Here is a 57671-nt window from a genome sequence, read left to right on the forward strand (position 1 = left end):
GGGAGAGATAGTTACATTAATGGGCCCAAGTGGCTGCGGTAAATCCACCTTGCTTGATGCGATTGCTGGTCACTTGTCATCAGAATTTGATTACTCAGGTTCTGTAACATTGAGCGATCAGCGCCTTGATAGCATGCCTGCCCACAAGCGTCAGGTTGGTATCCTGTTCCAAGATGACTTGCTCTTTCCCCATTTAACCGTGTGGGAAAACTTGGCGTTTGCGCTACCTGATTCGATCAAAGGGGCGCAGAGAAAAGAAAAAGCACTGCAAGCACTCAAGAACATATCATTATCTAAACTTGCTGAGTCGTTTCCCGATCAGATCTCGGGCGGTCAACGTGCTCGTATTGCGTTAACTCGTATGCTGCTGGCACAACCTAAAGTTGCTTTGTTAGACGAGCCCTACAGCAAATTAGATAAAGAACTACGCGAACAATTCCGCGCTTGGGTTGTTGACCAATTAAAAGAAGCGAATATTCCTGCATTAATGGTCACTCACGATGACGAAGATGTTCCAGCTGATAGTCGCTGCATCACTTGGCCGTGGGAGGCAAAGCATGCTTGATCGTTTTAGTATCAAGGTTATTCGTTGGCCTTTGGCTCAGTCAGCCAAGCTACTGGATAAGCTTGGGGTTACCGCCAACCAGACAACACTGTTTGGCTTTGCTTTAGGTTGTTTGGCCTTTCCTGCTTTGATAGCAGAACAGTACACCTTGGCTTTGATCTTTATCGCCCTTAATCGGATATGTGATGGGCTTGATGGAGCATTGGCACGTATTCAAGGGATTTCGGATGCGGGTGGCTTTCTCGATATTAGCTTAGATTTCCTATTTTACTCGCTGATCCCATTTGGCTTTGTGCTTGCTAATCCAGAGCAAAACGCAGTTGCCGGCGCGTTTCTGATTTTTTCTTTTATCGGCACGGGGACAAGTTTTTTAGCTTTTGCAGTGATGGCCGGAAAACGCGGCATCGACAACCCTGTCTACAAGAATAAGTCACTCTATTACATGAGTGGGCTCACCGAAGGAACCGAAACAATAGGCTGCTTTATTCTGTTTTGCCTATTGCCTCAGCATTTCGCTGTAATCGCTTTCCTCTTTGGTGCTGCATGCTGGTTTACAACTTTCACCCGTATTTATTCTGGCTTCCAAACATTAAATGAGGCGCCTTAGCGCCTCATTTACTATCTATAAAGTAACTTCGACACGGCGATTTTGTTCGCGCCCTTGTGAAGTGGCATTGCTCGCCTTGGGATCTGTTTCACCTTTTGATTCAATTTGAGTGTTATCTAGCCCTTGCTCTGTTAAATACGCCTGTACGCTGCCTGCACGCTTTAAGCCTAACTGAAAGTTATATTCCTGTGGTCCTGTGCTATCGGTATGCCCAGTCAATACAAACTCATTACTTGGTGAGTCTGCTATTTTAATAATTCGATCAAGAATTTGCTTCGACACTGGCGTTAGATTCGCACGGTCAAAGTCAAAATTAACACTCGCTAACAGATCACCAGACTGACCAGAAACAATCTGACCATTGCTGACTAAATACTCGGCACACTCTCGCTCAAGATCAAACTGGCTAGCAAATCGATCGACAAAGTGGCGAGTGTCTAGCTCTTTTGCTTCAGTTTGTACCTGATACATATTTCCTGCATTCGGAATGACAGAAATCGGCGTACCAGACTCAACCTGAATATAAGTCGCTCCTGACTGAGTTCCGCATATTTGCTCAAAGGCAATGTTAGCGTCATTGGCGATGACTGTTGAGCTAGAAACGAGCGCCGAAACAATAAAGAGCTTGTTGAATTTAAAGATCATTTTAAGTGTCCGATTTCTTCTGAAATTAGGTTAAGGATGATGTCCAAAAGTTCATCAGGGTTAGCGGCGTCATAGACATTGTCTTCGCCAACACATTGAGTTAATGGGTTTCTCCCTACTTTATAGTCAAATCCGATCAAAGCGATTTGGAATGTCACAGGTCTATTGTCCGATGTTTTACGGCTATTTAACTCTGCGCGAATATCATCGCACAGACCCTGATTAATAAGGGCTTTGGTTGGCACAGGTTCACGGCTACTCATAGGGCCATTTCCACCGTTAGTATCATCACCATCAGATAAAATAACCATAAGCTGGCGCGGGTTAGGATCGGATAGCTGCCCAAAGTACTGTGCCGATTTGATGATCCCTTGGTAAGAAGCCGTAGCTCCTCCTGGGCTAAATTGGTTCATCTCAGATCTCAGTAGGTCGAAGTTATCGGTAAATGAAACGTTCTTATATCGAGTAGTAGAGCTATCATATAAGTTATGGGCGCATACCATACTTTTGTCATTCGCTCGGCTTTGCTGCCATCTATCAACCGTTTTCTGCGCATCAAGTTTGTATTTACCGTTCTTTTTTTTGTAGTAGAGCTCATCAACAAACTTCATAGGCTTAGGTTTCCCCCAGCCACAAGAAAAGTTGTCTTTTGGTCGCGCTGTAAACTCTGAATAAGGGACTAAGGAAACCTTGTTTTTGATCTCTTGTATGCCCTGATAACTTTCTAACTCTTTCAGAACAGAATTGATGATGTCACGAACATGCTTGTATTTCGGTTTACCTTGCCACCTTTCATTCATTGAGCCGGAGTAATCCATAACAAACGACACATCGATACTATCACCTTGATACTTGCGGGCCGTCGCAGCATGCGCGACATCATAGTTGTCACCAAAACCGACAAATTCCTGTGTTGGTAGCCAAGCATCTTGGTTGATCGACACTTCTAGCGAATATTGTGAATATCGGTTAGCGCCATCACAATCGAGATTGTCAGAAACGTGACACTCACTTCTTTCAACCTTAGTAATCGAGATATCCGAATCAGGCACATATGTACTAATGTAATCTTCAGCTAATTTTCTGTTTTCAATAAGGTTTGAGCTATTCCTCGCCGCTAAGGCCAAGGCGGCGACTTCGGAGGCGTCCCCTAGCCGTGCTTTGGTTTGCAGTGCACGCGAACCATCAATGGCGAGCGTGAAAAATCCCCACATTCCGGGAATGATCAGAGCAAATAGCAGAGCAGCGTGCCCACTCTGTTTTCTTCTAGAGCTGTGCATGATTAACGCCCCATCATCAAAGAAGATGATTGTATAGTGGTAAACTCTTCATCAAACAAAGGCCCTGCCCAATTGTCGGTTTCGTAACATAGCGTCACGCGATACAAGGTTGCGCGGCGGCCCCATGAAGTCACCATGGAAAGGTCTTCCTGCTGTGAGATTGTTTGTCCCAATGAGCACCCAGTTCCTTTGGAGATTTGGGTCGTAGATGGCTTACCGTTAAGATCAAAAGTCAGCAGTTCAAACTCGCCACCCACATTACTTGCCTGATAACTGCCCATGGTTCTCTTCATTGAACCTGTGGCTATCTTATAAATATCGGTGACCATCTTGTTATCGATATCGTAATTGTCTTTACCATAGAACTGAGTACGCTCTTTGATCACATTGACCAGGGAATAGGACAATCTATCTAGCTTTCCTTGCACCGAGAGTTTAACGACAATGTCAGCAGTAAAGATCAACATGGTAGAGAATACGACCCCAAGCAAAGCAAACTCGATAGAGAACACACCACGTTGGTTAGATTTTAAATTGATCACGCTCGAACTCCTGAATTACAACGACTTCTCTTGTCAGGCTGCTACTCCCTTGCATAAAGAAGGCGAGCATTGGCGTGTAGTCATATTCGACTCTATATATCGCAAGCGCACTGTCTGTAGGATTTCCACACTCCGCTTCGCTTTGACTTTCGTTCTGCGAGCAGGTGTCATCAATAGCTCCATTGTGCTGGCCTAACTCATCGATCGAAGCAAAGTAGTGTACGGTGAGTTTGTATTTATCTGGGTCAATGATATTGCCTAACGCCCCAGCTTGTTCACGAACAGCTCGTTTGAAATCAGCCATAAACTGCGATTGCTGAGAGCTGCGACTAGCAGCCATATTGGTGGTTTTAGCACTGCGTGAAGCTTCAGCAATTGCAAGGTCATTAGCGGAGGAAACGTAAGCCAAATAACCCATTTCAGCCCAGAGCATAATCATCAAAAAAAACGCCATAAAACCAAGGCCAAACTCTATAGACGCTACACCGCGTTGTTTGTGTAGAATTAACATGGCTTAAGACTCAAAGTTCGCATTGCTGAAATCACCAACGCGGATTGAGTTTATGATTTGCTGTGTCTGTTTATGATCATATTTGTCTTCAAGCATTTGCTGAGCTTGGTCAAGATCGCCTAACTTCACCAAAGCGATGACCAAGTTGGCTTCGGTTTTGGCATCTTTTGGATTAGCCTGATAAACAGAAAGCAATAAGTCGTAACTACGTTTGTAGTGGCCCTGAATCAGATACAGGGTCGCTAGGTTGTTTTTCACTGCGTCATCGGCATAAAACAGTTTTCTTGCCTCGATGAAATACTGCTCCGCTAGCTCAAATTTCCCTTCCACCGCAGCTAAGACGCCAGCAAGATTATACGCTTCACCACTCTTAGGGTTTAACGACAATGCTGTGGATACAATCTCAACTGACGGATCGATCTCGCCTAACTGAAAGTGAGCTTTGGCTAATATCAGATAAGCATCAAAACCTTTCGATTTTTCATTAAGTTGACTGATAGCAAAAATCGCTGACTCTGGATCTTCTATCGCTAAATAGGTGCGCGCTAGCTTAATACGCGTGTCAGCACTTTCCTGCTCGCGCAACTCTTGCTTGTAAAACTCAATGAGTTTTTCTTGGTTGTTTGCTTCAACATACATCTGCTCTTTATTCGCATTAATCACTGAACTAGGGTCAGAAGTCTGTGTGGTTGCACAACCACTCAGTAGCAAAGCTGATAACAGCATTAATTTATACATGGTCCATAAACCTCATTACAGCAGGTGCCAAGATGATCACCACAATCGGCATCATGATGAATACAATCAATGGCATAGACATTTTTGCAGCCAGTTTGCCAATGCGCTCTTCAGCCGCAAGCATGTTGACGTCACGAATATCTGACGCAAGCGTGGTGAGCACTTGATAAATGGATGAGCCATATTGCAGGCTCTGTTTTAAGGTCATGACAAAACTACGGATCTCAGGTGTCGGCAGTTTTTCATACAGTTCGTCTAACGCCCTCTCTAGGCTGACAATTTTTGCTCGGTCATCCACTTTAGCCAGTAGCAGAGCAAGTTCTTTATCAAACGCCCTTAGCTCTATAGAGAGATATTTAATGGTTGCTTCTAGCGTCATGCCGGTTTGAACACAAATGGCCATCAGATCAAGCAAATAAGGTAACTGTCCGGAAATACGTTGCTGGCGCGCCTTTTTTCTTGCTGCGAGTAACGAGTCAGGAATAATGATGCACGCAATAAACCAAACGGCCATACCCGCTATCATTTTTGAAGAAGGCAATGAGTACATATTTGCTACAAGGTAGATAAGAAAAACACCGAGTATTGATACACCATACTTAAAGTGCATGTAGTACTTAGCTAAATTCTGATTGTGTAGACCTGCCTCCTCTAACTTCTCCTTAATGTCATCTTCCTGTGAAGAGAATGAAGAAGTCAGTTTTTCTAATGCCTGCTCTAGGTGGCTATCAGTATCGTGTTTCTTTTCTTGGCTTTTATCGTCCAGTAACGCGTAGGTTTTTAGCATCTTACGACGCTTGGCCGTACTCCAGATCTGGTAACCGACAATCGCGATACCTAGGGTGATAAGCACAAGGGTGATAAAAATGATCAAATGCGCTGACATTATCTTTGCGCCCCTCTCATCAACATCCAAACAATCAACAGACCGATAAATTCACTGCCAATCAAGTAGTAAAGGATGGGCTTTCCTGCCGGATCAAATAGCAAGAACTCAAAATTGTCAGGGCTGACAAACTGGAGTAAGAACAACACTGAAAAAGGGATCACCGCGACGATTTTCGCCGACATCCGCGCTTCCGCAGTCAAAGCATATTTCTTCTTCTCTATTGCTCTCGCATCAAACATGAGTCGATTTAAGCGCGCAATAACATCTTTCAACTGACCACCACGCTGCATGTTTGCGCGCAAGGTTATAACGAAAAAATAGAAAGAGGGATATGGAAAGCGGTCACAAGATTTACGGAACACGTTGTCTGGTGTTTCTCCAAGCTGAAGCCTCTCCCCCATACGCTTAAATTCATTACCAACTTCACCCTGTAGAGTACGTCCGACATAAATGATAGCGTGCATAATACTCTCACCCGAACTTACCGCACTAGAAAGCATATTTAACGCATCAGGGAAGGCACTTTCGAAAGCCTGGCGCTGACGCTTTTGCAACCATAAATAGCCAAATACCCAACCAAGCACTAACACACTTGAAACAACCACCAACAAGTTTGTCTGCAAGTACTTATTATTGAGCACTACTCCGCCAACCACTAAGACGAGGCTAAAGATAGTCAATTTCACCTCAGCCATTTTGCCTAACTGACGCTTTACGTTTTTGCTTCTTGCTTTCAGTACATCGATGAAGGTTTTGTCAGAAAGCGCTTTAAGGTCAACGGCTTGTTGAGCCTCATCAATGGAACTAACCATTAACGATGTGTTTGCTTCTTCCAAATAGTAGTTTTTTTGCTCGCTTTTTCTGGGCCAAAACACTACCAGCAAGGTCAATCCGCCAATAATCAAGGCCAACCAATAGATCATGCAGGTTCACCAACATTAAAGGCTTCGGTTAGCTGTTGCTCTAGACCAAAGTATTTGGCTTTCTCAACCAGAACCGAACGCTGCATAAGGCCCGCAGTGACAAAGCGCCCGCGAATTTTGCCATCTTCATTGCCCATTGAAGCAGGCTGAAAACGGAACATTTCTTCCAATACAACGTTTGAGCCTTCGATACCAACAACTTCGGTAATACTCATCACTTTTCGGCTTCCATCGTGCAAGCGACTGATTTGCACCACGAGATCGACTGCACTAACAATCGTCCGGCGAATCGCCTCTAATGGCAAACTGCTTGTCGCCATCATCACCATTGACTCTACCCTTGCCAGTGCATCTCGGGGTGTATTGGCGTGCAGAGTAGACATAGAACCATCGTGGCCGGTATTCATAGCCTGAAGCATTTCAAACGCTTCTGCACCACGACATTCTCCAACTATGATCCGATCAGGACGCATACGTAGTGAGTTAATCACTAAGTCGCGCTGATTAATCGCACCTGAACCTTCGATACCTGCAGTACGAGTTTCCAAACGCACAACGTGTGGCTGCAACAGTTTCAGTTCTGCCGCATCTTCGATAGTCACAATGCGCTCTTTCTCTGAGACGTATTGAGACAATGCATTAAGCATGGTTGTCTTACCTGAACCCGTGCCACCAGATATCAAGATATTGAGTCGACAGCGAGCAGCAATCATTAAGATGCGTGCCATCTCAGGGCTCATCGCGCCAAATTCAACCAGTTCAGATAGCTCTATTGATTGCTTTTTAAATTTTCGGATTGAGATTGACGTACCATCAATCGCAATAGGTGGAATAACGATATTAACGCGACTTCCATCAGGCAAGCGGGCATCGCAGGTTGGCGAAGATTCATCAACACGTCTGCCGACTCGGCTAGCGATACGTTTAGCAATTTGCTGTAGCTGGTCTTCGTCAATAAAGGAGACATTGGCTTTCTCTACCAAGCCGTAGCGCTCGACAAACACCTTGTCACAGCCATTGATCATGATGTCACTGATCGACTCATCTTCCATTAAAGATTGCAAAGGACCTAGTCCGTGCAACTCATCAACAAGCCCTTTGACATATTCACGACGGATGACACTTGCCACAGAAAATCCAAGTTTGTCGATCAACATATCGACGGCGTTAGATAGCTGAACCGTTAGTGCCTCTTTAGACAGGCTTTGAACAACTTCAGCATCTAGCGCTTCGAAGATCTGTTTGCGGATCTGTACATAAGCTGATTTATTGATGTCCATTATTTGCCTCGCTTAAGCATGCGACGTAGCCAACTGTTTTTGTCGCCTTCATCGGATTGACCAAGCAGCATCGCGGTGAGCTTATGCAGGTTTTGGCTGACTGGATAGTCATGCTGGTAGATGTGCTTTTGCTCCAAGACCAGCTTACTCATTCTTGGCTCATTCGGCAGAACTACGTCAGGCTCACGACCTAAAAACTCTTTAATGTCAGCAGGGCTAATCGTTGCGGCTTTTTCTGCAATGGTGTAGTTCAGAACAAACAAGCAACGCGCGTTAGAATCCGCCATTTCCAAGCTACGCATCGTACGCTTAGCTTCGCGAACACTAGAGACCGTTGGCTCTATTAGCAACACAATCACATCGCAGGACGTTGAGATATAATCGAGATCTTGCTTAGAGTTACTCGCTCGGGACAAATCTTCGATAATGAAGTTGTAATTGCCGGCAAGCTCTGCCGTTAGCGTGCGAACGTACTCTTTCAGCTCTAGCTCATTAAGGTCATCCGATTCAAGCGACATGACCGCTAACATGTTGTCGACCTTTTTCACCATGCTTGTGGCATAGGTTGTATCAACGCTTGATGCGAGCGAGGCTCTCGTAACGGGTTTCTTCTCAAATCGCTTAAGACCCAAGAAGATATCCAAATTGCCGCCACGAAAATCATGATCGACCACCAAACTACTCGATTTTTTTAGGTTCGATAGTTCAAAAGCAATTTCAGCGGTCAACATGGTTGCGCCGACACCACCTTTTGTACCCCAAATACCGACTTTTTTTGCTGTGCGATCCTTACCTAAACCAGAATTTCGTTGGCGATTATTGTTTACGTTACGAACAAAATCTATCAGCTCTTGTTTAGTGATTGGCCAAAACACATAGTAAAAGCCCATCTCTTTTAAGTTACGAATGGTAGAAATTGCGTCTTCGCTACCAATAACAATCACCGAAGCACTGTTGGGCAGCAAGTGACTGATTCGCTCCATATCCTTAGTGACGTTTTCACTAAGGTTCAACTCCACAATGACGATCTCTACCAGAGACTCACGCACATGCTGTTTAATCTTTTCATCGCCGTTTGGCACCATAGTGGGAACATTAATGTTCTCAAAACGAAAGGCTTCATCAACCAGATCGACACATTCTTGGGTTTGATGAAACAATACCGAGGTAATGGTCTCTTTTTTAACCGTATCCTCTAGAGGCTTGCTTTGCAGCTTGTCGACTAAATCAAACATAAATTTGTCCCCTACTTAGCAATAGGCTGTGGTGACAGCATTTTTTCTGGATTTACCATTGCTTGCCAACGCGCATTTTCAGCAAAGCAACCTTCAGAGTACGCGCCGAACTGGCCGATTTTACTTGGCGTGCACAGCTCAGTGACCACCTTGGTGTAATGAAACCGAACAGCAACATCCTTACTGTTACTTAAGCTCTCTTGGCTGAACGAGATATGCTTTATATCAACACCACGCGCGATTAACTCCTGACGAAGCGAAGTTGCCAGCTGCTTACCTCGATTTGTCGACCATTGGATCTCCAGTCCTTTGTTCACCACTAAGTCCCAGTTCTTATTGAGCAGTGTGCGTACATCTTGCTTAGCGCTTTCTAGACCCACCTGTTCAAACGAAGCAGACCAGGTATAAACCATTGGCACGGTGTGAATAGCTTGACCTTGTCGGGTTGCAACCGTTTCTGCGCAGCCAGCCAAAACAAATAGCGTGCACAAACTCACCGCTTGCCAAAGAGATTTACGAGTTACCTTCTTCATAGCTTGAAGCCTCCGGTCGCGTAGATTTCATTTGCCCATTTATTTTGTTCTTTATTCGACGAGGTTGGTTCAACATTAAAAAATCGCTCAAGACTCGTGGTTCTCTGCATTGTTGGTAGCTGAACTGCACTTGGTTCAACGGGCTGAACAAGGTTGACCGTCGCTACAATCACGAGTTCGGTACGTGTTCTTTCAGTGCCTGAAGAACGGAACAGTGCACCTAACACTGGAATTTCGCCAATAAATGGAATTTGGCTCAACGACTCTTTGTCTTCGGTACTCAGTAATCCACCCAAAACGAAACTTTTACCATCAGCAAGCTGAACAGTGGTTCTGGCACGGCGAGTTTTTAATGCTGGCAAATTGTAGGAAGCATTACTGTACTGGGTATCTAGCGAGCTCACTTCTGGCATTAACGACAATTTAATCTTGTCGTCTTCAAGCACCTTGGCCATCAGGTCAAGACGGATACCGAACTCTTTGTACTCAACGTTAGTCGTTCCATCTACTACAGTGACGACTGGTAGCTCACCACCAACTAGGAAATTCGCCGTTTCACCAGACATAACGGAAAGATTCGGCTGTGCGAGAATTTGTCCGACTGTGTCATTACCCATAGCGGTAATAACCGAGATAATATCCGAAGCACTAAATGAGGTTAGCGGATTGACAAAAACACCCGCACTCTGGCCTTGGCTACCGTACTGAACACCAAACTCTTCAAGGAATGAGTGAGACACTTCCGCAATCGACAGTTTTACGTTAACTTGTTTTTGGGTAACGACTTCGATCTGATTGACAACGCCAGTGAAATGAAAGCGCTTCATAAACTCCATTTCATTGTCTTCATCACCATAATTCCATTCTATCGTGAATTCTTCTTTCTCTTTCTCTAACAGCTCACCGACCATCAGATTGATAGCATCTTTGGTTTTTTCGTTTGCAACGGTGCCAGTTAAGACAACGTTGTCACCGATATGCGTCAACTTTACATTGGCATTGGGATACAACAGTTGAACTTGGCTTTCTAATTCTGTTAGCGAGGTATTCACTGTCACCTTGCGTTTAGTGAGTGTCTTTCCGCTAGTGCCAAATACAGCGAATCCAGTCTCACCTAAGGCTTTGCCGAATAAAGCAACTTTGCGTTTATCAATCACTTGATAGTCAGCCACTTTTGGGTTGGAAATAAAGACTGAGTCTATATCTTCGCCAACTGAGATTATTTCCATCTCACCTTCAGAGAGATAGGTACTTCTTTGCGCGCTTGAAATAGAAGGCACTAAAAAAAATAAGGCACAAAGAGAGATAAGTAACTTTTTCATTGAAGCCTCAGTTAATGGTTACATCGCTCGAGCGATATTCGACCACAGATTTGAAGTTGGATAGCACATCACCCGCATCAGCATGGAGATCTGACTTTTGGTATTCACCGATAGATTTATGAACTTCAAGTTCAGAGATTCTTTTTGCCACAGTAATGGTCGCAACTTGCTTACGAGTCAGCTCAAGGATTAAGTTAATTTCACTCGTTGCAGGGGTAGTGCGAGTCGCATCGATTACGCTTTTGTTTACTTGCAATACTTTGACACCAGTGAGTACTGGGGTAACAAACATATTTCGCTTACGTGTGGTTTGGGTCTCTGCCGTTTCGAGCGAGAATTCAGTGGGTAAAGAAAGCGCTAATACATCAATCATTGTGCCGTGGGTAATCACGCCACCAACTATGGATTGCGGCTGTACTTTAATTGCGTAAGGAACGCGATTATCACCAATCACAAGACCAACATAACCTTCTTGGTCTGGTGCAACAATCCGCTCTTTAAAGGCCAAATCACCAGCACTAAGGTTTTGGGCATAAATAGCCCCAGTTGCAAAATCAAATGACATATCTTTCGCCACACCTAAAGCATTGGCTTCACGCTCAGGTAAACGAACTAGCTCTATGTCATTTCGCTCTACCTTATCGCCAAGGTAGACATCTTTATTCAAGCGCCAAACTGATACATATACTTCTTTTTTGGTTTCAGGTTGCACATTAGATTTTGGAGAACTGCTTAACGTTCCCGCCAGTCCGAACAGACCAAAAAGAACTGCAAAGCTTGCTACAACAAGAATTACTTTCTTTTTCAATTGAACTCCCTACATAGAAGCAACGATGCCGACTAACCCGCCAGCAGAAATAGCGATTCCATAGGGAATGCCACTGAATGTGTTGCGACTAAGCATTTTTTTTATCAAATAAGCCAAGCTGACCAAGCCTCCAACCAAACAGATAGTGATAAGAGCTATGGGCAACACTTGCGGCTCTATCGCGATCGAGTAAGCACCAAAAAGCTTTGAGTCCCCACCACCTAAGATGTTGAACTGGCTAAGTAATAGCCCAACTAACAAAATAATAACTGGCGATATAATTTGAACTTCAGAATATAAATAGGCGTAGCCTAAGCTGACAATTGCTATAAGGAAGCAAACCCTATTACTGATTTTTCTCTCTTTAATATCAATGTAGATAGCAAAAAGAGAAAGAGTAGCTAATAGGATTAGCCACTCTAATTTATAAGACAATTTAATGACTTAAGCTTTAGGAGTACCTGCTACTAAAGCATCCTTAACAGAATCAAAAATGTTGCTAAGGCGCGTTGAAATACTATCTTCTCCTAAGAAAGCAGCACCAACGACTACGGCAACACCAGCCGCAATTAGGCCGTATTCAATTGCAGTAACACCGCGCTCGTCATTTTTGTAGTTTTCTAGGGCTAATTTAGCGTGTACGTATAGTTTAGTTAACATGCTCTTTCCTTTCTGAATTGTGGTTTTAAATTCAATATTTAATTAATTTTAATCCGATAAAAATGAATTCGGATAATTTAGGGAGCGCATATTAGTAATTTAAAAATAGGCAATCAATCAAAAAATAAATCTTAATTAAATCGAATAAATAATATAACCAGAGGGAAAATGGATAAATTTATAAATTCAATCAAAAATAGATTAAAAATTTACCAACTCTATGTAAAGAATTTCTTATAATTATATTTTTAATTATTAATTTATATAACAATAGATCTTGTATAGATCTATTAAATATCACCGAGAGGTCAAAGTCTTACTTTTGAGACAAAATGAAAACTATTACATCCAGTTAGTTCTCCACTCTAATCAAGATTTATCAGTTTATTGTGCGAATTTTCTCACAATAGTTAGTTGCATTAACTTAAAGGTGCGAGAGGTTCTTGTTATTGAGATACAAAAAAAGCGCCTAAGTAGGCGCTTTAACAACTCTAGTTCGTTGGTCTTACTTAAACCTGAGTACTTTTAACGAAGCCTCAGGATCGATGTCTTCAAATTCCGGTGGGTTATCCAAACGTTCAACAAAGCTTAATTGCGGCGCTTCTTGCTGCATGCTGTCGATTAAAAACTGACTTGTGACTTGAGGAGAGTTAACACATGCAATCACTTCACCGCCTTCCGCTAATAGCTCTGGCAATTTTCTAAGAATACGTTTGTAATCTTTAGTTAAAGCAAAGCTGCCTTTTTGAAATGAAGGGGGATCAATCACGATCAGATCATAGCGACCCATTTTTCTGATTTTTCCCCATGAGCGGAAAATATCATAACCTAAGAACTTAACTTGATTAACGTTGTGACCATTTAATTTATGGTTTTCGCGCCCTTTCGATAATGAAGAGCGAGACATATCCACATTCACTACTTGGTCTGCCCCGCCCTCAATTGCAGCAACAGAAAAACCACAGGTATAAGCAAAAAGGTTAAGGACATTTTTATGTTTGGCGTGCGCTTTTACCCAGTCACGACCAAGACGCATATCCAGAAACAGACCAAAGTTCTGGTTACGGCCAATATCAAGCTGATATTTTAAGCCCGACTCTTCGACAACAGGTCGATTGTCCAAGTCGCCTAACAATACTTCTGACGGCGCGCCTTCAGCATAACGATACTGAACAACGATGACTTTCCCTTGCTTCTGTTGCCACAACTCACTTTCAGATAAGGTCGTCAGTCCTTGCTTTAACTCTTCAATAAAATCGTCACTAACCTGTTTAAACAGACTGACAATGAGCTGACCTTGAATCCAATCACAAGTCAGCTGTTCTAAGCCTTCGAATCTACGTCCACGACCATGAAACAGGCGACGAACCCCATTCGGTGCGATTTCGAGTTGAAGTTTCAGTTGTTCAAAAAAGACAGCTAGTTGCTCTGACTGCATAGTTGCAGGCACTACTTGTTGATCTTCGGCCATGATAGCTCCCAAGGTTTTAGCCAAGCCTCAATGCCTTGACTGGTAATTTCATCATTCCACTTCTTGCCAAGCACGTTGTTGTTGCGTGGGTCACATACAAACTCGTAAGCTTGGTGATTCAGTTCGAAGCGAAGCGCAAACGCGTGCAAATAACCGCGGTCAGAGTGACTACCGCCGTTATATATAGGATCGCCAACAATACCCGAACCGACCGACTTCAATGCGACGCGAATTTGATGCGTCTTACCTGTGTGTGGCTTACATAGAAACAGTCGCTCTCCCGGCAAAGAGGCTGTAGAAAAAAACTGGGTTACAGCGGGGTTGTTTTGAGTGTTAATCAATTTCCAAGAAGCACGCCGAGAACGCTCCATATCACCAATCACTAAGCCCTGCTTCTTCTTTGGTTTCTTGCTACCAATGGCGAGGTAGAACTTCTCCACGTTGCGCTGAGCAAACTGATTCGATAGTTCTCTGGCAGCGGATGAGTTTCTTCCGAGCAATAAGATGCCTGACGTCATTTTGTCTAACCGATGAATAAGAAAAAGCTGCAGATCCTCAGTTTGCTTAGCCACCTCTTGCAGTAGCATGGTATCGCCATCATCTTTATGCACGGAAACATTAGGGTGTTTGTTAATGACGATAAAGTCAGGATGGGTATATAAAATATCAAACATTTGACTGGCTCCACTTCGGAGGCATGAGTATACCCATTCTCCTTGTGAAAGCCAGTCTAGCTTGACTTAGCCCAGTTTAAATTTACTGACTAAGCTCTCTAGCTCAGCAACTTTAGAGTTCAAACCGTTAACATTATCGGAACTGCTGTTGGCTAACTGCAGTGACCGCTCTGATATATCGCTAATAGCGGTAATATCGGCGGCAATCTCTTTAGTAACAGCGGTTTGCTCTTCTGCTGCTGTGGCAATTGAGTTGACCATAGATTGAACATTGGCTGCGCCAGCGACAATTTCTTCCAGAGCAGTAACCGCACCAGAACTACGTTCAACACCAATCTCTACTAGTTTGCAGTTCTCTTGCGTATAGGTCACAGCTTCTTGCGTTCCGGTTTGGATCTGTTGGATTATCCCAGCCACTTCCTTGGTAGCCGTCGTAGTCCGTTCCGCTAAAGCTCGAACCTCATCAGCAACAACAGCAAATCCACGACCAAACTCCCCTGCCCTGGCGGCTTCAATCGCTGCATTCAGGGCAAGCAAGTTTGTTTGCTCAGCGATGCCTTCAATAACGCGAATGACTGAGCCAATTTGTTCACCATGCGAGCCAAGCTCATTCATTTGTGTCGACATCTCCGTCATCTGCAAACTCACCTGTTGAATGGAATCCACCATTTCAGTAATAACATTACGGCCAGATTCTGCACTTTGCTCAGATTTCTGTGCTTCTTCAAATGTTGCTGAGCCCTGTTGTGCCACTTCTGAGATAGTTAAGCTGAGTTCTTCTGCCGCTGTCGCAATCAAGTTAGCTTTATCCGCCTGCGACGATGCTCCGGCAACAATATCTTGGCTGACATTCGAGAGATCAGCCGTTACATGCTGAACCTGATTGGAAACAGATGAGATAGAGCCAATCAGTGTAGTCAAAGATGACTGCATTTTATTAATTGAACCAGCTAGATTCGCCAGCTCATCTCCCGAATTGTCGACGATATCATCCGCAGTTAAATCCCCTTCTGCCACTTTCTGCGCGACAGAATCAAGGTTAGATAAACGGGTTGTTATCGAGTTGGATAGCCAATAGGCAATAATGCAGGTGAGGACTAACGCGATAACAAACAACACAACAATGGTGTTTTCAATCGTATCGAACGAATCGGTAAGATAAAGAAGAGAAGCATCAGTCTCGGTAATTTCAGCCGATGAAGCCTCATCAAGCAGTGCTTCGATAGGTGTTAGATATTCTTCATAAAGACTGCGTAGCTCGGTAATCTCTTGCTCTAGCGCACTTTTATCACCAAGAAGTGGCACTATGTCTCGTTCAAAGCCTTGGGTAAACCCAGCCATTAAGCGTTCGATTTGCTCAACACGTCGATGATCGGCCCCTCCAGGGGTCTCCAGTTTTTTAACGGCAGCGATCGCATCTGCAAATTCTTGTTTGTTTCTTTGATAGTCTCCCAACGCACCTGACACACCGGTTATAGCGCCCGTTGCGTCTCGATAAACATCACCTGCTTCATCAATTAAGATGAGATATCCCACTACTTCGGGGACATCATCATTACGAATTTCAGTGGCGACTGCATGTGACTTGGTCACTTCTGACCAAATAGCCCCTGCCATTATTGTCATGATGGCAAGGACACAACCAAAACCAGCATAGAGTTTTTTCCGTACAGACCACTTCACAAAGCACCTTCCTTAAACAACGTACATTTGAATTCCATTCTTGTTACCGAAGATTATAGGCTTAATGATGATTCTCTTTAATAAAAGTAGTTGATAGAAACGAAAAAACCTCCCAGTTTGGGAGGTTTTATTTGACGTAACTAATCAGTCAGGTTTAGAGCTTCTTAGAGAAGACTCCTGCTAGAGCGATGATACCAATACCTAACAGCATGATTTCACCTTTACCACTATCGAAGCCAGACTTAATGCCCATGAATGCAACGATTGCGATAGCCACTGGGATGATGTACTTAACTAGGTTGTACCATAGACCAAACAGTGGGAAAGATACTTCACCATCGTTAGTGATTTCTTTCTCTAGCTCTGAGCGCGATAGACGCCAACCAGCAAAAATACACACTAACATGCCGCCAACCGCTAGGAAGATCTTATCAGTCAACAGGTCAAAGATATCGAACGCACCAGTGCCAAATAGCGTTGGTCCTACACCACCTAGAGAAAGCGATGCGAACACACATAATGTCGCCATTACCGCACTTGCGCTAATTACCGCTGTAGAACGCTTCATACCTTTCTCATCGATTAGGTAAGAAACCACTACTTCAAGTAGAGATACAGAAGAAGTCAGCGCCGCTACCGTTAGACCAATGAAGAACATGAGTGCAAACAGAAGACCAATTACGCCGCCCATTTCAGCAAATAGCTGAGGTACAACGACGAATACTAGACCTGGACCTGCTGCTGGTTCCATACCGAATGCAAACATTGCAGGGAACATTGCGACACCCGCTAGGATTGCAACACCTGTGTCCATCGCAGTAACCATACCAGTTGTTTGAACTAGGTTCTCTTTCTTCTTCAAGTAAGAACCGTAAGTCAACATACAACCCATACCTAGACTTAGCGAGAAGAACGCTTGACCTAGAGCTGCAAGTACTACGCTGCTGTCTACTTTAGAGAAATCTGGCATGAACAGGAACTCAAGACCTGCCATCGCACCAGGTAACATTAGACCTTTCACTGATACCACGATCAGGATTAGGAATAGCAGAGGCATTAGGATCTTACCCGCTTTCTCGATACCGCCAGAAACACCTTTCATAACGATAGCGATGTTAAGCATCAGGTAGATACCCATCCACATCAGAGGTTGAACAGGATCCGAAATAAAGCCACCGAAGCTATCACCGATTGCTTCAGGCGCACTTAGCAGACCGCCACCTACTTTAAAGATATATGCCAGTGCCCAACCACCAACGACTGGGTAGAAACCCATAATCAGTAGACCACTTAGCACACCCATAACACCTGTGAACGTCCAACGACGGTCAGTCGTTTTGAACGCACCTACAGCTGATAGACCTGTCTTACGACCAATAGCGAATTCCGTTAACATTACGCTAAAGCCGATGAAAATCACGAAAAGAAGGTAAATAGCAACGAACGCGCCGCCGCCGCTCTCACCTGCCGTGTAAGGAAATTTCCATATATTGCCCAAACCAACAGCAGAACCTGCTGCGGCCATTACGAAGCCTAATTTAGACCCCCATGTATCACGGGCCTGAACACTTGAACTAGTAGCCACGGTTACTCCATTAAATCGTTTTTTAAGTTGTGTTTGCTTCTGTTAGGCGTCTTAAAAAGTGGTGTATAATTATTTTTACACTTAATAAAATTATCAGTGACGCTAACGTTATGGCAAGTAAAGCAGTTTAAGATTAAAATTGGAAGCCCAATTAGTGTATTTTTCCACCACAAATGTAATTAATATGTTTAAATGCTGCTTTTTTAGCCTTTAACATCTACTATACACCAGATTTTACATTCTCATAACAGAATCATTCTTTTTCTTTCTACTTCCTGTTCGTTACATTCTTTGAAAATTTGCCGCTTGTCGTCCTTCGTCCAGAGTTCTAATATTGGATAGCATTGGATTACCTAGGTTACTGAATGGAAAAGTTTTATCACTTTCTTACACTTGCTGGGATTGTCTTTTACTGGATTCTGGTTGCCGGCGTGACAATTCGAGTAGTGCTAAAGCGTCGTGCAGTGAGTGTTTCGCTGGCTTGGCTGATGATCATTTATATCATCCCAATTCTCGGCGTTGCCTGCTATTTCCTATTTGGGGAGCTCAACCTTGGTCGAAAAAGAGCAGAACGTGCGAAGGAGATGCTCTCTCCTTTCGCTGACTGGTTCTCGAACCTTAACGACTGTCATGCTCACTCCCCAGAGAGCTTTGGTCGTCATATTTATCGAATTGATGAGCTTTGTAACAACCGCCTAGGCCTACCCGCTCTGTCAGGTAACTCCCTTTCTTTACAAAGCTCGCCCGACGATATTCTTCGCTCAATCATCGAAGATATAGAAAATGCACAAACCAGTATTCGCATGGTTTTCTACATTTGGCATCCAGGTGGATTGGCCGATTCGGTGGCTTCCGCTCTGATTCGTGCCGCAAAACGTGGCGTAAATGTTAAATTGCTGCTTGATTCCGCAGGCAGCCCACGCTTCTTTCGCAGCGAATGGTTGAAAATGATGCGCAGTGCGGGGGTAGAGGTCGTTCAGGCACTAGAAGTAAGCCCATGGCGTATCTTCCTGCGACGCTTAGATCTGCGTCAACATAGAAAAATTATCGTTATTGACGAAAAAGTCGCATACACAGGTTCAATGAACCTCGTCGATCCTGCCTATTTTAAGCAAGATTCCGGTGTAGGACAGTGGATCGACATTATGATTCGCGTTACTGGCCCTACTGTTAATGTCCTTTCCGCGATTCATTGTTGGGACTGGGAAGTTGAAACGGGGTCACGTGCATTCCCTGCTATTCCAGAGTGCCGTATTAACCCTGACGAGCCGCAACATCCCGTGCAAGTGGTTCCTTCAGGGCCTGGTATGCCGGAACATTTGATTTCTCAAGTATTAACGCTTGCAATTAATCAGGCTAACCACTCGGTTCGAATCACTACCCCTTATTTTGTCCCAAGCTCTGACTTACTTGAAACTCTTAAGATGACGGCGCAACGTGGCATTAATGTAGAACTTGTCATTCCACACAAAAATGACTCGTTGATGGTTCAATGGGCGTCACGAGCATTTTATAGCGAGCTACTAAGCGCTGGTGTCAAGATCTACGAATTTTATGGTGGATTGCTCCATACCAAGTCCGTTGTGATCGACGAGGAGTTTTGTCTCGTTGGGACAGTAAATATGGATATGCGCAGCCTATGGCTTAATTTCGAACTCACCTTAGCCATCGATGATCTTGCTTTCACCAAAGAGATGTTCTGGCTTCAGCAAAGTTATATGGAAAAATCACATATCGTCGATATCGAAGAGTGGGAAAAGCGAACACTATTCTCTCGCTTTTTAGAGCGTGTATTTTATCTGTTTAATCCTCTGCTTTAATCCCTTGCTATTCATGCTTTGCCGTGGTTTAAATAAGGTAAAGTATTCGATAAGGACTTCCGATGTCAGAAAGTAAGCAGACCAAGTTCGTTACCGCTGGTCGCGATGAAAAGTGGACGAACGGTGTGGTTAACCCTTCCGTTCAAAGAGCCTCAACCGTCGTCTTTAACACTGTGGCAGAAAAACACCATGCAACGGTGAACAGAGCAAACAAAACACTATTTTATGGGCGCCGCGGCACCACGACTCATTTTGCGTTCCAAGATGCAATGACAGAGATCGAGGGTGGTGCGGGATGCGCCCTTTACCCATGTGGTACTGCCGCGATCTCTAACGCTATTTTATCGTTTGTTGAAACGGGCGATCACATTCTGATGGTCGATACCTGTTACGAACCAACACGAGATTTCTGCGATAAAATCCTCAAGAAGATGGGTGTAGAAACCACATACTACGAACCAACGATTGGTGAAGGCATCAAAGAGCTCATTAAACCAAACACAAAAGTTCTATTCCTTGAGTCTCCGGGCTCGATCACCATGGAAGTGCAAGACGTACCTACTCTGTCGAGCATTGCACACCAACACGATGTCATCGTTATGCTCGATAATACTTGGGCGGCTGGGGTGAATTTCTCTCCATTTGAGCATGGTGTTGATATTTCAATTCAAGCCGCAACTAAATACATTGTCGGACACTCAGATGTGATGCTTGGCACTGCGGTAGCCAGCGAGCAATACTGGGATCAATTACGCGAGCAAAGCTACCTAATGGGTCAATGTGTGTCTCCTGATGATGCCTACTTAGGCTTACGCGGAATTCGCACTTTGGATGTACGCTTGCGTCAACACGCGGAAAACAGCTTGAAAGTGGCGCAATGGCTTCAAAGCAGACCTGAAGTCGATCATGTTCGCCACCCCGCCCTTGAAACTTGTCCTGGTCACGAGTTTTTCACACGCGATTTTACCGGTGGAAACGGCCTATTTTCATTTGTGTTGAAAACCAGTTACCCACGAGCAACGACAGCCCTATTAGATGGAATGAAGCATTTTAGTATGGGGTATTCTTGGGGCGGTTTTGAAAGTCTGATTCTTGCCAATGAACCGAAGAGCTTCAATAGTCTGCGCACAGTCGCTAACCCTAATTTTGAGGGAACCCTGATTCGCGTTCATATTGGACTTGAAGACGTCGATGATCTTATCGCTGATCTGGAAGCAGGGCTAGAGCGATACAACGCCCTGATTCTCGAAAAAGAAGCTACCGCATAGTACTTTTCCAAACTTCACTATTTAGCCTCGCTTGCGAGGCTTTTTAATACATTGATTTTATTAATAATTTAATCAAAATAATTTTCTAAGATCTTTCGTTAATTAAAGCTGTTGGTTTTTAATTCAACATCACGTTTTAATCTTTCTTTAACTATTCATATTTCGTATAGCTCAGTTTTTCTTCTACGGTTAAATATCTCATCAGAGGTCATACCAGAAGGAGCTAACATTGAAACCGATCTACTCACTTGTCCTGACTTGCGCACTCGCAATTGGACAACCGACACTCACCAATCTTGCCCACGCAGGTGGCTATACTCAAACTCAATATCCCATTGTACTTGTACACGGACTCTTCGGCTTTGATACTCTCGCAGGTGTCGACTATTTCTATGGAATACCGCACTCACTAACCCGAGACGGCGCGACTGTTTACGTTGCTCAGGTATCTGCCTCTAACAGTACCGAGGTCAGAGGAGAGCAGCTTCTCAAACAAGTAGAAACACTACTCGCTGCTACCGGGGCGACCAAAGTCAACCTAATAGGCCATAGTCACGGTGGACCAACGGCTCGTTACGTTGCTTCAGTTAGGCCCGACCTCGTGGCCTCAGTCACTAGCATTGGTGGCGTAAACAAGGGCTCAAAAGTCGCCGATCTAGTAAGAGGAAATGTCCCTGAAGGCTCAGGCTTGGAAGGATTAGCCGTGAAACTTGCAGGGGGCTTAACCACCCTTATCAATCTCCTGTCAGGAGGCACAGATCTAGAGCAAGATCCTTTAGCTTCTTTGGAAGCACTGACGACTGAAGGCTCTCTGGCTTTCAATCAGCATCATCCATATGGCATTCCTACCACTGCATGTGGAAACGGGGATCTTCTCGCCAGTAATGGCGTCTATTACTACTCATGGACAGGGTCTTCCACTTTTACCAACCTTTTGGATCCAACTGATGGGGCGATGGTGATACTCGGCTGGGCATTTGACGAACCCAATGATGGACTTGTTGGCGCATGCAGTACTCACTTAGGTAAAGTAATTCGTGATGATTACAAAATGAATCACCTGGATGAAATTAACGGTCTCTTGGGCATACACCACCTATTTGAAACCGATCCCGTCACACTCTATCGCCAACACGCAAACCGCCTGAAACAACAAGGACTGTAAGGGTAAATCAATGAAAAAGACCGTTCTAATCACCATTTCTGTCATCACTTCAATTGGATTTGGAGCGGTCTTATATTTGTCCGATAGGCAACAGGAAACTGCAGACCCAATCCTTTCTCAAGCTGATGTAGACGTTGACACAACTACCCCCAAGCACTTTTTTGATTTTTCACTAAGCAGTTTAGGTGAACAAAGTCTTGATGAGATAAAAAAGAAGGTGAATGACCGTGCTTCAACAGAAAGCGAATTGAGTAACGAGGAAGTATTGTTTGCCACTTATTTGGAGTACAAAGAAGCGTTAGCAGAGCTTGAACCCTTGCAAGCAACCCAACTTACTGCTCTAGACCTCGAACAACTTCACGCGCAGATATTAGCGTTACAGTCTCGCTATTTCTCTGAGCAAGAAATAAAGCTGCTATTTGAAGAAGAGAATCTGTTGCGCCAATTGGCGATTAACAAAGCGAAAATCACTGAAAATAATCTAGATGCCCAGCAAAAAAAGAGCTTACTAGAAGACCAACTCACTGAAATGCCAGACTACATTCAGGCAGCAGAAAAAAACAATCTGCTGGTTGTAGAGTTGGACTCTGTATCAAAGCTTGATGACCAAGATAAATACATCGCTAGAAGTGAGTTAGTTGGTGAAGGTGGGGCTAAACGATTAGCAGAGCTCGACCTGCAACGCGCTGTATTTCAAACAACGCTAGATTCCTATTTAGTAAGTAGGGATGAGCTACTCACGTCTAACTCTCTTTCCGAGCAAGATAAACAGCTACAGATCGCACAGCTAAGAAAAAATAGCTTCGATTCAACACAGCTGCGACGTGTCGAAGCACTTGAGAGGATTCATGACCAAAGTCGTTAGCCAAACATGTTGGCAGCACAACGTGTGCTGCCTAATACTATTTAGCCCCTTTCTTTGGGCAGTCAACTAGGTGATCATCAACCATACCGACCGCTTGCATAAAGGCGTAGCAGATCGTTTCGCCCACAAACTTAAAGCCTTTCTTTTTGAGAAACTTGCTCATTGCTTTTGATTGCTCTGTCGAAGCAGGCACATCACTCATTTGCGTCCAGTTATTCACGATCGGTTTACCATCAACAAACTGCCACAAAGCGTTCGATAAGCTGCCATATTCTTCAATCAGTGCCAATGCCGCTCGTGCATTTCCAAATACAGAGGTGATCTTGCCTCGATGTTTGACGACATCATAGTTTTCGATAATTCGCTCGACGTGACTTTCATCGTACTGCGACAGGCGTGATAGGTCGTAACCTTCAAACGCGGCTCGGTAACCCTCGCGTTTCTTTAGAATCGTAATCCAACTCAGTCCTGCCTGAGCCCCTTCTAAGGTTATGAACTCAAACAGTACTTTGTCATCATAAACAGGCACGCCCCACTCCGCATCGTGATATTCACGCTCAAGTTCATGATTCATCGCCCAAGCACAAGTTGTGTCTTTGCTCATTGATTGTCTCCTTATAAAAACAAACGCCCCCGACAAAGTCAGGGGCGTTTACTTCTAGTTTAGTTAGTTTGGCACTTTTACTTTGTGGAATAGACGATACAACACTGGTACGACAATAAGTGTCAGTACTGTCGCAAAACCTAAACCAAACATGATGGTTACCGCCATCGGCTTGAAGAAGATGTCAGGAAGCAGAGGAATCATACCCAAGATGGTCGTAATCGCCGCCATACAAACAGGGCGAACGCGACTTAATGCTGCGTCAACCACTGCCACATATGGGTCTTTGCCCGAGTGCATTTCAATCTCGATCTGATCCAACAAGACAATACCATTCTTAAGCAACATACCGGACAAGCTCAAGAAACCGAGCAAGGCCATAAAGCCAAATGGGGTATTCAGAGCCAGTAGACCTGTGGTCACACCAATGATTGCCAGTGGTACCGTTAACCAGACGATCAACGGCTCTTTCACTGAGTTAAACAAGAATACGGTGACTAAGAACATAAACAAGTAGCCCATCGGCATAGTAGTAAAGAGTGACTCTTGGGCATCACCCGAAGACTCATACTCCCCGCCCCACTCTAATGAATAGCCCGGTGGTAACTCAATCGCTTCAATTTGAGGCATCAGACGAGTTTGAAGTGTCGCGGCAGTCTCTTCACCTAGCAAATCAGGATCAGCAAAGACCGTTAGCATACGCTTACGGTTCTTACGTACTATGATTGGGTCTTCCCAACGAATATCGTAGCCCATAGTGACTTGTTGCAGCGGGATGTACTCGCTAAGTGCAGGACTCCATATCTTCATACCTTCGATATTTCGAATGTCCACACGTTCGTCTTCTGGTAAGCGAGCCACGATTGGCATTAAGGTCGTACCATCTCGGTATACACCGATAGACTTACCGGAGAAAGACATCGCAAGAAACTCATCTACATCAGACTTACTGATACCGTAACGACGAGCTTGGCTTTCGTTAAATTGCGGCTCAAGCACTTTAGTGCGTTCACGCCAGTCATGACGAATGTTAGTTGCGCCTGGATCGGCATGCATGATCTCTTCAACTTGCTTAGCGATACCACGCAGCACTGTTGGATCTGAGCCTATAATACGAGCTTCAATTTTCGCACCACCGCCTGGACCAAGTTCAATCTGCTTCAGCTTGTAGTTGATTTCAGGGAACTTGTCCTCTAAATGCAACCTGAAGTTCGTCATCAAATTCGCAAGTTGCTCGTAATCAGTCACCCTAGTCGTAATTTCACCATAAGCCGCATAGCTCTTCTCTGGCGCATAGGTCAGCATAAAGCGTTGCAGACCTTTACCAGCCGTGGTGGTAATGTGCTCGACTCCTTCTTGATCAGATAACCAAGACTCTAAAGCTTTGAGCTTAGTGTTCGTTGCACGAATATCGGTTCCTTCAGGCAACCAGATGTCTGCTTGGAAGATAGGTGTCGTCGAGGACGGGAAGAATGATTGCTTAACTTGGGTAAAGCCAACAATACTCGCTGCTAAACCCAGAATAAGCACAACAACGGTTAACCAAGCACGCTTCATACAAAACTCAAGAAAGCCTTTGTACACCACAAAGATCATCCCATTGTATGGATCGCTTTCCGCTCCATCTTGCTTAAACTTCTGACCTTTAAAGAAGATATCAGCAAAAAATGGAGTAAGAGAAATGGCGGTAAACCAACTCAACATCAGCGAGATAAGAAGCACACTAAACAAGGTGCCACAATACTCACCTGTCGCGTCCTCAGACAAACCGATTGGCGCAAATGCTGTCACCGCAATCACTGTCGCACCTAGCAACGGCCATTTGGTTTGAGTCACGATATCTGTCGCGGCTTGCATCCGCGTCCGCCCTTTCTGCGTGCCAATCAATATCCCTTCGACCACCACAATGGCATTATCCACCAGCATACCTAAAGCGATAACCAGAGCACCTAGGGAGATACGTTGTAAATCGATAGCAAAGTACTTCATGAATATGAAAGTACCCAGAACGGTGAGTAGCAAAATAAGACCAATCAACAGGCCTGATCTTAGTCCCATAAAGAACAGCAGTACGATGATAACGATCGCGACCGCTTGACCTAGGCTGACGACAAATCCGCTTACAGACTTATCAACTTCTTTAGGTTGGCTATAGATCTCAGAGATCTCAACACCCACTGGCTGCTGGTACTTAAGCTCTGCTAAACGTCGATCAAAACGTTGACCAACTTCAACAACGTTTACCCCTTGAGCAAAGGAAACCCCTAAGTTAAGGGCCAGTTCACCATTGAAAGTGACGATATTGCTCGGAACTTCAACATAACCACGGGTAATTTCAGCGACGTCTTTCAGGTAAATCAGTCCCTGCGCGCCGCTCTCGGTAATGATTAAATCACCGAGCTGATCCACATTCTTAAACTCACCTGTAGGATGAATTCGAATGTATTCGTCGCCGATCCGAATTGCGCCTGCATCAGAAACGACATTCTGAGTGGATAACAAGTTAAATACTGTGTTCGGAGCTATACCAAGAGTGCTCAAACGCTTCATCGAGATCTCTATAAAGACCTGCTCTTGCTGCTCACCTGAGACCGAGACCTTACTGACTCCGTCAATCAGCTCTAGCTCTCGACGTAGATAATCCACATAATCGAGTAGCTCTTTGTAGCTGTAGCCATCACCTGTTACCGCTAGCAAAATACCGTAAACGTCACCAAAATCATCAATCACCGACGGGTCATTCACCCCAGGTGGTAGCTGACCTTTTAGATCGTTTACTTTTCGACGTAATTCATCCCAAATCTGGGGTAAATCATCAGGGCCATAGTTGTTTTTCATCGAAACCGTTATTTGCGACAAACCACGACTTGAGATGGAATTTACCTCATCAACATAGGTAAGCTGTTGAATCGCTTTCTCTATCGGATAAGTTACTTCTTCTTCTACTTGCTGGGGTGTTGCGCCCGGGTAAGAAGTCACGACCATCGCATCTTTGATAGTAAACGCAGGGTCTTCCAATCGCCCTAAACCAAAGAAAGCCGCAGCACCACCAATCAAGAAGATTAATGAGATCATCCAACTGATCACACGGTTGCGGATAAAGTAAGCCGCGATTCCCGTTACATCATCATCGCTTTGCGGCGAGTTGTTATTGTGTTCACTCATTACCCGCCTCCTGCTTAACTACTTGCACCTGCATTCCTTCCCTTAATCTAGAAATACCTGCTATCACAACCGATTGGTCACTGCTCAAACCGTCAAGGACTTGAACGGCATCTTTACTCGCCTTTCCAGTCACCACTTTCTGCTTGGATACAGAGTTATCTGCATTGAGTACCCACACATATTTGCTTTGTCTATCCAGTGAGTCACCATCACCATTAAAAATGGCTTCAATAGGTACCTGCACCCCACCTTTAAGCTCTAAACCAACGTCTTTACCTTTAGACGTGACTTCTACCGCCATACCGTCAAGAATGTACTCTTCTTCAGGCATAGGTAGCGTTAAAGTCACGGTAAATGTGCCGGTAGCCGGATCAGGTTCAGTAGTAAACTCTTTAATACTGGCGTTATATTCATTACCACTCGGCACTCGCACGACAGCTTCAATATTTTCTAACGATTCTTGAGTAGGTTGGTTTGCATGGAGCTGATCGGGAAGTTGTATAAGAACCTCAACGCTCTCTACACTATGGATATTAACGATTTGCTGACCAACCTGAATATTCTCAAACTGGTCAACGTTAACCCGTGAGATAATCCCATCAACAGGCGCTTTCAATTTAGTAAAAGAGAGACGAAGTTTGGCCAATTGAAGCTCCGCATAAGCGATCTGACGATTCGCTGCTATCTCGTCAAACTGAGACTTCGCTAGTAAACCCTTATCAACAAGCGGTTTTGAACGCTTGTACTGACTATCAACTACGCTATAACGTGCAGCCGCGTTATCTACCTCAAGTTTGTAGTCTGTAGGATCCAGTTCGGCGATCAGTTCACCTTCTTCAAGATGATCACCTTCTTTAACGTAAATTTTGCTGATTTCCCCAGCCACACGGAAACTCAAATGAGAGCGCTCTGCCGCATTTGCAACTGCAGGAAAATAAAGACGATCTTCGTTAATCACTTGGTTTGCGAGTTCAAGAACTTTTACCTTGGGTGTACCAAAATCAACATACTGTGGTTCACCACCACACCCAGCTAACAGTGCAGCCGAAGAGAGCGCACATAGATTTAACCACTGCTTCATCTTATAGACCTCGCTCTTTGATCCACTCTCGAACCTTAATCCCAGATTCAATACCGTTTACACCCGATATCACGATCTGATCGCCTTCGTTCAATCCACTTTGCACTTGCTGTTTGTCATTTAATTCAACTAGAGCTTTAGCAACGATACCTTGTGAATCGACACGCCAAACATACGTTTGACCGTTTTCTTTCATCAGTGCAGATTGAGGGATACGCGTTGCACCGGTAGATTCAACGGCAACATGAATGGAACCAGCCATACCGGGCAAGATACCAACATCTTCTGGCCTTTCCATTACCATGGTAACTTTGTAAGAACCTGTTTTTGGATCTGCCTCAGTATCCACTTCTTGGAACATTAGTTCATACTGACTTTCAGGGAAGGCGTCAAAAGTCATGTTTGCAGTAAGATTAAGGCCACTCGCGAAGCGATTTAGAAGATGATCGGGTAGTTGAAAAATCACCTTCATTAGCTGCGTAGTCTGAATGTTCATTACGCCTTCTTTAGCCGCTATATACTCATGAGCCTCGGCTGGAACAATTGAAATAGTCCCTTTATAAGGTGCAACTAAACGCGTGTAGCGTAAGTTAGCTTGCGCTTGTTCCAAAGTGGCTCTAGCAGAATTTCGTTTGGCTTTCGCTTCATCAAAATCTTGCTCAGACACTACTTTGTCTTTACGTAGCTTTTTATAGCGCTGGTATTGAACATCAGCGAGTCGGTATTGAGCCTCTGCTTGCTTCGCTAAAAGTGTGTACTCATCTGGATTAAGTGATGCCAACACATCACCCTTATCTACAGATTGCCCTGCGACAACATCAATAGACTGGAGTTGGCCGGGAACTCGGAACGCAAGTACCGCTTTGTCACCTGCTTCTGAAGTGGCTGGAAAGGTACGTTCAAACTGAGCATTGCCGATAGAAACAGTAAATAGCTTTGCTGGCCTTGAATCAGGCTCGGGGACAGGAGGAAGTTCCTTGCCACACCCACTCAGTAAAGCGGCTGTCACAAGAAACAAAATAGATTTGCGCATAATCAATCATCCGTTTGCAGCGATTAGTTACAAAGATAGATGAATGATACCGCCTCTTCCATAGACATGACAAAAATTATTATGAAAATTAATAATTTGCCCAGTATATGAGCGAAACGTCGCACTTTTGAGCCTTCACTATGTCGGATACACCTGAAGACTCAATTTGGCTAATTCAACTGGGTCATTATAGCGTTTTAAACTCTTTATCAACTTTAAACGCGTCAGAAGTGACATAAGCTTCAATGTCGCGAATTTGGTTTTCTAAATTGTGAAAATCTTTCTCAATCGTGTTGAGTAACATTTCAGGCGTTTGACCTTGCTGCCAAGGTTTATTTTTCAGCTTGTGTTCTTGCTCGGCTTTGATCGCTTCAACGTAGTTAGGTGGCTGTTTTTCGATCATCAGCGTCATCGCGATATAGGCAAGAATCACCAAGAAACTACCACCAAGCAGAGCTGCTGAAATCACTAAGATACGAACTAACCATACTTCCAAAGCAAAGTAGTTAGCCAAACCTGCACATACGCCAGTGATCTTGCCATTGACGGTATCACGATATAACTCACGTTTATTCATAACGACGCCTCCAGCTTGGAGATTCAGCATCCAAAATACGCTCTAACGTATCAACTCGGCTCTGCATGGTGGCAGCTTTCTCTGATAGTGTCTCCAGTCGTTGCAAGTCTTCCTGAGATAAGCCTGTGCTAGCGGTTTTCTTACTACGGTAGTGCAAGAACAACCATAGAGGAGCAACGAAAATCAGAAATACGATCAGTGGACCAGCAATGAAAAATGACGACATAAATAACTCCTTAATGAAAGGTAGATGAACGGCAATCTAAATTACGTTATCTACCTAATAAATTTAACAAAATATAACTGGAATTACTTTTTATCTTCCATTTGCTTTTTTAGCTTTTCTAACTCTTTTTCAATTTCATCTTGAGCTTGCAGCTCTGCGAATTCTTGGTCTAAAGATTTAGCGTTGCCCGTTTTCGCATATAAATCTGCTTCTGCTTCCATCTCATCGACTTTGCGCGAGTATTGCTCAAACTTAGCCATAGCTTCACTAGTACGCGCAGTATGCAGATGCTTTTGAACATCACGGCGATTAGAAGCGGTTTGACTACGAATAGCTAAAGCCTGTTGCTTAGCACGAGTCTCAGTAATTTTTGTTTCTAATTTACTGATTTCACCAGTCAACTTGTCGATAGTCTCTTCAACTAACGTTTGCTCTGTATGCAGACCTTTCAGCATGTCTTGCAGTTTTTGCTTTTCAATTAGCGCAGCTCTTGCTAGATCTTCGCGCTGTTTAGTTAGCGCTAAGGTCGCTTTTTGCTGCCACTCATCAATGGCAGCTTCCATTGACTCAACTTTGCGTGCCAACTCTTTTTTATCAGCAATCGCTTTTGCTGAGTTGGTTCTCACTTCTACTAATGTATCTTCCATTTCCTGAATAATTAAACGGATCATTTTTTCAGGATCTTCTGCTTTATCTAATAGAGCACTGATGTTTGAATTAACAATGTCGGCGAATCGAGAGAAAATACCCATAGCTAGGCTCCTTATTTTGCTGCAATCAGGTCATGCTAAGCATCACCATCGAATCTGTGTTTGTTTATACCTAAGTAACTAGTTCCTAATAATCCAAGTTACGTGCCAAGTTTTCACCCTATATAAATCAGTTAGTTACGAAATAACTCATTGCAATCATTATCAACCTGTGTTGAATTTAACCTACAGTTGGTAAATTTCACCACGGAGCATTCATGCAACAAAACCTTATTGGCGAATCCCCTGCCTTTCTTTCTGTATTAGACAAGGTATCTAAGTTAGCCGCTATTGAGCGACCAGTATTGATCATTGGCGAGCGAGGAACTGGTAAAGAATTGATTGCTCAGCGACTTCACTACTTATCAAAACGTTGGGATCAGCCGTTAATTTCACTCAACTGCTCTACCCTCAGCGAAGGCTTGATTGATTCAGAGCTTTTTGGTCATGAGCAAGGCTCATTCACCGGCTCTAAAGGGCGTCATAAGGGTCGATTTGAACGCGCTGAAAATGGCACCCTATTTTTGGATGAGTTGGCCACGGCACCATTACTTGTGCAAGAAAAACTTCTCCGAGTGATTGAATACGGTCAATATGAGCGTGTTGGTGGTCATCAGCTCTTGAATGCCAATGTGCGTCTAGTCTGTGCCACCAATGCAGATCTACCTCAAATGGCGAGTGAAGGTGTTTTCCGCGCAGATTTACTCGACAGACTGGCATTTGATGTTATCCATTTACCGCCTCTTCGCGAACGACAAGAAGATATCCTATTACTGGCCGAATACTACGCAATTAAGATGTGCCGTGAGTTGGGCTTCGAGTACTTTATCGGCTTCTCGAGTCAAGCAGAACAAAGCTTGCTCACTTATCATTGGCCGGGAAATGTGCGCGAGTTGAAAAACGTGATTGAACGAGCAGTTTACCAACACGGCATGCAAGACGAGGCCATTGATCAGCTGATTTTTGATCCTTTCCAATCTTCTTGGCAGAGCATATGCCCAGAGGAAGAAACAGCCGCAACCCCTGAAGTGCCCGAGTTTCAATTCCCGATCGACTATAAACAGTGGCAAGAACAACAGGACCAACTCATACTTACAGAAGCATTAAAGCAGAGCCAGTTTAATCAGAGGAAGGCTGCTGAGTTACTTGGGTTAAGTTATCACCAATTGCGAGGCATGGTCCGTAAGTATGACCTGACTAACCTCAGTTAACCCAGCAATTTTGTGGTTTTGCTTTGGTTACAGCGGGTAATTAGTGGTAAATTATTAGGATCTTAAGGCATAATGGTGAGTTCCATTGTGCTTTGTCCCAGACACTTGTTCTTTCTATGAAAGCATTCATTCAGTTTACATTAGGTTTGTTCAGCCTCAGCCTATTAGCCGGTTGCGGTGAAGAGATTGACCATGACAAAATTCGTCAGAAGGGTTTTGTCTATTGTGGTCAAGGTGGTCCTTCGACGTTTAACCCTCAATTGGTCGATAGTGGCATTACAACCGAAACACTCAGCCCTCAGCTGTTTAATACTCTGCTTACTCTCGATAGCCAAACTTATCAGCCAGTGCCAAGCCTTGCGACTAAGTGGTCAGTTAACAAAGAAGGCACTGAATACATCTTTACGTTGCGTAAAGGTGTCGAGTTCCAGACTACTGCTTGGTTTACTCCTTCCAGAGCAATGAACGCAGAGGATGTGGTCTTTAGCTTTAGACGCATTATTGATACTACCAATCCTTTTCACTATGTCGGAAGCGGACTTTACCCTTGGTTCAGTGGGATTGATTTCCAAAACCTCGTTGTTGAGGTGTCAGCACTATCCAAGCACAAAGTGAAATTTACTCTTAACCGACCTGACAATAGTTTCCTGTCCAATATTGCAACCAGTCATGCGGTCATCCATTCTAAAGAGTATGCCGGACAACTTGAGCTCAGCGACGAGAAAAGTATGCTCGATAGTCATCCTGTTGGTACTGGTCCATTCTACCTTGCTGAATATCAAGTCAATGACCTCATCCGTCTTAAGCGCAACAATCGCTATTGGCAAGATCAACCAAAGATGGAACAGGTCGTATTCGACATATCTCAACGCGGCACAGGCACTTTGGCTAAGCTACTCCGCAGTGAATGTGATGTGCTCAACGCCCCACTATCGAGTCAGTTGCCAATTATTGAGCAAACAGCAGATGTCGAGTTAACTGCGAAGCCTGCAATGAATATCTCTTTCGTTGCCGTGAACACTTCCCACCCTGCACTTAACGATGCTCGCGTGCGTAAAGCGCTTAACTATGCCATTAACCGTCAGAACATTTTGGATTCGGTCTACTACGGCACAGGTAGTCAGGCGTATTCCGTTTTGCCTCCTTCTTCGTGGGCTTATCAAAAAGATGCGGTACAAATTCGTTATGATCGCAACTACGCTATCGCGCTGTTACGTGAAGCGGGTTATAGCAAAGGGTTAGAGCTGACAATGTCAGTTCCATTGGAGCCACGTGCTTTCAACCCGAGCCCAAGAAAAACGGCAGAGTTGATTCAAGCAAACCTAGCTGATGTTGGAATTAAGCTCAATTTGATGACAGACGATAGATTTGAACGCAGCAACCTAAATAGTAATGAAAACATTGACCTTCACTTAACGGGTTGGATCGCCAATACCGGGGACCCGGACAACTTTTTAAGGCCGCTTCTCTCTTGTGAATCCAAACGCGCCGGACTTAATGTTTCAAGTTGGTGTAATCCTGACTTCGATTTTCTGCTCGACCTTGCACTTGAAGTCGATAAGCCTCGCTATAGGCAAAACCTCTATAAACAGGCGCAGAACATACTTAATGAAGAATTCCCTGTGATCCCACTAAATCATGGCATGCAGTTGCAAGCGCATCACACCTCACTTAGAGGCTTTAAGGTTAGCCCATTCAATGCGCAGCCGTTTGATACTGTCGAGAGGTTCAAGTAATGCTGTTGTATTCTGTTCGACGCTTTAACCTGTTTATCATCACCTTATTGATACTCACTATGGTAGGTTTCAGTATTCTAAGGCTAGAGCCTAGCTCTCCATGGGCTATCCATGATTTTTGGAGTGGCTGGATGCTGTATCTTGGCGAGCTCATGCAGCTTAACCTTGGCGTTACCAAGTTAGGGACTCCTATAATTGACGAGCTGAGTATCGTCTTTCCCGCGACGCTAGAGCTATGTTTTATCGCCTTTGTGATATCGCTGCTCATTGGAATACCAGTTGGGACGTTAGCGGGTATGAAGCAAGGAAAGTGGATCGATACTGTGATTTCGTTTACTTCCATGTCTGGCTATTCTGCACCGCTATTTTGGATCGCACTTTTAATGATCATGGTGTTTTCTCTGCACTTTCAGGTATTCCCTGTCGCAGGCCGCTACGATTTGCTCTATCAAATTGACCACGTTACTGGTTTTGCGATTATCGATGCCTTCTTTGCTAGCGGAGAATATCGAGCCCATGCGTTGCAAAGTGTTTTGGAACACCTCATTCTGCCATGCCTTGTTCTCGCGCTTGCGCCGACGACTCAAGTCATAGGCTTGATGCGAGCTTCCGTTGCTGAAGTAATGGGACAAAACTATATTCGCGCCGCACGTATCAAAGGTTTATCAACACACGAAATCGTGACCCAGCATGTGTTACGCAACGCTATCCCGCCGATTATTCCAAAAATCGGTGTACAGCTTTCTAGCATGCTAACACTTGCCATTATCACTGAATCTATCTTTAACTGGCCGGGCATTGGCCGATGGTTACTTGATGCCCTCTCAAATCAAGATTACGTTGCCATTCAAGCTGGGGTCATCGTCGTAGCGACGTTTGTCCTAACCGCTAACATCTTGTCTGATCTGATTGGTGCCATGGTCAATCCATTGGTAAGAAAGGAGTGGTATGCTAACCGATAATGTCTACCAAGAAGAGCGTATCCCTACCCAGTTTGAACGATTCTGGCGTAGTTTCCGTGCAAACAATTTGGCTATGTTTGGCTTATGGTGCTTACTACTGCTATGCCTAATTACGCTTGTTTCACCTTGGATTACACCTCATGACCCACAAGCGCAAAGTGGTGAGTTACTTGTGCCTCCATCTTGGAACCCAACCGGTACGGTTGAGTACTTCCTTGGAACCGATGATCTCGGCAGAGATATTCTTTCACGCTTAATTGAAGGCTCGCGTCTTACCTTTGGTGCTGCTTTTCTGATTACGGTTATCGCTACAGTGATTGGATGTATCATCGGCGTACTAGCAGGGATGACCAAAGGCTTGCTATCAAGTGTCTTAAACCACTTACTTGATACCGTCATGTCAATTCCATCGTTGCTATTGGCGATTATTTTTGTCGCTTTCCTAGGCTTTGGCGAGTTCAATATTTTGCTGGCTATCTGTTTAGCCTTAATTCCAAGATTTGTCCGCTCAGTTTATATCGCAGTACATACCGAAGTGGAAAAAGACTACATTATGGCTGCACGTCTTGATGGGGCAAACCAATTCTATCTACTTTGGAATTCCATATTGCCCAACATTCTTGTCGTCATTGCCACCGAGATTACCTTGGCATGGTCTATCGCTATTTTGGATATCACCGCGCTTGGTTTTCTTGGTTTAGGAGCACAAGCGCCAAGCACTGAGTGGGGAGCTATTCTTGGAGACTCTGTTGAACTGATCTATCTTGCTCCCTGGACAGTAACTCTTCCCGGACTCGCGATCATGTTTACTGTTATTGTCATTAACCTTGTTGGTGAAGGTATTCGCCAAGCGCTTAACGCGGGGATCGAATAATGCCGTTATTAGATATTCGACATCTCACTATCGAGATAGAAACGCCTCAGGGGATGATGAAAGCCGTTGACCGAATGAGCCTGACGATGAATGAAGGCGAAATTCGCGGCTTAGTGGGTGAGTCGGGCTCAGGGAAAAGTCTGGTTGCTAAAGCCATCGTTGGTGTATGCAAAGACAACTGGAAAGTAACCGCAGACCGAATGAGACTAGGAAATGTCGACTTACTTCAGCTGACACCTAAAGAGCGTCGACGTGTCATAGCCCGCGATATTGCGATGATCTTCCAAGAGCCATCAACCTGTTTGGACCCTTCAGAAGAAGTAGGAAAACAGCTTATTGAAGCGATTCCCTCACGCTCTTTTGAAGGTAAATGGTGGGAGCGCTTTAAGTGGCGTAAGAAACAGGCGGTCGCGTTACTGCATAAAGTTGGGATTAAAGACCACCAACAAATCATGGATAGCTTCCCATACGAGCTAACTGACGGTGAGTGTCAAAAGATCATGATAGCGATGGCGATCGCTGCCAAACCTAAGCTATTAATTGCAGATGAGCCAACCAACGATTTGGATCCGATTACTCAGTCGCAGATCTTACGTTTGTTGAGTCGGATGAATCAGCTACACAATACATCGATCATGTTAATTGGTCATGACCTGACAACCATTACCCAGTGGGCAACCCGCATTACGGTCATGTATTGTGGTCAGTCAGTTGAGTCTGCTGATACCAATAAGATCCTAGAAAAACCAAAGCATCCATATACCGCCGCACTGTTGAAAGCGATGCCTGATTTTAGCGACTGGATTCCGCATAAAGAGAAACTTCAATCTCTGCCAGGATCGATTCCTCCACTACAGCATTTGCCCATTGGTTGCCGCCTCGGCCCACGCTGCCCATATGCGCAACGTCAATGCGTTGAGATACCTATGACTCGCCGAATCAAGAATCACAAGTTTGCATGCCACTTCCCACTAAATATGGAGAAGAAGAAAGCATGAGTGCCCTATTAGAAGTCAACGCGTTATCAAAAACCTTTGTCACACGTTCAAGCCTTTTTCGCAAAAAGGTTCAACAGGCAGTAAAACCCGTCAGCTTCAGCCTAGAAGCAGGCCAAACCATTGGCTTTATCGGTCAAAACGGCTCTGGGAAATCGACACTAGCGCGAATGTTAGCAGGTGTAGTGGAACCCTCCTCAGGAGAAATACGTGTTAATGGCGAATTGCTTGAACACGAAGATTATTCGACTCGCTGCAAGCTTATAAGAATGATTTTTCAGGACCCAAACACCTCTTTGAATCCACGTATTCAAATTGGCCGAATTTTGGAAGGTCCGCTAAAACGAAACACTAGCATGCCACCCGAGGCTCGGATTAAGCGCGTCAAGGAAACACTGTTAAGAGTGGGTTTGTTACCCGAACATGCCTACTTTTACCCTCAGATGCTTGCTACAGGTCAAAAGCAGCGTGTTTGTTTAGCACGTGCACTGATCCTGCAACCGTCGGTTATAGTCGCAGATGAAGCGCTCAATGGACTGGATATGGCGATGCGTTCGCAGATCATTAACCTGTTCTTGGAGCTGCAAGAAGAAATGGGGGTTTCCTTTGTTTATGTATCTCAACATATTGGTATTGTTAAACATATTACCGACAAAATAATGGTGATGCATGAAGGAGAAGTTGTGGAAAGTGGAGAAACCCATGAAGTACTCACTTGCCCGACTCATTCGGTTACCCAAAGACTAGTCGAAAGCCATTTCAATAAAGCGACTTGTTTTAAATAGGAACTCAAATGCTAAGGACAGCGTGGATCGTGCTAACCGTATTGGCCTGCAGCTTTCAGGCTCAAGCTTACGTTAATCAACAGACATGGTTAGACACCCAATTTATCGAGAAAGCTTTCATTAACGTCGCTATGCGTAATGAATATTCTGCCGGAAACAAACCGCTAGTAAAATGGAATGAAGCCGTAAAAATTTGGGTTCAGCACAAAGTACCGGACAGTGAACTTCACGATGAACTCACTGACGCACATCTTCGTCACTTAGAACAGATAACTGGGCATCGAATTCAAAGAGTGAATTCACGTGAACAGGCGAATATCGTCTGGGTGTTTACTAAAGAATCCAAGTGGCATGAAGATATTGAGCGAGAACTGGGTAAGCCTGCGCTTGCAAACGTATATGGAGCGATCTGTAAAGCAGGCTACCAAGTCGGTCGCAAAGGCGCTCTCTCACATGCTGCAATCATCATTCCTGTCGACCAAGCGAGAGAGCATGGCAAGTTGCTTGCCTGCATCGTCGAGGAGATCACTCAAGTCTTAGGCTTACCGAACGACTCAGAGAGCGCTTTCCCATCGATTTTTAATGATGAGACCCCTGAAGATCTGCTCTCCCCTCTTGATGTCGTCCTCTTGAAGCTGCTCTATGAACCAGAGCTTAAACCCGGTATGAACGAACAACAAGTGAAACCGATTGTAAGACGATTATTAGCGAGATATAAAAAAGACGGCACGTTAAATCGTGCCGTCTCTACCGCAAAACAAGGAGAGCTATTTCAGCTGATAGGCTATTAATCCCTGTCAGCCTTAGCCGCGTTTTTTCAACTCGACTTCAAATTCGTCTGGGTACAGCACCACACCTTCTTCGTTGTCGTTAGGGAACACAACAACAGATAGCTCGTCATCTTCAAGGCCATAAGTCCAACGACTAAACCATTTTGCCGTCGAGATTGGCTCAGCCTTACAGTGTTCCCAATCTCCGGTTGCCCACTGCTCTGCAAACTCTTGGTGGGGCCAAACCGGCACACAATCTTCCTCTTCGGTGTTGAGCATTACGCAGCCATGCTCATCAGTCAGGATCCAAACCTTACGGTTTTTGGCGATTTCTTTAATGCAGTAGTTAAAGCGCTCATCAGGGCGCATTTTATTCACTGTTTCTAGTTGCTCATTTGATAGCGACATATTCACTTCCTCGCAAAGAAAACGCCCATGGCGTGACCATGGGCGTTAAGGTATACGTTATAGAGATGGAGTTAAGCTAGTTCAGCTTGAAGCCAAGGCCAACCTTGCTTCTTACGACTTAGCGTATTTTCCATCATTAGCATGCCGTCTTTCTCATGCTTAACAAGTTTCTCAGCCCACTCACCTTTGTAAAGTAGACGAGTTTGAGCTGTAGTGATGTCTGTTAGCATAACTGCTGCAAACGCCAAACCTTGTTCAGCACAGCGGCTTTCTAGATCAGCTTCTAGTGCTTCAATCATGCCGTCAACTTGCTCAAGTGTTGCAAGTTCAACTTGACCAACAACAACATCACGACCATTGAATGGGTAACCTTTCAGGTCTTTTTCGACAAGCTCAGCGGCAGATAGGCCTTCGATGTTTGTTTTAGCGATAAGTAGATCTTTAATGAATGCATCTACATCGCATACGTCAGCGATTTTCGCTAGTTCTTCAACTGCATCTTTATCTTTTTGAGTACAAGTTGGAGAAGCAAAACCGACAGTGTCAGATAGGATTGCTGACATCATTAGCTTAGCGATCTTAGGCGTAATTTCGTGGCCTTCGATTTTAAACATGTTAAACAGTACTGTGTTAGTACAGCCAACAGGCCAGATCCAAGCCTCCATAGGGTTTACAGTCATCACGTCACCTAGGCGGTGGTGATCAACGATACCTAGAATTTCTGCGTCAGCCACATCATCTGGAGCTTGAGCTAGATCCGAGTAGTCTACTAACCAGATTTTCTCGCCCGCTACTGAAGTGCGCAGCTCAGGAACTTCTGCGCCAGCCACTTCTAGAATGTGTTGAGTTTCACGGTTAATTTCACCTTGGCGAATAGGCATTGCTTCAACACCACGAGCGGTTAGTAGCTCAGTTGCTACTAGTGCACTACAGATACTATCGCTATCAGGGTTCTTGTGACCTACAACTAGAATCATCTTTTTTCCTATCTGACTAAATTTCTTCCCAACAAGGGGCAATTACTCACAAACCCGATATTTTACCGAATTCTGATGATTTGTCATCGGTTGGATAGAGATTATTTGGTCATAAGCCATGACCAATCATCGTTATCAAACCTAACCCTCTCTTAAGTTTAGCACTAATGACATGACACTCATTAATAATTGGACTCACTTCACAGGTTGAGATGGCAACCAGAATTGAGAAAAAGTTATTGCAAATAATTCTCATTAACATATAGTTGAGAATAATACGCATTCTAAAGACCACTGACTCATGAACTCTATACGATTATCACAAGTTATGCCCAACTGGCTTTCATTGGCTCAGTTTCGTCCAGCATATAAGCGACTCCTGCTACCCGTAGCATTACTTGCTCTTATTGTCAGTGACACCACCAGAGATGTCACTGTCAATACTCTATCTGACGCTTTCTGGGCGGTATCTAGCTACGTTGCATTTACGTTGGCGATTTATCATTACATGTCGGTTTTCTTCAATAAAGAAAGCCGTATCGTCAATTTATACCAAAGTTCTCGCAACCATCAGGTGTTTTTCGCCGCACTGTTGGGTGCTTTACCTGGTTGTGGTGGAGCAATCATTGTAACTACGCAATTTGTTAGTGGCCGTGTTGGCTTTGGCGCAATCGTCGCCGTATTAACCTCAACGATGGGTGATGCCGCGTTCCTACTACTAGCGAGTAAGCCTGATATCGGCTTTGCCGTCGTTGGCCTTGGGGTAATGGTTGGCTGCATTTCAGGCTGGATTGTTAATGGAATCCATCGCGATGATTTCCTGCGCCCTGAAGCAAAGTCAGTCGCGAATCGTTTTAGTTGCGCGAGTGAAAGCACAAACAGTCTGGAACAAAAGGCAATCAATCTACAAGGTGCATTTTGGAAATGGCTACTTGTACCTGCAACCATCATTGCTGCACTTGGCTCTTTTCAGGTCGATGTGAATCAATTGCTCCACCTACCTGAAATGACCATTGAATGGACGGGTGCCATTCTGATCATTGTTAGTATGTTGCTATGGTCTTTAACCAAAGAAATCAAAGATTATGAGTCAACAGTCGCTGAAGACGCGAAACAGGTTTCTTCTCATCCGATTCAGAAAGCTGCGCAAGATACCAATTTCGTTACAGCATGGGTGATACTGGCATTTATGGCATTTGAGCTGATTACTTTCTTTGGCCATATTGACCTCGCCGCGACCTTCTCTGGATGGGGAGTTTGGATGCCACTGATGGGTTTGACTGTTGGTTTACTGCCAGGCTGTGGGCCGCAAATTCTCGTGACGAGTTTGTACATTTCTGGAGCCGCGCCATTATCTGCGCAATTAGCGAATGCGATATCAAACGATGGCGATGCCTTGTTCCCTGCAATTGCCTTGGCACCAAAAGCCGCTTTGGTCGCAACCATCTATTCAGCATTGCCTGCTTTAGTTGTCGGTTACGGTTATTACTTCCTATTCGAAATTTAACAACATTTACGTTGGCAAGAAAAAGCGCCCTCATTTGAGGGCGCTAATTATTTGAAGGTCTGAGATTATTTGTGACGCTCTTTCAACTTGTTGACTACGTCGTTCATCGACAGACCTTGATCTTGTAGAAGAACAAGTAAGTGGTAAATCAAATCCGCTGACTCGCACACTAGCTCCGCCTTATCACCCGACGTCGCCGCAAGCGCGACTTCAACGCCTTCTTCACCCACTTTCTGCGAAATACGTTTGGTGCCACGGGAGTAAAGGTTGGCAGTATAAGAGGAATCAGGGTCGGCACTCTTGCGGGCAGCCAATAGCTGCTCAAGTTGATGAAGCCACACCATTTGCGACTCCTCTTGCGGGTCGACATCCCAACAAGTAGTGTTGCCCAAGTGGCACGTAGGACCAATGGGATTCACTTTCACCAAGAGCGTATCGTTATCGCAATCTAGCTGCATGTTCACCAATTGCAATACGTTGCCAGAGGTTTCACCTTTGGTCCACAAACGCTGCTTAGTACGAGAGAAAAAGGTGACTTGACCGGTTTCACCCGTTTTCGCTAACGCATCTTGATTCATGTAACCCATCATCAACACTTGGCTCGATTGGAAATCTTGTACAATAGCAGGTACTAGACCATCCACCTTGTCCCAGTTGATGCGCTCAGCTAAAGAGCTTACTTCGGCGGTGTTTACACTCATAGTCGAACCTCAATACCTTGTTGTTTTAAATACTGCTTTAATTCACCAATATTGATGACTTGTTTGTGGAATACCGATGCGGCAAGTGCACCATCCACATTGGCCTTTTGGTAAGCTTTCGCAAAGTGCTCCATAGCCCCTGCACCGCCAGATGCAATCAATGGTACGTTACACACTTCTCGCACCATATTGAGCTGTTCGATATCGTAACCGTTACGCACGCCGTCTTGGTTCATCATGTTCAACACGATTTCACCTGCACCACGTTTTTGTACTTCTTGCACCCAATCGCGCGTTTCCCATTGGGTCGCTTTGGTGCGCTCTTCATCACCCGTAAACTGGTAAACCTGATACTTGCCCGTCTCTTTGTCATAGTACGAATCGATACCGACGACGATACATTGCACACCAAATTTATCAGCAAGGTCAGTAATCAACTGAGGGTTCGCCAATGCCGGTGAGTTAATAGATACCTTATCTGCACCAAACTCAAGAATACGCGCCGCGTCTTCCGCTGATTTAATGCCACCAGCGACACAGAAAGGAATATCGATCACTTCTGCAACGCGAGCCACCCAACTTTTATCTACCACTCGGCCATCGCTAGAAGCGGTAATATCGTAGAACACTAGCTCATCTGCGCCTTCTTCAGCATAACGCTGCGCAAGAGGAACGATATCGCCAATGATTTCGTGGTTACGGAACTGAACGCCCTTAACTACTTGTCCATCACGAACATCAAGACATGGAATTATTCGCTTTGCCAACATGCAAATGCCTCCTCTGCTGTGAACTTGCCATCAAGTAGTGCACGACCAACAATCACGCCAGCGACCCCAGAACCTTTCAGCGCTTCGATATCCGCTAATGAGCCAATGCCACCTGATGATTGGAATTTCACTTGTGGGTATTGTTTACATAGGTCTACATACAGCTCTACGTTAGAGCCTTCTAGCGTACCATCACGAGAAATATCGGTACAAAGCACATGCTGTAAGCCAACGGTTAGGTAATCATTAATCAGAGCTTCGATAGTCACGCCTGAGTCTTCTTGCCAACCAGAAATCGCTACCTTACGCGTGCCGTCTTGAGCGATATTGATATCTAGCGCGAGAACAATTTTTTCCGCGCCGTATTTTTCCATCCAACCTTTTACCAATTCTGGTTGTTTTACCGCTGTCGAACCAACAACAACGCGCTGAGCACCTGCTTCGAGTAGATCGACAACGTCTTGCTCTGTACGTACACCACCACCGATTTGGATATTCGCTGGAGTGCTCGCAAGTAGCTTGGCAATCAAATCAAGTTGGCGCGCTGTCGTGTCTTTCGCACCCGTTAGATCCACTAAATGCAACCAATTAGCACCGGCTTGGTGATACAAGTTGAACTGCTCTGCTGGGTCGACTTTGTACTCGGTTACTTGGCCGTAATCACCTTGATAAAGGCGAACCACCTGTCCTTCAATTAAATCAAGAGCTGGAATAATCACACTAAATCCCTTTTATAATTCTAAGAAGTTTTGAATAAGCTTTGCGCCCGCTTTTGAAGAACGCTCAGGGTGGAATTGCACACCGTAGTAGTTACCGCTTTGCACAGCAGCCGTGAATGGATTTTCGTATTCACACTCTGCAATCGTGTACTCGCCAACAGGCATGGCAAAGCTATGTACGAAATAGAAGTACTCGCCTTCTTCAATCCCTTTGAATAGTGGGTTGCCTGTTTTAGCTGAGACAGTGTTCCACCCCATGTGAGGCAGTGGTAAATCACCGGTTTGAAGCAGCTTCACTTCACCATCACAAAGTCCAAGGCACTCAACTAGCTCATCCGCTTTCTGCCCTTTTTCTTGAGACACTTTGCCCAACAGCTGCATACCTAAACAGATCCCTAGCAGCGGCTTTTCTACCTGTTTTACCAAGCTGATTAGATCACGTTCTTCGAGGTTCTTCATCGCTTCACTGGCTGTCCCTACACCTGGTAGAAATAGCTTATCTGCTGCAAGCACTACTTGAGGGTCTTTAGAAATCGTTACGTCATAACCTAAACGTTCAATGGCAAACTTCACCGAAGAAACGTTGGCACAACCAGTATCAATAATGACTACTTTCTGTTCTGTCACTGTTTTTCTCCTTGCTAACGTTAGCCTTAAAGTACGCCTTTACTACTTGGTAGCTCAGTGCCTTCTACTTTGATTGCTTGGCGTAAAGTACGACCAAACGCTTTAAATAGACTCTCAATAATGTGGTGATCATTGTCGCCAGCTGAAGATAGGTGCAACGTACACGCTAGGGTATCAGTCAATGAGCGGAAGAAATGAACCACCATCTCTGTGGATAGGTCACCTACCTGCTCGCGACCGAACTCAGCGTCAAACCTAAGATAAGGACGGCCAGACAGATCAAGTGCACACTGAGCTAAACACTCATCCATTGGCAGGCTAAAGCCAAAGCGACCAATGCCACGCTTGTCACCGAGAGCTTCTTTCAGCGCTTGACCCAATGCAAGAGCGGTATCTTCTACCGTGTGGTGGTCATCAATGTGTAAGTCGCCTTCTACTTTGCACACCATCTGGAATCCGCCGTGAGTCGCGATTTGATCTAGCATGTGATCGAAGAAACCAAGACCCGTAGAAATTTGGTTGCTTCCCTGCTCATCAAGATTAACGGCAACTTTAATGTCCGTTTCTTTAGTGGTTCGAATCACTTCGGCAACACGTGCTTTCACGGTCAGATCTTTAAGGATCTGTTTCCAGTTCATGGTTTCTGGGTTGTATTGAATGCCACGAATAGCCATATTTTCTGCAAGTTGAAGGTCCGTTTGACGATCACCAATCACAACCGAGTTTTGGAAGTCTACTTTGCCACCTTGAAGATATTCTTTAACCAAGCCCAATTTAGGCTTACGGCAAGAACAGTTATCTTCATCGAAATGTGGACAAATCAGCACATCATCAAACTTCACACCCTGAGATTCAAAGATCTCCATCATCATATTATGTGGCGCATCAAAGTCTGCTTGTGGGTAGCTGTCGGTGCCCAAACCGTCTTGGTTAGTCACCATCACCAGGCGGTAACCCGCATCTTGAAGCGAGAGTAGACTTGGAATAACAAACGGCTCTAGCTTGAGTTTGTCTAATCGGTCTACTTGAAAGTCCACCGGCGGCTCAACAATTAAGGTGCCATCTCGGTCGATAAATAGAATTTTTTGTTGCTTGCTCACTCGAACTTCCTTATTTCAAATTTAGTGGCTCTCGCAAAGGCCAGAGCCAATGATATTTAGCCGTAATAGTTTCTAATAAATCCGAGTGTCTTTTCGCACTCGTCTCGACTACCAATACTGATGCGTACACAGTTTTCGATAGGTGAATTGCGCAAAATAATGCCACTCTCCCATGCTGCTTTAAATAGTTCGTCACCTTGCGGAAATTTAACCAATAGGTAATTACCCCAACCTTCAAATATCTCTATGCCTTCAATCATTGATAAACCAACTTGTAGGTAAGCACGGTTTGCGTTGAGGTCGAGGACTTGAAACTTCGCTCTAGCTAGTCCCGCTTCAGATAACGCCTGAGTCGCGATTTCTGCTACTGGCACTGGCACTGGGTACGGTGCGATAACCTTAAGAAGTACATTAATCAGCTCTTCGTTTGCAAGGGTGAAACCGCAGCGCAAGCCCGCAAGCGCGAAAGCTTTAGACAGAGTACGCAAAATCGCTAGGTTCCGATATTGAGCTAATAAATCGACTGTCGATGCTTCTGGGCAGAAATCGATGTACGCTTCGTCCATCACGACAATGGCGCGATCTTTTGTCATCTCAAGCAGAGAGACAATATCTTCACGCTTAACTAGATTGCCTGTTGGATTGTTTGGTGAACAAACAAATACTAGCTTGACGTTATCTAGGTTGGCTTTGATTCCTTCAAGATCAAGCTGCCAGTCTGACGTTAGCGGTACAGTCTTGCGCTCTACGCCAATGGTTTCTGCGCTGATCGCATACATTCCGTAAGTCGGTGGGCAATACAGAATCGCGTCTTCACCCGGCTCACAGAACGCGCGAATCAATAATTCGATACCTTCATCAGCTCCGCGAGAGGTCAGTGTTTGCGCTGGTTTTACACCCGCATAAGCCGCATACGCTTCAATTAGCTCTTTTGGCTGACATTCGCTGTAGCGATTCAAACGCGCAAAATCTGTTTTGTATTCGTTGTTGAATGGCGATTCATTCGCGTTCAGCCAAACGTCGCCCGTACCACCAATTCGGCGAGCCGATAAATAAGGAGTCAGTTGTTGGACTTGTTTACGCGCTAGCTTTTCCATCTCATTACCCTCTTACTTAGCTGCCAGTTTTTCTACGCGAATCGTCACAGCACGCTTGTGTGCATCCAGACCTTCTGCTTCCGCCATAGTTACAACGGTTGGCGCTAACTCTTTCAAGCCATCTGCCGTAAGTTCTTGTACTGTCATTCGTTTAGAGAAATCAGCGAGTCCAAGGCTTGAGTAAGTACGTGTGTACCCGTAGGTGGGAAGAACATGGTTTGTCCCTGACGCATAATCACCTGCTGACTCAGGAGACCAATCACCTAGGAAAATCGAACCTGCATTGTCTAATAGGGGCAGAAGCTCACGCGGATTCTTAGTCTGTACAATCAGGTGTTCCGGACCATAGTAGTTCGAAATCGACACGGCTTGAGTCAACGACTCAGAGATAATGATTAAACTTGAAGCCAAGGCCTTTTCAGCGATATCCGCACGAGACAGCTCTCTAAGCTGACGCTGAACTGCATCGGTAACCTGATCGGCTACAATCGGTGATGGTGTAACAAGCACAACTTGTGAATCTGGTCCGTGCTCTGCTTGGCTAAGCAAGTCGGCAGCAATAAAATCTGGATCAGCCGTTTCATCAGCCAGTACTAACACTTCAGAAGGCCCTGCTGGCATATCAATTGCCGCACCACGGAAGTCATTGCTGACCTGACGCTTTGCTTCTGTTACGTAAGCATTACCCGGCCCAAAAATCTTATCTACTTTTGAAACGCTTTCCGTACCATACGCCATTGCCGCAACCGCTTGACCGCCACCTACGTTGTAGACTTCATCAATGCCACACAACTTAGCGACATAAAGGATCTCATCTGCGATGGGCGGAGGAGAACAAAGAACCACTTTGCGACAACCTGCAATTTTCGCTGGCACCCCAAGCATTAAAACCGTCGATGGCAATGGTGCACTGCCACCCGGAATGTACAAGCCCACTTTTTGAATTGGGCGAGTGACTTGCTCACACAATACACCAGGCTGAGTCTCAACCTTGATCGGCTGAGGTTTTTGCGCCTTGTGGAACTTAGAGATATTCGCATAGGCCTGTTCAAGTGCCTGTTTCATGTTGGAAGACAAGCGTTCACATGCCGCCTCTACCTCTTGCTCAGAGACACGAATCGACTCAGGCTTAACGCGATCAAACTTTTCTGTCAGCTCTAGTAGCGCAGCATCCCCTTCGTCGCGAACCTTGGCGATCACTTGCGAAACCGCTGCGGTGATATTCGCACCTTCAGTAATTGCCGGACGCTCTAAAATAGAGTCTTGCTGAGATTCACTTAATGATTGCCAAACGACTGTTCTCATTGTGATTACTCCATCATTTTCTCAATTGGCAATACTAGGATTGAGCTAGCGCCCAACTCTTTTAGCTGTTCCATTGTTTCCCAGAACAAGTTTTCAGTACTCACCAAGTGAACCGCGACTTTTTGCTGATCTGCAGAAAGAGGTAGAACCGTTGGATCTTCAGCACCCGGTAGTAAAGATTTGATTTGGTCTAACTTATCCGTTGGTGCATGCAGCATGATGTATTTCGATTCTTTTGCTTGCTGTACGCCTTGCATGCGAGTCAGGAGCTTTTCGATTAACGCCACTTTGTCGGCGTCAAACTTACCAGTACGTTGAATCAGTGTCGCTTTTGATTTGAAGATGATTTCAGCTTCTTTAAGACCATTCGCTTCTAGAGTTGCACCAGTAGAAACAAGATCGGCAATTGCATCTGCAAGACCCGCTCGCGGAGCCACTTCTACAGAACCAGTGAGCATACAGGTAGAGAAAGGGACACCTTGTTCGTCCATGTACGCTTTGAGTAGCTGAGGGTAAGTCGTTGCAATGCGTTTGCCTGCTAGGTCCTGAGGGCCGTTGTACTCTTCATCTTTATCAATTGCGATAGATAGGCGACAACCACCAAAATCTAGGCGACGCAACTGAACAAACTCACTTGGCTCGCCCAACGCCTTACGATCTAAACGTACTTCTTCAAGTTCGTTTTCACCGATAAAGCCAAGGTCAACCACACCATCCATGATAAGACCTGGAATATCATCATCGCGTACTAGTAATAGGTCAATTGGCATATTTAGTGAGTGAACAACAAGGCGCTCACCCATGATGTTGAATTTAACGCCGCACTTTTTAAGCAGAGTCTGACACTCTTTACTCAGGCGACCTTTCTTTTGGATTGCGATTCTTAGGCGTTGTGTTTGCATTGCTGTATCCCTGTGCAAGATTTTGAAATTTATAAACTTTTTAAGATTCAAATACTGAAAAACCCTCGGAAGAGTTGTTCTCCCGAGGGTTCTAAATCTTGTTGTTTGCGATTTTAGCCTCCGGGAGTTTCCTGTCTCCCGGGTATGCGTGCATCTCCCGAAAGACTAGACTGGGTGATGATGGTGATGAATGTTCATGACTAATTTACGCATACTTAATAAGCTCTTCTGTTCGCTTTGTTGATATCCACACTAACCAAGGCGAAAACATTTTTCAACCATTTATTTAAACTTTTTTCAATTTGTATATGACAAATAAAAAGGGAGCCTGAGCTCCCTTATCTATTAGCAATAACTTCAATCTGTTACGCGTTTTGACAACTCGCCATCTTTGACTTAGACAGAACAGATAGCAAGACACAAATAGCGATAAATGCTACCGACGCTGCTGCGAATGACATGCCGATAGAAGCGGTCATACCCAGAGTAATGAAACCAATACACGACACTAGTGCAACTGACAGTGCATATGGTAACTGAGTCGCTACGTGATCGATGTGATTACAACGAGCACCTGTCGAAGAAAGAATGGTTGTATCTGAGATTGGTGAACAGTGGTCACCAAATACTGAACCCGCTAATACAGCACTTAACATTGGTAGCATTAGCGCTAGATCCGTTGCACCGGCCATATCACCCGCGATAGGCAGCATAATACCGAATGTGCCCCATGATGTACCTGTAGAAAACGCCATAAGACCAGACAATAGGAACAAAATAACTGGCAACCAGTGTGGGTTGATATTGCCTTGAGCTAAGGTCGACAAGTACTTACCTGTGTTCATGTCACCGATAACTGAACCAATCGTCCAGGCAAACACTAGGATCAGGATCGCGCCAAACATTGATTTCGCACCGATCCAAAGCGTACGCGAGATCTCACTTACCGCAATACCTTGTTTAACAACGGTAAACAGCGCAACAGCCAGGCCAACTAGGCCACCGTAAATAAGAGATGTACCTACATCAGTGTTTTCAAATGCACCAAGTAAGTTAAAGTCGATACCGTCAGCTGCAAGAGCTTGTCCGCCGGTGTAAAGCATTGAAGCAACAGTCGCAACAATAAGTAGTACTATCGGCAAGATCAGGTCAGAAACTTTACCCTTATCGCTCTCTTCGATATCCAACTCTTCGTTTAGCTCATGAGCTTCTTCCGAGTCTTCAGCTTGCTCTTTAGCGAAACCGTGACCACGTGACGCGGCAATTTCATGCTCTCGCATCTTACCGATGTCTAGTCCGAACCAAGCAACAGCAAACACCATAAGTAATGCAAAGATAGCGTAAAAGTTCATCGGAATTAGACGAACATATGCGCCAAGCGCTGAATACTCAGTGATACCATGCGAAACTAAGATGCCACCAATAATTGTCATGATGTAGGCACCCCAGCTAGAAGCAGGCATGATCACACACATTGGAGCCGCTGTTGAATCAAGGATATAAGCTAGCTTAGCTCGTGATACGTAGAAACGGTCAGTGACAGGGCGAGAGATAGCACCAACAGCCAAGCTATTAAAGTAATCATCAACGAAGATGAAAACACCTAAAAATGCAGCAAGAAGCTTAGAGCCACGCTTACTCTTAACTCGAGTTTGAGCCCACTCCGCAAACGCGCGTGTACCGCCTGAAAGCGTTAATAGCGCTGTCATCATTCCTAGCAGGAGTAGGAAGCCAACAATACTCATATTCCAAGTATTGATGCCACCATCTTCAATAAAGACGCTTGAAACGGTAGAACCAACATATCCAAGCGCACTACCAAATGAGTAGTCATTAAGTAAGATAGCGCCCAAAACAATACCCACACCGAGTGAAACAAGTACACGGCGGGTAATAATAGCAAGACTCAATGCCACAAGTGGCGGCAAAAGAGATAAAGGAGATGATGCAAAATCAATTAAATTCATGATCTTCAAAAACCAGTAATAAATGGTTAGAGATCTACTGCAGACTAATTGAAGGAAATCATTTCCAATCAATTAAGTTGAAATTAGCGATAGGTCAGCGAATGCGAAACCCAGCCCTACAGTAGCGCTCCATAGTTTTACAAATTATAGACTATGGCAGTGTTACCCCTTTCGGGTGTAACCCCAGCAAACCTCTTTGATGAGAAAGTTCACTTCGGCGAAATAACCTTTTATGCTTGCTCATTGGCATCACCCCAGCAAACACTACTTATTTATTCCGCGCCTCTACCGCGATCGTTGAAACTTTAAACTACCGAAAAATCATTTTAACAATAATTTAACCAACAAATCGCATTAGGTTGCGCCCATTGTACTCATATCACCACCTCTTTCAACATAATATTCCTTTTTCTACTGTTAAAAATATCGTTAGCTAGCTTCGACTAAGCTTTCATGATTGATGAATAGTCATCCCATTGGATAGCATATTGGTTCATCCATTGAACTCGAACGTTCTGATTTCTCAGAAATCCACCCGATTAATGACGTGTTTGTCTAACTACCTTTACATGACAGATACATTTTTTTGATACACCAGACTTGTTTTTCCGCACTAATACATAATGAAGGACATATACCTTGGGGCTACGCCTATATTTGCGATAACATTTAATATGAAACCGCACTCTCAGATAGTTCTCTGTTAATATAAAAGTTATATCGTGATTAAAAATCTATTTATTGCAAGCAGCTAAATTAATAATGAAATGGCTATCAAACAACATTGTGATAGTTATTTTACGTAAATTTATGTCAGTGAGATTGTAATATTAAATTAAGAGGTTTATGATTCATACATCGACAACTTATATTGCGAAGAGATGAATAAATGTCGGAACTAACAAAAACACTATTAAACATTCGTAGTCTACGTGCTTTTTCTCGAGAGCTAACACTTGAGCAATTAGAAGAAGCGTTAGATAAACTAACTACTGTTGTAGCTGAGCGTAAAGAAGCAGAAGAAGCTGAACGTGAAGCAGCTGCAGAGCAAGAAGCTAAATTAGCCGCTATTGCTGAACAGATTACTAAAGACGGCATCGACGTCGAAGCGCTTATTTCTGCATTGGCAGGTGAGTCTAAAGGAAGTAAGCCAAAAGCGAAGCGTGCTCCTCGCCCAGCAAAATATAAATATGTTGATGCTTCTGGTGAAGAAAAAACTTGGACAGGACAAGGTCGTACACCTTCAGTAATCCAAGAGCAATTAGATGCAGGCAAGTCACTAGACGACTTCCTAATCTAATCGTTTTGAGTGATTTATTTAAAAAGCGCCTTTATGGCGCTTTTTTATTATCCTCTCTAAAAATTAAAAAAGCCTCACTAAATTGAGGCTTTGATAGTTTGCAGTAGAATTAACGTTCCCAGTACGCTTCTTCCAAGCTATCTTCTCGTTCAGGAAGTCCACGAGATAGGCGCGGTGAATGCTGTACTAGCACTTCGTAACTAGCGCGATTAGAGTATTTACATACTTGCGAGAACGATGAATAAGTTAAGTATGAATGTGCGTGCTTACTTGAGTTAGGCACATTCTCTTTGTGGTATTTATTCGCCGCCATATCGTGTAACAATGCAGATAATGCAGCATCACCGGCACCATTAGTATTTTTAATTTTCTCTGGGCCACCCATATACGGTGAAATATGCGAGTAAACTTTGATCGGATTGTCGCAAAGCGCTTTTGAAGCAGGTCGGCTAAATTCGTAACGGTTAAATTCTGCAATACTACCCGGTAATAATGGTAAAGACGTCTCACGTTTTGCAGATTCTTCGGTGTAACCCGCCATAAATAGACCAACTGGCCCTGCAGTACATAATACTAAATCAACCCACTCTAACGTTTTGTCAGAAGCTGCAAGTGGATCAGACTCTCCTGTAAGCGCTTCTGCTTCGTCTTCATTCATTGCCACCACAGAAACATGATCGTTTAAAAAATCTTGCCAAAATGTTGGATCATCTTGAATAACGAATTTGGTGCCTAGAGTTAGCACAACAGGTACGTCATGTTTTTTTGCATACTCGATAGCTTTCATCGTCGCTTCAGGCATTGGGTCGCCTTTCTTACAACGGACCAAATAAGCGGTTAATACCAAAGCAGAAGCATTTTTAAATATCTTTTCAGGAATGCTATCTGGATGGAGCTGATTCATTTGCCCTTCACTAATAGCGAAAGTGCGCTCACCGTCTTCAGTAATTAATGCGAAACAGCGACCAATTGCCCCGTCGACACCTTGCAAATGGTTTAGATCCATACGGCTCGATGTATTACATAAATAGCGATAGCCGTAACTACCAATTTTAATGTCTTGGCTCATTACACCTAAAAGTGTAGAGCGATCATCTGCGAGTACTGAATAGTTGTGAAGCGTATTGCCAATCGTACCACCAGCATATTCATTGGTGATCAAATCTCGATCTTTTAGTTCGTTATATAGCGCTTCAGCAGTCTCATCATCAATAACGAGCGAGTGTCCCTTACTCAGTTGGTATTTTTCGATAAGCTCACTGCTTACTTTGGCCTCAATATCAACAAGAGTTTGATCAATGCCGATAATATGCGTGCGCGACATCTTTTTACTTTCTTGAGATTGACTCACCAATGGATCACGAGCGTGAACAGGAAAGTAATGCTTCGATTTACGTTGACCAGGAAATTTCATAACAATGCTTCTGCAGTAAAGAATCTGAATAAGGGATGAAAGGATGCCGGATTCTACCTTGCAGGTTTTAGGACGGCAACAAAAGGTATTATAGCAAACGTTTGCATCAGCAATTAAAATCAGAGCGGCTCTGAATGTAATAAATAAGTGGGGTGGTCGATTGATGAAGCACCCAGTTTTAATGAGTGCTTTTATCGCTTTGGTTAGGCGTTCTTTTATTGTAGGAGCGGTCGCCTATTCACCTTCCATAAAGCTAAGATCCGGCAAGCGGTCAAGGTTCTCAGCGTAGCGCTTTAAGTTGAACTCACCTTCGTTTTTCATTACATCAAAGATTTCAATCGCTACCGCACACGCCATCATAGCGATAGCATCTTCACGAGGCGTGCCCGTCATCATCAAACGCATCAAGGTTTCTTTCACCTTCACTGGGTTTCCATCTTCTAGCTGGTTTTCGATGACTTCAATCAACTGGGCTTCTTCGATGATTTGGTTTTCTTCGCTCATTAGGTTAACTCTAACTCTCTTGAATTTTCGCCACTATGCCATATATACAAGTTTAATAGTTAAATTTCGCCGATTTTCATTAAGCAAACGCATAATAAATATCCGAATTCGAAGTGTGAGTTCGATCTCGGATCTGTCCCCTCGCTATGCTTTCTGATAAAATCTGCATCCAGTTAAATTAAGTGGTGTTTAGTAATGTCTGACAACAGTCAAAAGAAAGTCATCGTTGGCATGTCCGGTGGCGTTGATTCATCTGTATCTGCGTATCTTCTTAAGCAGCAAGGCTATCAAGTTGAAGGCCTGTTTATGAAGAACTGGGAAGAAGATGACAACGAAGAATACTGTACGGCAGCTGAAGATCTTGCCGATGCACAAGCGGTCTGTGACAAGCTAGGCATTCACCTGCACACCATTAACTTTGCTGCCGAATATTGGGACAACGTATTCGAGTATTTCCTTGCTGAGTACAAAGCCGGTCGTACACCCAATCCAGATATTCTGTGCAACAAAGAGATCAAGTTTAAAGCATTTTTAGAGTTTGCGGATGAAGTGCTCGACGCAGACTATATCGCTATGGGTCACTATGTCCGTCGTACATTCCCGACGCAAAAAGAAATTGAAAACGGCGACAAGCCACGCATGCTTCGTGGTTTAGACAGCAACAAGGACCAAAGCTATTTCCTATACACGCTAAGCAGCGAGCAGGTCGCCCGCAGCCTATTCCCTGTTGGTGATTTAGAGAAACCAGAAGTTCGCCGCATTGCGGAAGAACAAGATCTGATCACAGCGAAGAAGAAAGACTCAACCGGTATCTGTTTCATCGGCGAACGTAAGTTCACGGATTTCCTAGGCCGCTATCTACCAGCGCAACCAGGCGACATTGAAACGCCGGAAGGTAAAGTGATTGGTAAGCACAACGGATTGATGTACCACACCTTAGGTCAACGTAAAGGCCTGCATATCGGAGGTCAAAAAGGCGGTGGCGGCAATGAAGACCCGTGGTTCGTTGGTGACAAAGATCTTAAGCGCAATGTGTTGATTGCTGTTCAAGGTAAAGATCACCCAATGCTCAAATCTCAAGGTTTGATTGCTTCTCAACTGCACTGGGTTGCTCGTGAAGCGATTAAAGAACCGTTACAATGCACTGTAAAAACTCGCTACCGTCAAACGGATATCCCATGTACTATCATCCCTATCGATGATGAAAACATTAAAGTGATCTTTGACGAACCTCAAATCGCTGTAACACCAGGGCAATCTGCTGTTTTCTATAAAGATGACGTTTGCTTAGGTGGCGGAATCATCGAAGAACGCATTTAAATTTAGGAGTAGAACTACGTGGCTAACACACTATATGACCGTACCATCGCCTTTGCAGGAATTTGCCAAGCTGTCGCTTTGGTCCAACAAGTCGCAAAAAACGGTCACTGTGACTCTGACGCGTTTGAAACATCCCTAAAAGCGATCTTAAACACTAGCCCAAATAATACCGTTGGTGTTTTCGGTCGTGAATCCGACCTCAAGCTTGGTCTAGAGTGTTTGGTTAAGGGGATCGACAGTACTCCTAACGGTAGCGAAATCACACGTTACATCATTAGCCTCATGGCGCTTGAGCGTAAACTTCAGACTCGAAATGATGCCATGTCTCAGTTAGGCGATCGCATTCAAATGTTGGAACGCCAACTCGAGCATTTTGAGCTACTCGATGAGCAGATGATCAGCAACCTTGCCAGCGTCTATCTCGATGTAATCAGCCCAGTTGGTCCACGTATTCAAGTCACTGGTACACCATCAGTGCTGCAACAGACATCGAACCAACACAAAGTTCGCGCTCTTCTTCTATCAGGTATTCGCAGTGCCGTTTTATGGCGTCAGGTTGGCGGCAAACGTCGTCACCTAATCTTTGGACGCAAGAAAATGGTTGAGCAGGCACAAATACTATTAGCTCGAATCTAACGTTAATTAGTAGCTCGCGCATGACGCGAGCTTCTTCTTTTATACCAAAGCACTTTCCTCCAAAATAAGAGAAAAGCAAACGTTTGCGCAATATTCGTGACAAACGCTTTGGTAATTGGTATAAAGCACACAAAATTTAGAAACTCAATTTTCAGGAGAACATCATGGAACTGTCAGCATTGACTGCTGTTTCACCAGTAGACGGTCGTTACGGAAGCAAAACAATCGCACTTCGCAGCATCTTTAGTGAATTTGGACTACTAAAGTACCGCTCTATCGTTGAAATTCGTTGGTTACAAAAGCTTGCAGCTACAGATGCAATCACAGAAGTACCAGCATTCAGCGCTGAAGCAAACAAGTTCCTAGATGAGTTAGCCGCAAACTTCTCTGAAGAAGACGCAGCGCGCATCAAAGAGATCGAGCGTACAACTAACCACGACGTTAAAGCGGTTGAGTACTTCCTAAAAGAGAAAGTGGCAGGTGTTCCTGAGCTTCACGCTGTAAACGAGTTCATTCACTTTGCTTGTACTTCAGAAGACATCAACAACACCTCTCACGCGCTAATGCTGAAAGAAGCTCGTGACGAAGTGATTCTTCCTGAAATCAAAAACATCATCGACGCTATCAAAGCACTTGCTGTTGAGTATCGTGACATCCCTCTTCTATCTCGTACACACGGCCAGCCTGCTTCTCCTTCTACTATGGGCAAAGAGATGGCGAACGTGGCGTACCGTATGGAGCGTCAATACAAGCAGATCGCTACCGTTGAAATCTTAGGTAAGATTAACGGTGCTGTAGGTAACTACAACGCTCACCTTTCTGCTTACCCAGAAGTAGATTGGCACCAGTTCTCTGAAGAGTTCATCACTGAGTCTCTAGGCGTAACTTGGAACCCATACACAACTCAAATTGAACCGCACGATTACATCGCTGAACTGTTCGATGCGGTTGCACGTTTCAACACTATCCTAATCGACTTCGACCGTGACGTTTGGGGCTACATCGCTCTAGGTCACTTCAAACAAAAGACGATTGCTGGAGAGATCGGTTCTTCAACAATGCCTCACAAAGTTAACCCAATCGACTTTGAAAACTCAGAAGGTAACCTAGGTCTAGCAAACGCGGTATTCGGCCACCTAGCACAGAAACTCCCTATCTCTCGCTGGCAGCGTGACCTAACTGACTCGACAGTTCTACGCAACCTAGGTGTTGGTGTGGGCTACGCAATCATCGCGTACACTTCAACGCTCAAAGGCATCAGCAAACTAGAAGTTAACCGTGAAGCACTTCTTGCAGAGCTAGACCAAAACTGGGAAGTTCTTGCAGAGCCTGTACAAACTGTTATGCGCCGTTACGGCATCGAGAAGCCATACGAGAAGCTAAAAGAGCTAACTCGTGGTAAGCGTGTAGATGGCGAAGCAATGCGTAACTTCATCGACGGCCTTGAGCTACCAGAGCACGAGAAAGCGCGTTTAAAAGAGATGACGCCAGCGAACTACATCGGTCAAGCGATTGAGCTAACTGATAAGCTGTAAGAGAATCGAGAATCGAGAATCGATGAGATTTTTGGAGGGTTGGCGTTTTGCGTCAACCCTTTCTTTTGTTTGTAGAAATATTTTTCTTTAGGGAAGATTGAGAGAATCATTTATTAGAACAAATGACTCTTTTTCTAACTTTCCCAGGGCGAAGCCCGATCCCATTTTCCAAAAGCGTAGCGTTCCATAGGACGAAGTCCGTACCTTTACCTCACTGCTTCTGGAAAAACAGCGTAATCTTCCCAACTTCAATGCCAAACTTCTTAATCTTAGTCAGATTAAAGACATGATTTTCATCTTGGCGATATAACCAATCATCGAAGCTTACGACCACGGTAGAGTCTTCCATCTGTAGTTCAAAATCATATTGCCATTGAAGTGCATTGCCCACTTCTCTCCCTGTAGCGACCCCAATGATGTCGTCAGCACTTCCTTGATATCGCCCATCGCCTAAGCGTTCAATGGTCCAAATTCGTTGGGATTTTTCACCATCATCAAACACAAAGTCTTCAACGAGAGTGAGAGTATTTTCTTTTACACTACCAACAATCACAACCTCAAAACGACGCGTCTGTTTATTGGTGTAGTCTTGCACCATGCCCCAAGCCATTGACTTGCCTTCAAAGTACTCAAACAAGTTGAATTCAGGTTTGCTGTCTCTGTAGTCATCTAAGTCGCTCGTACAACCTAAAGTAAGTTGAGTACATAGCAATAGTAATATCGTCTGCCCTAGGCGCTTAAACATCAATTTCTCCCAATTAAACGTTCTCTGAGCCCCGGATACTCAGTATTTGGTGATAACCATATTGCGAGAAATGCATCGTTAAACGCTTCTTCCTCAATAGAGCCAATAAGCCGATCGTTTACCATAGGTTTAGAATAGAAAAAGCTACCTCTGTACCCATCTGTCACATAGGTCAGGCTGTTACCTTCTTCTATGTCGGGGAAGATGTTTTCTAGCCTAGCCGCCCACTCTAGCATTTCACTTTGCTTGTAACCGAGTTTTTGCCACTGTTCGACCGTTGCGTCTAGCAATTGTTTTTGA

Annotated in this window: 58 protein-coding genes, 1 riboswitch and 1 other annotated feature (1 of these 60 running past the window's edge); of the genes, 18 read left to right on the top strand and 40 right to left on the bottom strand. The window is 44.5% G+C overall.

Going from position 1 to position 57671, the window contains the following annotated elements; genetic code table 11:
• Positions 1-565 (top strand): ATP-binding cassette domain-containing protein (locus tag AC6R00_RS13235; RefSeq protein ID WP_500640689.1); only part of this gene is annotated, 565 nt, incomplete at its 5' end.
• On the top strand, positions 558-1172 hold the full coding sequence (locus AC6R00_RS13240; protein ID WP_500640690.1) for a CDP-alcohol phosphatidyltransferase family protein: 615 nt from the start codon (positions 558-560) through the stop codon (positions 1170-1172). The genes AC6R00_RS13235 and AC6R00_RS13240, both read left to right, overlap by 8 nt.
• A gap of 15 nt (positions 1173-1187) precedes the next feature.
• Here the strand turns inward: AC6R00_RS13240 and AC6R00_RS13245 are convergent, their stop codons facing one another.
• The 18 genes from AC6R00_RS13245 to AC6R00_RS13330 all read right to left on the bottom strand — a co-directional run bounded on the left by AC6R00_RS13245 (position 1188) and on the right by AC6R00_RS13330 (position 17951).
• Positions 1188-1817: an OmpA family protein gene (locus AC6R00_RS13245; protein WP_500640691.1), complete on the bottom strand. Its 630-nt coding sequence runs from the start codon at positions 1815-1817 to the stop codon at positions 1188-1190.
• Positions 1814-3097 (bottom strand): pilus assembly protein TadG-related protein, encoded by a 1284-nt coding sequence (locus AC6R00_RS13250; RefSeq protein WP_500640692.1) that lies wholly within the window; start codon positions 3095-3097, stop codon positions 1814-1816. The genes AC6R00_RS13245 and AC6R00_RS13250 overlap by 4 nt, the downstream gene beginning before the upstream one ends.
• Before the next feature lie 2 nt (positions 3098-3099).
• Entirely contained in the window at positions 3100-3639 is a 540-nt protein-coding gene (gene tadF, locus AC6R00_RS13255; protein WP_500640693.1) for a tight adherence pilus pseudopilin TadF, read from the bottom strand.
• Complete coding sequence (locus AC6R00_RS13260; protein ID WP_500640694.1) at positions 3620-4150, bottom strand: TadE/TadG family type IV pilus assembly protein; 531 nt, start codon at positions 4148-4150, stop codon at positions 3620-3622. The genes tadF and AC6R00_RS13260 overlap by 20 nt, the downstream gene beginning before the upstream one ends.
• Positions 4151-4153: 3 nt before the next feature.
• Complete coding sequence (locus tag AC6R00_RS13265; RefSeq protein WP_500640695.1) at positions 4154-4876, bottom strand: tetratricopeptide repeat protein; 723 nt, start codon at positions 4874-4876, stop codon at positions 4154-4156.
• Positions 4877-4880: 4 nt separating this feature from the next.
• Positions 4881-5774 carry a type II secretion system F family protein gene (locus tag AC6R00_RS13270; RefSeq protein WP_500640696.1) on the bottom strand — a complete coding sequence of 298 codons (894 nt, stop codon included), beginning with the start codon at positions 5772-5774 and terminating at the stop codon, positions 4881-4883.
• The gene (locus AC6R00_RS13275) at positions 5774-6700 is read right to left on the bottom strand and encodes a type II secretion system F family protein (protein ID WP_500640697.1); all 927 of its coding nucleotides are present in this window, start codon (positions 6698-6700) and stop codon (positions 5774-5776) included. Before AC6R00_RS13275 ends, AC6R00_RS13270 begins: the two co-directional genes overlap by 1 nt.
• On the bottom strand, positions 6697-7980 hold the full coding sequence (locus AC6R00_RS13280) for a TadA family conjugal transfer-associated ATPase (protein WP_272786843.1): 1284 nt from the start codon (positions 7978-7980) through the stop codon (positions 6697-6699). The genes AC6R00_RS13275 and AC6R00_RS13280 overlap by 4 nt, the downstream gene beginning before the upstream one ends.
• Positions 7980-9215: a CpaE/TadZ family protein gene (locus AC6R00_RS13285; RefSeq protein WP_500640698.1), complete on the bottom strand. Its 1236-nt coding sequence runs from the start codon at positions 9213-9215 to the stop codon at positions 7980-7982. Before AC6R00_RS13285 ends, AC6R00_RS13280 begins: the two co-directional genes overlap by 1 nt.
• 11 nt (positions 9216-9226) lie before the next feature.
• A complete protein-coding gene (locus AC6R00_RS13290; protein ID WP_500640699.1) occupies positions 9227-9748 on the bottom strand; it encodes a hypothetical protein in 522 nt (173 codons plus the stop codon).
• Positions 9745-11070, bottom strand: a complete 1326-nt coding sequence (locus AC6R00_RS13295) for a type II and III secretion system protein family protein (protein WP_500640700.1) — start codon at positions 11068-11070, stop codon at positions 9745-9747. Before AC6R00_RS13295 ends, AC6R00_RS13290 begins: the two co-directional genes overlap by 4 nt.
• 7 nt (positions 11071-11077) lie before the next feature.
• Positions 11078-11878 (bottom strand): Flp pilus assembly protein CpaB, encoded by an 801-nt coding sequence (gene cpaB / locus AC6R00_RS13300; RefSeq protein WP_500640701.1) that lies wholly within the window; start codon positions 11876-11878, stop codon positions 11078-11080.
• Between the two features lie 9 nt (positions 11879-11887).
• Positions 11888-12313, bottom strand: a complete 426-nt coding sequence (locus tag AC6R00_RS13305; protein WP_500640702.1) for an A24 family peptidase — start codon at positions 12311-12313, stop codon at positions 11888-11890.
• A 9-nt stretch (positions 12314-12322) separates the two neighbouring features.
• A complete protein-coding gene (locus AC6R00_RS13310) occupies positions 12323-12538 on the bottom strand; it encodes a Flp family type IVb pilin (RefSeq protein ID WP_004748017.1) in 216 nt (71 codons plus the stop codon).
• Between the two features lie 505 nt (positions 12539-13043).
• Positions 13044-13976, bottom strand: a complete 933-nt coding sequence (locus AC6R00_RS13315) for a class I SAM-dependent methyltransferase (protein WP_500640903.1) — start codon at positions 13974-13976, stop codon at positions 13044-13046.
• A gap of 11 nt (positions 13977-13987) precedes the next feature.
• Positions 13988-14683 carry a TIGR01621 family pseudouridine synthase gene (locus AC6R00_RS13320; RefSeq protein ID WP_500640703.1) on the bottom strand — a complete coding sequence of 232 codons (696 nt, stop codon included), beginning with the start codon at positions 14681-14683 and terminating at the stop codon, positions 13988-13990.
• 66 nt (positions 14684-14749) lie between these two features.
• Positions 14750-16366, bottom strand: coding sequence for a methyl-accepting chemotaxis protein (locus AC6R00_RS13325; RefSeq protein WP_500640704.1), 1617 nt, complete (start codon positions 16364-16366; stop codon positions 14750-14752).
• A 154-nt stretch (positions 16367-16520) separates the two neighbouring features.
• A complete protein-coding gene (locus tag AC6R00_RS13330; RefSeq protein WP_500640705.1) occupies positions 16521-17951 on the bottom strand; it encodes a sodium-dependent transporter in 1431 nt (476 codons plus the stop codon).
• A 365-nt stretch (positions 17952-18316) separates the two neighbouring features.
• Here AC6R00_RS13330 and cls point away from each other — a divergent pair, with 365 nt between their 5' ends.
• The 4 genes from cls (at position 18317) to AC6R00_RS13350 (ending at position 23069) form a co-directional block, all read left to right on the top strand.
• Positions 18317-19771 carry a cardiolipin synthase gene (cls, locus tag AC6R00_RS13335; protein WP_500640706.1) on the top strand — a complete coding sequence of 485 codons (1455 nt, stop codon included), beginning with the start codon at positions 18317-18319 and terminating at the stop codon, positions 19769-19771.
• Positions 19772-19833: 62 nt separating this feature from the next.
• Positions 19834-21039, top strand: a complete 1206-nt coding sequence (locus AC6R00_RS13340; RefSeq protein ID WP_500640707.1) for a cystathionine beta-lyase — start codon at positions 19834-19836, stop codon at positions 21037-21039.
• A gap of 253 nt (positions 21040-21292) precedes the next feature.
• Complete coding sequence (locus AC6R00_RS13345) at positions 21293-22204, top strand: esterase/lipase family protein (RefSeq protein WP_500640904.1); 912 nt, start codon at positions 21293-21295, stop codon at positions 22202-22204.
• A 10-nt stretch (positions 22205-22214) separates the two neighbouring features.
• Positions 22215-23069, top strand: a complete 855-nt coding sequence (locus tag AC6R00_RS13350) for a lipase secretion chaperone (protein ID WP_500640708.1) — start codon at positions 22215-22217, stop codon at positions 23067-23069.
• 37 nt (positions 23070-23106) lie between these two features.
• Here AC6R00_RS13350 and AC6R00_RS13355 read toward each other — a convergent pair whose 3' ends face one another.
• The 7 genes from AC6R00_RS13355 to pspA all read right to left on the bottom strand — a co-directional run bounded on the left by AC6R00_RS13355 (position 23107) and on the right by pspA (position 30507).
• On the bottom strand, positions 23107-23673 hold the full coding sequence (locus AC6R00_RS13355) for a DNA-3-methyladenine glycosylase I (RefSeq protein ID WP_500640709.1): 567 nt from the start codon (positions 23671-23673) through the stop codon (positions 23107-23109).
• 63 nt (positions 23674-23736) lie between these two features.
• Entirely contained in the window at positions 23737-26838 is a 3102-nt protein-coding gene (locus AC6R00_RS13360) for an efflux RND transporter permease subunit (protein ID WP_500640710.1), read from the bottom strand.
• Positions 26831-27919, bottom strand: coding sequence for an efflux RND transporter periplasmic adaptor subunit (locus AC6R00_RS13365; RefSeq protein WP_500640711.1), 1089 nt, complete (start codon positions 27917-27919; stop codon positions 26831-26833). The genes AC6R00_RS13360 and AC6R00_RS13365 overlap by 8 nt, the downstream gene beginning before the upstream one ends.
• 1 nt (position 27920) lies before the next feature.
• A complete protein-coding gene (locus tag AC6R00_RS13370) occupies positions 27921-28952 on the bottom strand; it encodes an efflux RND transporter periplasmic adaptor subunit (protein ID WP_500640712.1) in 1032 nt (343 codons plus the stop codon).
• Between the two features lie 187 nt (positions 28953-29139).
• Positions 29140-29559 (bottom strand): envelope stress response membrane protein PspC, encoded by a 420-nt coding sequence (gene pspC / locus AC6R00_RS13375; protein ID WP_500640713.1) that lies wholly within the window; start codon positions 29557-29559, stop codon positions 29140-29142.
• Positions 29522-29755, bottom strand: a complete 234-nt coding sequence (pspB, locus tag AC6R00_RS13380) for an envelope stress response membrane protein PspB (RefSeq protein WP_500640714.1) — start codon at positions 29753-29755, stop codon at positions 29522-29524. Before pspB ends, pspC begins: the two co-directional genes overlap by 38 nt.
• A gap of 83 nt (positions 29756-29838) precedes the next feature.
• Positions 29839-30507 (bottom strand): phage shock protein PspA, encoded by a 669-nt coding sequence (pspA, locus tag AC6R00_RS13385; RefSeq protein ID WP_500640715.1) that lies wholly within the window; start codon positions 30505-30507, stop codon positions 29839-29841.
• A gap of 215 nt (positions 30508-30722) precedes the next feature.
• Between pspA and pspF the strand changes: the two genes are divergently transcribed.
• The 7 genes from pspF to AC6R00_RS13420 all read left to right on the top strand — a co-directional run bounded on the left by pspF (position 30723) and on the right by AC6R00_RS13420 (position 37858).
• A complete protein-coding gene (gene pspF / locus AC6R00_RS13390; protein WP_500640716.1) occupies positions 30723-31715 on the top strand; it encodes a phage shock protein operon transcriptional activator in 993 nt (330 codons plus the stop codon).
• Positions 31716-31831: 116 nt separating this feature from the next.
• Entirely contained in the window at positions 31832-33451 is a 1620-nt protein-coding gene (sapA, locus tag AC6R00_RS13395; protein ID WP_500640717.1) for an ABC transporter substrate-binding protein SapA, read from the top strand.
• Positions 33451-34413, top strand: a complete 963-nt coding sequence (locus tag AC6R00_RS13400; protein WP_500640718.1) for an ABC transporter permease — start codon at positions 33451-33453, stop codon at positions 34411-34413. The genes sapA and AC6R00_RS13400 overlap by 1 nt, the downstream gene beginning before the upstream one ends.
• A complete protein-coding gene (gene sapC, locus AC6R00_RS13405) occupies positions 34400-35287 on the top strand; it encodes a putrescine export ABC transporter permease SapC (protein ID WP_004748052.1) in 888 nt (295 codons plus the stop codon). The genes AC6R00_RS13400 and sapC overlap by 14 nt, the downstream gene beginning before the upstream one ends.
• Positions 35287-36285, top strand: coding sequence for a peptide ABC transporter ATP-binding protein (locus AC6R00_RS13410; protein WP_500640719.1), 999 nt, complete (start codon positions 35287-35289; stop codon positions 36283-36285). The genes sapC and AC6R00_RS13410 overlap by 1 nt, the downstream gene beginning before the upstream one ends.
• Positions 36282-37067: a peptide ABC transporter ATP-binding protein gene (locus AC6R00_RS13415; protein WP_500640720.1), complete on the top strand. Its 786-nt coding sequence runs from the start codon at positions 36282-36284 to the stop codon at positions 37065-37067. Before AC6R00_RS13410 ends, AC6R00_RS13415 begins: the two co-directional genes overlap by 4 nt.
• A gap of 8 nt (positions 37068-37075) precedes the next feature.
• Entirely contained in the window at positions 37076-37858 is a 783-nt protein-coding gene (locus AC6R00_RS13420) for a DUF2927 domain-containing protein (RefSeq protein WP_500640721.1), read from the top strand.
• A gap of 12 nt (positions 37859-37870) precedes the next feature.
• Here the strand turns inward: AC6R00_RS13420 and AC6R00_RS13425 are convergent, their stop codons facing one another.
• A complete protein-coding gene (locus AC6R00_RS13425; protein ID WP_054963104.1) occupies positions 37871-38245 on the bottom strand; it encodes a DUF2750 domain-containing protein in 375 nt (124 codons plus the stop codon).
• A 71-nt stretch (positions 38246-38316) separates the two neighbouring features.
• The gene (locus AC6R00_RS13430; RefSeq protein ID WP_004749839.1) at positions 38317-39222 is read right to left on the bottom strand and encodes a manganese-dependent inorganic pyrophosphatase; all 906 of its coding nucleotides are present in this window, start codon (positions 39220-39222) and stop codon (positions 38317-38319) included.
• Positions 39223-39523: 301 nt separating this feature from the next.
• On the opposite strand from AC6R00_RS13430, the gene AC6R00_RS13435 reads away from it, so the two are divergent.
• Positions 39524-40729: a putative manganese transporter gene (locus AC6R00_RS13435; RefSeq protein WP_500640722.1), complete on the top strand. Its 1206-nt coding sequence runs from the start codon at positions 39524-39526 to the stop codon at positions 40727-40729.
• Between the two features lie 65 nt (positions 40730-40794).
• Here AC6R00_RS13435 and hisIE read toward each other — a convergent pair whose 3' ends face one another.
• From hisIE to tet(35), 9 genes are all read right to left on the bottom strand, one after another.
• Complete coding sequence (gene hisIE / locus AC6R00_RS13440) at positions 40795-41430, bottom strand: bifunctional phosphoribosyl-AMP cyclohydrolase/phosphoribosyl-ATP diphosphatase HisIE (protein WP_004743970.1); 636 nt, start codon at positions 41428-41430, stop codon at positions 40795-40797.
• Positions 41427-42200 (bottom strand): imidazole glycerol phosphate synthase subunit HisF, encoded by a 774-nt coding sequence (hisF, locus tag AC6R00_RS13445; RefSeq protein ID WP_500640723.1) that lies wholly within the window; start codon positions 42198-42200, stop codon positions 41427-41429. The genes hisIE and hisF overlap by 4 nt, the downstream gene beginning before the upstream one ends.
• A complete protein-coding gene (hisA, locus tag AC6R00_RS13450) occupies positions 42182-42919 on the bottom strand; it encodes a 1-(5-phosphoribosyl)-5-[(5-phosphoribosylamino)methylideneamino]imidazole-4-carboxamide isomerase (RefSeq protein ID WP_500640724.1) in 738 nt (245 codons plus the stop codon). The genes hisF and hisA overlap by 19 nt, the downstream gene beginning before the upstream one ends.
• A gap of 12 nt (positions 42920-42931) precedes the next feature.
• Complete coding sequence (gene hisH, locus AC6R00_RS13455) at positions 42932-43546, bottom strand: imidazole glycerol phosphate synthase subunit HisH (protein ID WP_069666015.1); 615 nt, start codon at positions 43544-43546, stop codon at positions 42932-42934.
• Between the two features lie 26 nt (positions 43547-43572).
• Complete coding sequence (gene hisB, locus AC6R00_RS13460) at positions 43573-44646, bottom strand: bifunctional histidinol-phosphatase/imidazoleglycerol-phosphate dehydratase HisB (protein WP_500640725.1); 1074 nt, start codon at positions 44644-44646, stop codon at positions 43573-43575.
• Between the two features lie 56 nt (positions 44647-44702).
• Positions 44703-45743: a histidinol-phosphate transaminase gene (gene hisC / locus AC6R00_RS13465; RefSeq protein WP_500640726.1), complete on the bottom strand. Its 1041-nt coding sequence runs from the start codon at positions 45741-45743 to the stop codon at positions 44703-44705.
• A gap of 12 nt (positions 45744-45755) precedes the next feature.
• Positions 45756-47048 carry a histidinol dehydrogenase gene (gene hisD / locus AC6R00_RS13470; protein ID WP_500640727.1) on the bottom strand — a complete coding sequence of 431 codons (1293 nt, stop codon included), beginning with the start codon at positions 47046-47048 and terminating at the stop codon, positions 45756-45758.
• Between the two features lie 5 nt (positions 47049-47053).
• Complete coding sequence (gene hisG, locus AC6R00_RS13475; protein WP_500640728.1) at positions 47054-47950, bottom strand: ATP phosphoribosyltransferase; 897 nt, start codon at positions 47948-47950, stop codon at positions 47054-47056.
• Positions 47951-48003: 53 nt separating this feature from the next.
• Positions 48004-48140 (bottom strand) — a sequence feature (His leader region).
• 175 nt (positions 48141-48315) lie between these two features.
• A complete protein-coding gene (gene tet(35), locus AC6R00_RS13480) occupies positions 48316-49917 on the bottom strand; it encodes a tetracycline efflux Na+/H+ antiporter family transporter Tet(35) (RefSeq protein WP_500640729.1) in 1602 nt (533 codons plus the stop codon).
• A 114-nt stretch (positions 49918-50031) separates the two neighbouring features.
• Positions 50032-50213: riboswitch (Lysine riboswitch) on the bottom strand.
• Positions 50214-50806: 593 nt separating this feature from the next.
• On the opposite strand from tet(35), the gene AC6R00_RS13485 reads away from it, so the two are divergent.
• On the top strand, positions 50807-51217 hold the full coding sequence (locus AC6R00_RS13485; RefSeq protein ID WP_004746864.1) for an H-NS family histone-like protein: 411 nt from the start codon (positions 50807-50809) through the stop codon (positions 51215-51217).
• Positions 51218-51326: 109 nt separating this feature from the next.
• Here AC6R00_RS13485 and AC6R00_RS13490 read toward each other — a convergent pair whose 3' ends face one another.
• Together AC6R00_RS13490 and AC6R00_RS13495 are read right to left on the bottom strand one after the other, a co-directional pair.
• The gene (locus AC6R00_RS13490) at positions 51327-52631 is read right to left on the bottom strand and encodes an inosine/guanosine kinase (protein ID WP_500640730.1); all 1305 of its coding nucleotides are present in this window, start codon (positions 52629-52631) and stop codon (positions 51327-51329) included.
• Between the two features lie 234 nt (positions 52632-52865).
• On the bottom strand, positions 52866-53135 hold the full coding sequence (locus tag AC6R00_RS13495; protein ID WP_004746866.1) for a hypothetical protein: 270 nt from the start codon (positions 53133-53135) through the stop codon (positions 52866-52868).
• A 195-nt stretch (positions 53136-53330) separates the two neighbouring features.
• Here AC6R00_RS13495 and mnmA point away from each other — a divergent pair, with 195 nt between their 5' ends.
• The 3 genes from mnmA to purB all read left to right on the top strand — a co-directional run bounded on the left by mnmA (position 53331) and on the right by purB (position 56626).
• Positions 53331-54455, top strand: coding sequence for a tRNA 2-thiouridine(34) synthase MnmA (gene mnmA / locus AC6R00_RS13500; RefSeq protein WP_500640731.1), 1125 nt, complete (start codon positions 53331-53333; stop codon positions 54453-54455).
• Between the two features lie 18 nt (positions 54456-54473).
• A complete protein-coding gene (gene hflD, locus AC6R00_RS13505) occupies positions 54474-55091 on the top strand; it encodes a high frequency lysogenization protein HflD (protein WP_425666643.1) in 618 nt (205 codons plus the stop codon).
• Positions 55092-55255: 164 nt separating this feature from the next.
• Positions 55256-56626 (top strand): adenylosuccinate lyase, encoded by a 1371-nt coding sequence (purB, locus tag AC6R00_RS13510; RefSeq protein ID WP_500640732.1) that lies wholly within the window; start codon positions 55256-55258, stop codon positions 56624-56626.
• Between the two features lie 211 nt (positions 56627-56837).
• Here purB and AC6R00_RS13515 read toward each other — a convergent pair whose 3' ends face one another.
• Complete coding sequence (locus AC6R00_RS13515) at positions 56838-57371, bottom strand: DUF3833 domain-containing protein (protein ID WP_500640733.1); 534 nt, start codon at positions 57369-57371, stop codon at positions 56838-56840.
• Positions 57371-57671, bottom strand: the 3' portion of a protein-coding gene (locus AC6R00_RS13520) for a chalcone isomerase family protein (protein ID WP_500640734.1). It continues 245 nt past the right edge of the window; only the last 301 of its 546 coding nucleotides appear in the window; its start codon lies off the right edge, out of view; the stop codon is at positions 57371-57373. Before AC6R00_RS13520 ends, AC6R00_RS13515 begins: the two co-directional genes overlap by 1 nt.

Source organism: Vibrio sp. R10-SF1-ISO8 (genome assembly GCF_059833805.1).

Coding starts and splice junctions, on each gene's coding strand:
- AC6R00_RS13290 (WP_500640699.1), bottom strand. CDS start 9,748: ATGAAGAAGGTAACTCGTAAATCTCTTTGGCAAGCGGTGAGTTTGTGC.
- AC6R00_RS13320 (WP_500640703.1), bottom strand. CDS start 14,683: ATGTTTGATATTTTATATACCCATCCTGACTTTATCGTCATTAACAAA.
- hisF (WP_500640723.1), bottom strand. CDS start 42,200: ATGTTGGCAAAGCGAATAATTCCATGTCTTGATGTTCGTGATGGACAA.
- AC6R00_RS13360 (WP_500640710.1), bottom strand. CDS start 26,838: ATGAGTGAACACAATAACAACTCGCCGCAAAGCGATGATGATGTAACG.
- sapC (WP_004748052.1), top strand. CDS start 34,400: ATGCTAACCGATAATGTCTACCAAGAAGAGCGTATCCCTACCCAGTTT.
- AC6R00_RS13340 (WP_500640707.1), top strand. CDS start 19,834: ATGTCAGAAAGTAAGCAGACCAAGTTCGTTACCGCTGGTCGCGATGAA.
- AC6R00_RS13425 (WP_054963104.1), bottom strand. CDS start 38,245: ATGTCGCTATCAAATGAGCAACTAGAAACAGTGAATAAAATGCGCCCT.
- AC6R00_RS13490 (WP_500640730.1), bottom strand. CDS start 52,631: ATGAAATTTCCTGGTCAACGTAAATCGAAGCATTACTTTCCTGTTCAC.
- pspF (WP_500640716.1), top strand. CDS start 30,723: ATGCAACAAAACCTTATTGGCGAATCCCCTGCCTTTCTTTCTGTATTA.
- sapA (WP_500640717.1), top strand. CDS start 31,832: ATGAAAGCATTCATTCAGTTTACATTAGGTTTGTTCAGCCTCAGCCTA.
- AC6R00_RS13415 (WP_500640720.1), top strand. CDS start 36,282: ATGAGTGCCCTATTAGAAGTCAACGCGTTATCAAAAACCTTTGTCACA.
- AC6R00_RS13310 (WP_004748017.1), bottom strand. CDS start 12,538: ATGTTAACTAAACTATACGTACACGCTAAATTAGCCCTAGAAAACTAC.
- AC6R00_RS13250 (WP_500640692.1), bottom strand. CDS start 3,097: ATGCACAGCTCTAGAAGAAAACAGAGTGGGCACGCTGCTCTGCTATTT.
- AC6R00_RS13285 (WP_500640698.1), bottom strand. CDS start 9,215: ATGTTTGATTTAGTCGACAAGCTGCAAAGCAAGCCTCTAGAGGATACG.
- mnmA (WP_500640731.1), top strand. CDS start 53,331: ATGTCTGACAACAGTCAAAAGAAAGTCATCGTTGGCATGTCCGGTGGC.
- pspB (WP_500640714.1), bottom strand. CDS start 29,755: ATGTCGTCATTTTTCATTGCTGGTCCACTGATCGTATTTCTGATTTTC.
- AC6R00_RS13350 (WP_500640708.1), top strand. CDS start 22,215: ATGAAAAAGACCGTTCTAATCACCATTTCTGTCATCACTTCAATTGGA.
- AC6R00_RS13370 (WP_500640712.1), bottom strand. CDS start 28,952: ATGCGCAAATCTATTTTGTTTCTTGTGACAGCCGCTTTACTGAGTGGG.
- AC6R00_RS13410 (WP_500640719.1), top strand. CDS start 35,287: ATGCCGTTATTAGATATTCGACATCTCACTATCGAGATAGAAACGCCT.
- pspA (WP_500640715.1), bottom strand. CDS start 30,507: ATGGGTATTTTCTCTCGATTCGCCGACATTGTTAATTCAAACATCAGT.
- AC6R00_RS13260 (WP_500640694.1), bottom strand. CDS start 4,150: ATGTTAATTCTACACAAACAACGCGGTGTAGCGTCTATAGAGTTTGGC.
- hisG (WP_500640728.1), bottom strand. CDS start 47,950: ATGCAAACACAACGCCTAAGAATCGCAATCCAAAAGAAAGGTCGCCTG.
- AC6R00_RS13270 (WP_500640696.1), bottom strand. CDS start 5,774: ATGTCAGCGCATTTGATCATTTTTATCACCCTTGTGCTTATCACCCTA.
- AC6R00_RS13295 (WP_500640700.1), bottom strand. CDS start 11,070: ATGAAAAAGTTACTTATCTCTCTTTGTGCCTTATTTTTTTTAGTGCCT.
- AC6R00_RS13420 (WP_500640721.1), top strand. CDS start 37,076: ATGCTAAGGACAGCGTGGATCGTGCTAACCGTATTGGCCTGCAGCTTT.
- AC6R00_RS13400 (WP_500640718.1), top strand. CDS start 33,451: ATGCTGTTGTATTCTGTTCGACGCTTTAACCTGTTTATCATCACCTTA.
- AC6R00_RS13495 (WP_004746866.1), bottom strand. CDS start 53,135: ATGAGCGAAGAAAACCAAATCATCGAAGAAGCCCAGTTGATTGAAGTC.
- AC6R00_RS13265 (WP_500640695.1), bottom strand. CDS start 4,876: ATGCTGTTATCAGCTTTGCTACTGAGTGGTTGTGCAACCACACAGACT.
- AC6R00_RS13515 (WP_500640733.1), bottom strand. CDS start 57,371: ATGTTTAAGCGCCTAGGGCAGACGATATTACTATTGCTATGTACTCAA.
- AC6R00_RS13240 (WP_500640690.1), top strand. CDS start 558: ATGCTTGATCGTTTTAGTATCAAGGTTATTCGTTGGCCTTTGGCTCAG.
- hisD (WP_500640727.1), bottom strand. CDS start 47,048: ATGAGAACAGTCGTTTGGCAATCATTAAGTGAATCTCAGCAAGACTCT.
- AC6R00_RS13245 (WP_500640691.1), bottom strand. CDS start 1,817: ATGATCTTTAAATTCAACAAGCTCTTTATTGTTTCGGCGCTCGTTTCT.
- AC6R00_RS13280 (WP_272786843.1), bottom strand. CDS start 7,980: ATGGACATCAATAAATCAGCTTATGTACAGATCCGCAAACAGATCTTC.
- purB (WP_500640732.1), top strand. CDS start 55,256: ATGGAACTGTCAGCATTGACTGCTGTTTCACCAGTAGACGGTCGTTAC.
- AC6R00_RS13315 (WP_500640903.1), bottom strand. CDS start 13,976: ATGCAGTCAGAGCAACTAGCTGTCTTTTTTGAACAACTGAAACTTCAA.
- cls (WP_500640706.1), top strand. CDS start 18,317: ATGGAAAAGTTTTATCACTTTCTTACACTTGCTGGGATTGTCTTTTAC.
- pspC (WP_500640713.1), bottom strand. CDS start 29,559: ATGCTGAATCTCCAAGCTGGAGGCGTCGTTATGAATAAACGTGAGTTA.
- AC6R00_RS13485 (WP_004746864.1), top strand. CDS start 50,807: ATGTCGGAACTAACAAAAACACTATTAAACATTCGTAGTCTACGTGCT.
- hisC (WP_500640726.1), bottom strand. CDS start 45,743: ATGGAAAAGCTAGCGCGTAAACAAGTCCAACAACTGACTCCTTATTTA.
- AC6R00_RS13355 (WP_500640709.1), bottom strand. CDS start 23,673: ATGAGCAAAGACACAACTTGTGCTTGGGCGATGAATCATGAACTTGAG.
- hisIE (WP_004743970.1), bottom strand. CDS start 41,430: ATGAGTGTAAACACCGCCGAAGTAAGCTCTTTAGCTGAGCGCATCAAC.
- AC6R00_RS13365 (WP_500640711.1), bottom strand. CDS start 27,919: ATGAAGCAGTGGTTAAATCTATGTGCGCTCTCTTCGGCTGCACTGTTA.
- AC6R00_RS13430 (WP_004749839.1), bottom strand. CDS start 39,222: ATGATTCTAGTTGTAGGTCACAAGAACCCTGATAGCGATAGTATCTGT.
- AC6R00_RS13275 (WP_500640697.1), bottom strand. CDS start 6,700: ATGATCTATTGGTTGGCCTTGATTATTGGCGGATTGACCTTGCTGGTA.
- AC6R00_RS13435 (WP_500640722.1), top strand. CDS start 39,524: ATGAACTCTATACGATTATCACAAGTTATGCCCAACTGGCTTTCATTG.